Source organism: candidate division WOR-3 bacterium (assembly GCA_039803925.1).
Taxonomy (GTDB): domain Bacteria; phylum Hydrothermota; class Hydrothermia; order Hydrothermales; family JAJRUZ01; genus JBCNVI01.
On record JBDRZL010000013.1, the window covers coordinates 1 to 57,671 of the forward strand.

44 protein-coding genes, 3 tRNA genes, 1 other RNA gene and 1 riboswitch (1 of these 49 running past the window's edge) are annotated in these 57,671 nt (G+C 29.4%); of the genes, 30 read left to right on the forward strand and 18 right to left on the reverse strand.

Annotated elements, in window-relative coordinates; translation table 11 throughout:
- Positions 1–676: 676 nt before the first annotated feature.
- Positions 677–1,117: a DUF5618 family protein gene (locus ABIN17_06220; GenBank protein MEO0284648.1), complete on the reverse strand. Its 441-nt coding sequence runs from the start codon at positions 1,115–1,117 to the stop codon at positions 677–679.
- Between the two features lie 619 nt (positions 1,118–1,736).
- A riboswitch (cobalamin riboswitch) is annotated at positions 1,737–1,957 on the forward strand.
- Positions 1,958–2,017: 60 nt separating this feature from the next.
- Between ABIN17_06220 and ABIN17_06225 the strand changes: the two genes are divergently transcribed.
- Genes ABIN17_06225 through ABIN17_06235 form a run of 3 tightly spaced genes read left to right on the forward strand, consistent with a single transcriptional unit; the run spans position 2,018 to position 5,430 of the window.
- Positions 2,018–3,763 (forward strand): TonB-dependent receptor, encoded by a 1,746-nt coding sequence (locus ABIN17_06225; GenBank protein ID MEO0284649.1) that lies wholly within the window; start codon positions 2,018–2,020, stop codon positions 3,761–3,763.
- On the forward strand, positions 3,738–4,508 hold the full coding sequence (locus ABIN17_06230) for an ABC transporter substrate-binding protein (protein MEO0284650.1): 771 nt from the start codon (positions 3,738–3,740) through the stop codon (positions 4,506–4,508). Before ABIN17_06225 ends, ABIN17_06230 begins: the two co-directional genes overlap by 26 nt.
- Positions 4,501–5,430 (forward strand): iron ABC transporter permease, encoded by a 930-nt coding sequence (locus tag ABIN17_06235; GenBank protein ID MEO0284651.1) that lies wholly within the window; start codon positions 4,501–4,503, stop codon positions 5,428–5,430. Before ABIN17_06230 ends, ABIN17_06235 begins: the two co-directional genes overlap by 8 nt.
- Here the strand turns inward: ABIN17_06235 and ABIN17_06240 are convergent.
- Complete coding sequence (locus ABIN17_06240) at positions 5,424–6,422, reverse strand: hypothetical protein (protein ID MEO0284652.1); 999 nt, start codon at positions 6,420–6,422, stop codon at positions 5,424–5,426. The genes ABIN17_06235 and ABIN17_06240 overlap by 7 nt on opposite strands.
- Before the next feature lie 63 nt (positions 6,423–6,485).
- Between ABIN17_06240 and ABIN17_06245 the strand changes: the two genes are divergently transcribed.
- Both ABIN17_06245 and ABIN17_06250 read left to right on the forward strand, forming a co-directional pair.
- Entirely contained in the window at positions 6,486–7,061 is a 576-nt protein-coding gene (locus tag ABIN17_06245) for a class I SAM-dependent methyltransferase (protein MEO0284653.1), read from the forward strand.
- Between the two features lie 66 nt (positions 7,062–7,127).
- A complete protein-coding gene (locus ABIN17_06250; GenBank protein MEO0284654.1) occupies positions 7,128–8,189 on the forward strand; it encodes a glycosyltransferase family 9 protein in 1,062 nt (353 codons plus the stop codon).
- A gap of 2 nt (positions 8,190–8,191) precedes the next feature.
- On the opposite strand, the gene ABIN17_06255 is transcribed toward ABIN17_06250, so the two are convergent.
- Positions 8,192–8,686 carry a hypothetical protein gene (locus ABIN17_06255; protein MEO0284655.1) on the reverse strand — a complete coding sequence of 165 codons (495 nt, stop codon included), beginning with the start codon at positions 8,684–8,686 and terminating at the stop codon, positions 8,192–8,194.
- 100 nt (positions 8,687–8,786) lie between these two features.
- Here ABIN17_06255 and ssrA point away from each other — a divergent pair.
- The 8 genes from ssrA (at position 8,787) to rfbC (ending at position 15,227) form a co-directional block, all read left to right on the forward strand.
- Positions 8,787–9,132, forward strand: a transfer-messenger RNA (tmRNA) gene (ssrA, locus tag ABIN17_06260).
- Between the two features lie 3 nt (positions 9,133–9,135).
- A tRNA-Leu gene (locus tag ABIN17_06265) sits at positions 9,136–9,220 on the forward strand.
- A gap of 12 nt (positions 9,221–9,232) precedes the next feature.
- Positions 9,233–10,093, forward strand: a complete 861-nt coding sequence (locus tag ABIN17_06270) for a transglutaminase-like domain-containing protein (GenBank protein ID MEO0284656.1) — start codon at positions 9,233–9,235, stop codon at positions 10,091–10,093.
- Positions 10,090–11,433: an HD domain-containing phosphohydrolase gene (locus ABIN17_06275; protein ID MEO0284657.1), complete on the forward strand. Its 1,344-nt coding sequence runs from the start codon at positions 10,090–10,092 to the stop codon at positions 11,431–11,433. Before ABIN17_06270 ends, ABIN17_06275 begins: the two co-directional genes overlap by 4 nt.
- Before the next feature lies 1 nt (position 11,434).
- Positions 11,435–11,516, forward strand: a tRNA-Leu gene (locus ABIN17_06280).
- Between the two features lie 27 nt (positions 11,517–11,543).
- Positions 11,544–13,067, forward strand: a complete 1,524-nt coding sequence (locus ABIN17_06285) for a glycosyltransferase family 39 protein (protein MEO0284658.1) — start codon at positions 11,544–11,546, stop codon at positions 13,065–13,067.
- A gap of 18 nt (positions 13,068–13,085) precedes the next feature.
- A complete protein-coding gene (locus ABIN17_06290; protein ID MEO0284659.1) occupies positions 13,086–14,669 on the forward strand; it encodes a hypothetical protein in 1,584 nt (527 codons plus the stop codon).
- A 9-nt stretch (positions 14,670–14,678) separates the two neighbouring features.
- Positions 14,679–15,227 (forward strand): dTDP-4-dehydrorhamnose 3,5-epimerase, encoded by a 549-nt coding sequence (gene rfbC, locus ABIN17_06295; protein MEO0284660.1) that lies wholly within the window; start codon positions 14,679–14,681, stop codon positions 15,225–15,227.
- Here the strand turns inward: rfbC and ABIN17_06300 are convergent.
- The 6 genes from ABIN17_06300 to sppA are packed head-to-tail and all read right to left on the reverse strand — an operon-like array spanning position 15,217 to position 24,759.
- The gene (locus ABIN17_06300; protein MEO0284661.1) at positions 15,217–17,826 is read right to left on the reverse strand and encodes a DEAD/DEAH box helicase; all 2,610 of its coding nucleotides are present in this window, start codon (positions 17,824–17,826) and stop codon (positions 15,217–15,219) included. The genes rfbC and ABIN17_06300 overlap by 11 nt on opposite strands.
- Positions 17,826–18,911 (reverse strand): ABC transporter permease, encoded by a 1,086-nt coding sequence (locus ABIN17_06305; GenBank protein MEO0284662.1) that lies wholly within the window; start codon positions 18,909–18,911, stop codon positions 17,826–17,828. Before ABIN17_06305 ends, ABIN17_06300 begins: the two co-directional genes overlap by 1 nt.
- Positions 18,908–19,975, reverse strand: a complete 1,068-nt coding sequence (locus tag ABIN17_06310) for an ABC transporter permease (protein MEO0284663.1) — start codon at positions 19,973–19,975, stop codon at positions 18,908–18,910. The genes ABIN17_06305 and ABIN17_06310 overlap by 4 nt, the downstream gene beginning before the upstream one ends.
- 2 nt (positions 19,976–19,977) lie before the next feature.
- Positions 19,978–21,588, reverse strand: a complete 1,611-nt coding sequence (locus tag ABIN17_06315; GenBank protein MEO0284664.1) for an ATP-binding cassette domain-containing protein — start codon at positions 21,586–21,588, stop codon at positions 19,978–19,980.
- A gap of 1 nt (position 21,589) precedes the next feature.
- Complete coding sequence (locus ABIN17_06320; GenBank protein MEO0284665.1) at positions 21,590–22,438, reverse strand: efflux RND transporter periplasmic adaptor subunit; 849 nt, start codon at positions 22,436–22,438, stop codon at positions 21,590–21,592.
- Between the two features lie 44 nt (positions 22,439–22,482).
- Positions 22,483–24,759: a signal peptide peptidase SppA gene (gene sppA / locus ABIN17_06325; GenBank protein ID MEO0284666.1), complete on the reverse strand. Its 2,277-nt coding sequence runs from the start codon at positions 24,757–24,759 to the stop codon at positions 22,483–22,485.
- 61 nt (positions 24,760–24,820) lie between these two features.
- On the opposite strand from sppA, the gene dapA reads away from it, so the two are divergent.
- Genes dapA through ABIN17_06340 form a run of 3 tightly spaced genes read left to right on the forward strand, consistent with a single transcriptional unit; the run spans position 24,821 to position 28,567 of the window.
- Positions 24,821–25,720: a 4-hydroxy-tetrahydrodipicolinate synthase gene (gene dapA, locus ABIN17_06330; protein MEO0284667.1), complete on the forward strand. Its 900-nt coding sequence runs from the start codon at positions 24,821–24,823 to the stop codon at positions 25,718–25,720.
- Positions 25,721–25,734: 14 nt separating this feature from the next.
- On the forward strand, positions 25,735–27,696 hold the full coding sequence (locus ABIN17_06335) for a T9SS type A sorting domain-containing protein (protein MEO0284668.1): 1,962 nt from the start codon (positions 25,735–25,737) through the stop codon (positions 27,694–27,696).
- 4 nt (positions 27,697–27,700) lie between these two features.
- Positions 27,701–28,567, forward strand: a complete 867-nt coding sequence (locus tag ABIN17_06340) for a PorV/PorQ family protein (protein MEO0284669.1) — start codon at positions 27,701–27,703, stop codon at positions 28,565–28,567.
- Between the two features lie 6 nt (positions 28,568–28,573).
- Here ABIN17_06340 and ABIN17_06345 read toward each other — a convergent pair whose 3' ends face one another.
- Both ABIN17_06345 and ABIN17_06350 read right to left on the reverse strand, forming a co-directional pair.
- A complete protein-coding gene (locus tag ABIN17_06345) occupies positions 28,574–29,443 on the reverse strand; it encodes a UbiA family prenyltransferase (protein ID MEO0284670.1) in 870 nt (289 codons plus the stop codon).
- Positions 29,440–30,399 (reverse strand): radical SAM protein, encoded by a 960-nt coding sequence (locus tag ABIN17_06350; GenBank protein ID MEO0284671.1) that lies wholly within the window; start codon positions 30,397–30,399, stop codon positions 29,440–29,442. Before ABIN17_06350 ends, ABIN17_06345 begins: the two co-directional genes overlap by 4 nt.
- 42 nt (positions 30,400–30,441) lie before the next feature.
- Between ABIN17_06350 and ABIN17_06355 the strand changes: the two genes are divergently transcribed.
- The 8 genes from ABIN17_06355 (at position 30,442) to ABIN17_06390 (ending at position 37,750) form a co-directional block, all read left to right on the forward strand.
- Entirely contained in the window at positions 30,442–32,430 is a 1,989-nt protein-coding gene (locus tag ABIN17_06355; protein ID MEO0284672.1) for a 4Fe-4S dicluster domain-containing protein, read from the forward strand.
- Positions 32,431–32,474: 44 nt separating this feature from the next.
- The gene (locus tag ABIN17_06360; GenBank protein ID MEO0284673.1) at positions 32,475–33,317 is read left to right on the forward strand and encodes a transketolase; all 843 of its coding nucleotides are present in this window, start codon (positions 32,475–32,477) and stop codon (positions 33,315–33,317) included.
- Positions 33,318–34,265 carry a transketolase C-terminal domain-containing protein gene (locus ABIN17_06365; GenBank protein MEO0284674.1) on the forward strand — a complete coding sequence of 316 codons (948 nt, stop codon included), beginning with the start codon at positions 33,318–33,320 and terminating at the stop codon, positions 34,263–34,265.
- Between the two features lie 34 nt (positions 34,266–34,299).
- Positions 34,300–34,372: transfer RNA gene (locus tag ABIN17_06370), tRNA-Ala, on the forward strand.
- Positions 34,373–34,382: 10 nt separating this feature from the next.
- A complete protein-coding gene (locus ABIN17_06375) occupies positions 34,383–35,546 on the forward strand; it encodes a tetratricopeptide repeat protein (protein MEO0284675.1) in 1,164 nt (387 codons plus the stop codon).
- Positions 35,543–35,908, forward strand: coding sequence for a hypothetical protein (locus tag ABIN17_06380; GenBank protein MEO0284676.1), 366 nt, complete (start codon positions 35,543–35,545; stop codon positions 35,906–35,908). The genes ABIN17_06375 and ABIN17_06380 overlap by 4 nt, the downstream gene beginning before the upstream one ends.
- 85 nt (positions 35,909–35,993) lie before the next feature.
- On the forward strand, positions 35,994–36,422 hold the full coding sequence (locus ABIN17_06385; GenBank protein MEO0284677.1) for an HNH endonuclease: 429 nt from the start codon (positions 35,994–35,996) through the stop codon (positions 36,420–36,422).
- Positions 36,419–37,750: a hypothetical protein gene (locus ABIN17_06390; protein MEO0284678.1), complete on the forward strand. Its 1,332-nt coding sequence runs from the start codon at positions 36,419–36,421 to the stop codon at positions 37,748–37,750. The genes ABIN17_06385 and ABIN17_06390 overlap by 4 nt, the downstream gene beginning before the upstream one ends.
- Here ABIN17_06390 and ABIN17_06395 read toward each other — a convergent pair.
- Positions 37,747–38,109 carry a hypothetical protein gene (locus tag ABIN17_06395; GenBank protein ID MEO0284679.1) on the reverse strand — a complete coding sequence of 121 codons (363 nt, stop codon included), beginning with the start codon at positions 38,107–38,109 and terminating at the stop codon, positions 37,747–37,749. The genes ABIN17_06390 and ABIN17_06395 overlap by 4 nt on opposite strands.
- A 134-nt stretch (positions 38,110–38,243) precedes the next feature.
- Here ABIN17_06395 and ABIN17_06400 point away from each other — a divergent pair, with 134 nt between their 5' ends.
- Both ABIN17_06400 and ABIN17_06405 read left to right on the forward strand, forming a co-directional pair.
- Positions 38,244–43,355 (forward strand): Ig-like domain-containing protein, encoded by a 5,112-nt coding sequence (locus tag ABIN17_06400; protein ID MEO0284680.1) that lies wholly within the window; start codon positions 38,244–38,246, stop codon positions 43,353–43,355.
- A gap of 3 nt (positions 43,356–43,358) precedes the next feature.
- Positions 43,359–45,236 carry a PorV/PorQ family protein gene (locus ABIN17_06405; GenBank protein ID MEO0284681.1) on the forward strand — a complete coding sequence of 626 codons (1,878 nt, stop codon included), beginning with the start codon at positions 43,359–43,361 and terminating at the stop codon, positions 45,234–45,236.
- 61 nt (positions 45,237–45,297) lie between these two features.
- On the opposite strand, the gene ABIN17_06410 is transcribed toward ABIN17_06405, so the two are convergent.
- From ABIN17_06410 to ABIN17_06420, 3 genes are all read right to left on the reverse strand, one after another.
- Entirely contained in the window at positions 45,298–46,095 is a 798-nt protein-coding gene (locus ABIN17_06410) for a transglutaminase domain-containing protein (GenBank protein MEO0284682.1), read from the reverse strand.
- 134 nt (positions 46,096–46,229) lie between these two features.
- Positions 46,230–46,733: a thiol peroxidase gene (tpx, locus tag ABIN17_06415; GenBank protein MEO0284683.1), complete on the reverse strand. Its 504-nt coding sequence runs from the start codon at positions 46,731–46,733 to the stop codon at positions 46,230–46,232.
- On the reverse strand, positions 46,730–47,167 hold the full coding sequence (locus tag ABIN17_06420; protein ID MEO0284684.1) for a hypothetical protein: 438 nt from the start codon (positions 47,165–47,167) through the stop codon (positions 46,730–46,732). The genes tpx and ABIN17_06420 overlap by 4 nt, the downstream gene beginning before the upstream one ends.
- Positions 47,168–47,307: 140 nt before the next feature.
- Between ABIN17_06420 and ABIN17_06425 the strand changes: the two genes are divergently transcribed.
- Together ABIN17_06425 and ABIN17_06430 are read left to right on the forward strand one after the other, a co-directional pair.
- Positions 47,308–48,279: a cysteine synthase gene (locus tag ABIN17_06425; GenBank protein MEO0284685.1), complete on the forward strand. Its 972-nt coding sequence runs from the start codon at positions 47,308–47,310 to the stop codon at positions 48,277–48,279.
- Positions 48,276–49,436 carry a PLP-dependent aspartate aminotransferase family protein gene (locus tag ABIN17_06430; GenBank protein MEO0284686.1) on the forward strand — a complete coding sequence of 387 codons (1,161 nt, stop codon included), beginning with the start codon at positions 48,276–48,278 and terminating at the stop codon, positions 49,434–49,436. Before ABIN17_06425 ends, ABIN17_06430 begins: the two co-directional genes overlap by 4 nt.
- Here the strand turns inward: ABIN17_06430 and ABIN17_06435 are convergent.
- The 3 genes from ABIN17_06435 to ABIN17_06445 are packed head-to-tail and all read right to left on the reverse strand — an operon-like array spanning position 49,423 to position 53,870.
- Positions 49,423–51,297, reverse strand: a complete 1,875-nt coding sequence (locus ABIN17_06435; GenBank protein MEO0284687.1) for a heavy metal translocating P-type ATPase — start codon at positions 51,295–51,297, stop codon at positions 49,423–49,425. The genes ABIN17_06430 and ABIN17_06435 overlap by 14 nt on opposite strands.
- A 1-nt stretch (position 51,298) precedes the next feature.
- Positions 51,299–51,574 (reverse strand): metal-sensitive transcriptional regulator, encoded by a 276-nt coding sequence (locus tag ABIN17_06440; protein MEO0284688.1) that lies wholly within the window; start codon positions 51,572–51,574, stop codon positions 51,299–51,301.
- A gap of 52 nt (positions 51,575–51,626) precedes the next feature.
- The gene (locus ABIN17_06445) at positions 51,627–53,870 is read right to left on the reverse strand and encodes a heavy metal translocating P-type ATPase (protein ID MEO0284689.1); all 2,244 of its coding nucleotides are present in this window, start codon (positions 53,868–53,870) and stop codon (positions 51,627–51,629) included.
- Between the two features lie 67 nt (positions 53,871–53,937).
- Here ABIN17_06445 and ABIN17_06450 point away from each other — a divergent pair, with 67 nt between their 5' ends.
- Both ABIN17_06450 and asnB read left to right on the forward strand, forming a co-directional pair.
- Positions 53,938–55,884: a SpoIID/LytB domain-containing protein gene (locus tag ABIN17_06450; protein MEO0284690.1), complete on the forward strand. Its 1,947-nt coding sequence runs from the start codon at positions 53,938–53,940 to the stop codon at positions 55,882–55,884.
- Positions 55,884–57,671: the 5' portion of an asparagine synthase (glutamine-hydrolyzing) gene (gene asnB, locus ABIN17_06455; GenBank protein MEO0284691.1), read on the forward strand. It continues 30 nt past the right edge of the window; only the first 1,788 of its 1,818 coding nucleotides appear in the window; it begins with the start codon at positions 55,884–55,886; its stop codon lies off the right edge, out of view. The genes ABIN17_06450 and asnB overlap by 1 nt, the downstream gene beginning before the upstream one ends.

Below are 57,671 nucleotides of genomic sequence, written 5' to 3' on the forward strand. Positions count from 1 at the left end.
CCTATAAGGAGAAGGCAAAGACTTTTTATCCTGAAGTTATTGAATATATAAAGAAAAGGAGATGGGAAATTCCGCGACTTGGACAAATTCCTTTGAAAAAAGAATTAGATGAATTTTGCAAAAATAATAAGATATCTTAAAGATAGAAATGAAATTATAAATCCAAAAGTCAAAATTTCTTTTTATTCAAAAACTGGTAAAGTGGTGATAAGGGAAAAGAGGAAAAAGAAAAAATTGAGAAGAGGTAATTTCACGCCAAATTCTCATTAACAAGCAGAAATGCAAGAGATTTTCTGGAAAAGCTAAAATTATCCTAAAGATCCTCAGAGTAATGTTTTTGTAGAAAGATTTAATAGACTTTTCTACGAACATTTAATTGAGTGGAATTTAAAGGAGATTATTCAGCCTGATAAATTCAACTACTATTTGATGAATTACCTTCTATGGTATAATCCACAAAAACCACATTAAGCCCTTAACACTTTTTCACCCCTTGAATACTTTTTGAAAAATTATATAAGGAACAATTATTATTCTAATATGTATGTAAATCGTACACTCAATAATTCTATTATCTTTTTAAAATTTTTCAGAAAGATAAAACACTTTAAAATTATTTAATAAAACTTTATAAACCTCGTTTAAATAAAATGTTTTTTTCTTGGTTTGAATGTCTTTAATCTTCAACTTCTATCCCTAATTTTTGAAGAAATTCTTTTGCATCTTCAAAATCTATTTCTACTCCTTTTTTTGTGTCTCTCAATCCTCTGTAATAACCTGCAATATGAATTTCATTATATAAACTTTCAAATCTTCTTTTTAACTTCCCATCTTTATGTAATAAATATTTATTTATACAATCTCTGTATCCATCAACACTTTGAGGAAGTTTTTCTTTGTCTATTTTCCCTGTCTTTAATAATACATAATCAAGAGCCTTTAAAATAGAAAGCCATAAAGCTCCATAAGCCTCCTGAACATATTTTATTTCTTCATAATATTCTCCCTCATCATCCAAAGGAGATTTATTTAATGTTTCTTTTGCATTTTTATACAACTTTATTGCCTCTTCTTTTATTTTCTCTATTTCTTCTGGATTTATTTTTAAATTTTCCATACTTATATTATAATTCTTTTCAACATTTTTTGCAGATTTTCTTCAAATCCTATAATTGCTTTTATCCCTTTCCCAAAATCTTTTATTCTGAATATTTCAAAATTTTCTACCGGAACTATTAAAATCTATGATAATTTGAAAAAATTGAGATAAAATGGTGCTTACATGGTAATCACATTTTTGAGGTTTTTTTATCTAATTTACAGTTGATTAGTATATAAGTGATAAAGGGAACATAAAAAAGTTGAAATTTAAAAACTTTATGTTAATAAGTGTTGTTATTAAAGGATTGGTTATATAAGTATTTTAGGTTTAGAGGTATCGTTATGTTTGGGCTTTTGGTAAGTTTGTATCTGGTTTATTTCCTCGTCAGTGTGATTTAGTTGTTATTAATAATGTTTCATTTAGGTTGGAATTATTATTCTGGTATGGTGGCCTATGGGTTATAAAAGATTATTATGAAGTTTTACGATTCCTCTTGATAGGTTATATGATTTATTGAATAATGGCAGTGATTTAGTTTGGGAGAATGAAAGTAAGTTTTATTTATTCTGGCGTGATTTACTTTTTCTATCTGATTTATTTGTATTTGTTGAAAATTAAACTCATATAAAATTATAATAAAAAATAAAGGCTGGGTGCCGGGAAGTGGGTGAAAATCCCACACTGCCCCCGCAACCGTGAGGGACCGGAAAAGAGGTGTTTTCGGGGCTTTTGCCCGCCACTGGGAAATAAGGGTCTTTGCCTATCTTTTAGGCGAAGGCTTTTTTCCTGGGAAGGTGGAAAGCTCCTCTATGAAGGTCCCAAGTCGGGAGACCGACCCAGCTTTCAATTGCCCCGGGGTGGTGGGCTTTAAAGGGTAATATTCCCGACCGGGGAATATTTAAAAGGAGGTTTTTTGTGTTTAAAATTTTAATTCTTTTCCTTTTAAAACAATATCAAATATTTCCTTCTAAAGAAAAAACTTACACTGTGCCACCTATAGAAGTTTCTGCCAAATATCCTGAAAGTTTTCTAATAAGTAAAGGAACATCTTACCTTGTTGATTCCTCACTAATTGAAACTTTTAAATTTGACCCATCTCTCCTTAATCTTTCATTTTCTCCTTCTTTAATATTAAACAGTTACGGTTACCCCGGCTACCTTCAAACAGGTTTTATAAGAGGATTTTCCTCAACAAGAACAGGTATCTATCTTGAAGGATTTAAATTAAATTCAAGAACCTCCGGGTCTTTTAACCTTTCTCATTTATCAGGTTTTTCAGTATCTGGTATTGAAGTTCTTTCTTCTTCAGGTTCTTCTATATACGGTGAAAATGCTTTAAGCGGTGCACTTAATTTTAAACTTTTAAGAAAATCAGGATTTAATTTTAAAGGAGGAGCAGGGAATTTAAATACAACTCTTTTTTCAGGCTCTGCTGGATTGCCCTATACCAATTTTTACTTTGCTGACTATACCTCCATACCACCAGAGAAAAACAGGGATTCCCACTTTTCAAGATTCTTAAATATTTTTGAAAATGAAAATGTAAAATCCCTCTTTTTATATTCAAGAAACAGTATTGGAAACTTTTTTTCTGAAACAGGAAGAGAGAATGATGAATTTATCCTGACAGGTTTTAAATACCTATCAAGATATTTTGATTTTGGATATCAGTTTAAAAAGGATGGTGTGGAAATAAAGGATATCTTTTATAGTTCAAAGGATTACAGCATCTCTAATAGAATTTTCGGAGATTTATTTTTAAATACAGAATATTTGAAATTTAGAACAGGCTTTGAGTATGAAAAAGAATATTTAAAGGGAACTACTTTTGAAAATACGAGTCCAAAAGATGAAAGACTCTATCCTTATCTTACTTTGGATCTTATAATTCAGGGACTTATCCCTTATTTTGAATGTGGAAAAGAACTTAAAGGTTCTTTTAATACAGAAAGTCCCTTTGTTTATAGAGGGGGAATTATATTATTTAAAGAGTTAGGCTCAATTTACTTTAACTACTCAAAGGGCTTCAGGGCTCCTACCCTTTTAGATTTATATTGGCCATATGATGGATTTTCAAAAGGAAATCCTGATTTAAAACCTGAAACTTCAAAGGAAATTGAAGGTGGAATAAAAGTAATTGAAGATAAATCCCTTCTTTTAATTTCCTATTTTAAAAGAGAACTTGAAAATGGAATTACATGGAGCCTTGATGAGAATTTTGTTTATACCCCTCAAAACATTGAAAAAATAAAACTTCAGGGTTTTGAAGGTCTTATTAAAATTGAAAAAGTTCCCTTTATTTTTAGCCTGAATTTTATATTCTACAAAGAAAGAAAAAATATAGAAAATGACTCAGAAAAAACACTATTACTTATTCCCACTTACAATTCAGGTTTTCTTATTGGTTATAAAGAGAGGAATTTTTCTTTATCTTACAGATTGAGATTAATAGGACCTCATTATTCTATAGATCTATCTGATTATCAGGTTAAAAATGTGCAACATGCAATCTTTCAGGATTTATCCTTCACTTTAAAATTGAGTAAATTTATTAATATGTCTCTTGTATCAACGAATATAGATAATAAACCTTTTGAATTTCAAATTGGCTTTCCTCTTGAAAGAAGGAGAATTTATGTTTTTGCTGAATCAAATTTTTAGTTTAATTTTATTATTCGGGTTCGAGCCCCGAATCATTTCCCTTGCTCCAAGTATTACTGATTTTCTTATTAAATTGAATCTTGAAAATTTAATTGTTGGAAAAACATATCTTGACCCTGATTTTATAAAGGCTGAAGTTGTTTTACCCTCTTCAATGAAAATTTCAAAGGAAAAAATTTTGAGTTTAAAACCAACTCATATTATCTCTGCAGGTTTAATTCCAGAAGAGGAGTTATATTACTTTAAAAAAAACGGTATAAAAGTTTTAGATTTTAAATATGAAAGTATTTTTAGTCTTATTGAAACCTACATAGTTCTTGGCAAAGAATTTGAAATAGAAAAAAAAGCCTTAAATGAATTAAAAAGTTTTCTTGATACCTTATTTTTATTTAAAAATATAAAGAATAATAAAAAAGTTTTATTCATTCTTGATTTAACAAACGGAGTATGGTGTCCTGGGGAAAAAACCTTTATAGATGACTTAATTGAATGGACAGGATTTGATAATATATCTGATTTTTTTGAAGGTTATAAAATTGTATCAATTGAAAAAATTTTAAAAGAAGAACCTGATATTGTGATATTTAATTTTAAAAAGGGATATGAGGCTTTAAAAAATACACCTTTTAGAAATTTAAAATCAATAAGAGAAAAAAAATTTTATGAAGTTCCTGACCCAAATTATTTTTCAAGACCTTCTCCGCTTCTAATAAGAGCTCTAAAATTTCTTTCTAAAATTGAATAAAAAAAATTTAGTTCTATTTTTTGTTTTATTTTTAATTTTTATTATATCAATATTAATAGGTCCTGTTTTTTCTTTAGAAAAACAAATAATTTTTAATATAAGACTTCCGAGAATTCTTTCAGTCATTCTTTCAGGTGCGATGCTTTCAGTATCAGGTCTTTTAACACAAACACTGTTTAGAAATTCAATTGCAGAGCCCTATTTGCTTGGAATTTCAGCAGGTGCAGCTCTTGGAAGTTTTATTGGTAAAAATTTCATTCCCTATTTTCCTTATAATACTCAGATTTTTGCCTTTTTATTTTCCCAGATAATTGTTTTTTTGGTAATTTTAATATCTTTTAGAAACGGTTTTTTACCGAGGGAAACCCTTTTACTTTCAGGTATTGCACTTTCCTTGCTCTGTTCCAGTATTCTTTCCTTTTTAATATTTATTTCACCTTCAGAAAGGATAAAGATATTCTTCTTTTTTTTTGGTTCCTTTTCTCTTATTGAATGGGAAGAATTTTTTATTATTTTTATAGTTTTTGTGATTTCTATTTTTCCAATAATCTTAAATTTAAATAAATTTGACCTTTTTCTTTTATCAGATGAAGAAGTTTTATCCCTTGGTATAAATTTAAAAAGGGAAAGAGTTTTTTTATCTTTACTTATATCCTTTATGACTGGTGTTATAACATCGGTTTCAGGAATTATTGGTTTTATAGGTTTAATTGTTCCTCATATTGGTAGAATGATATCGGGTTCAGGAAAGCATAAAAATGTTATTTTAAATGTTATTATAACAGGCTCAATTCTCCTTTTAATATGTGATGATTTGTCAAGGATTCTTTTTAAGGGAGCGGAAATTCCCGTAGGTGTATTTACATCCCTTTTAGGTGTTCCCTTTTTCCTTTATCTTTTAATTAAAAGGAAAAATTATTGAATTTTTTTAAAAAAGGATAAAAAGTAAAGTTTATTGAGGGTTATAAGACCTTTTGGCAAATTATCAATTTTATTTATCCAGTTTGTAACTATTGAAGAAGTTGCCTCATCACCTGGAATTCCTCCTTTAATTTTCATTTCAAGAGTGGGTTTACCTTCTATAAGTATTCTATCTCTTGGATTTTTTGCATCAAGACTCATTTCAAGTAAAAGTTCTATATTTATTTTTTCTTCTGTTTCTATTTTTACCTTGTGAATAATACCGCAAACTTTTCCCTTTTTGACTTCAAAATATTTGGTTTTTATCAATTTTTTTGCAATTTTGGGCTCACATGTTTCCTCTAAATTTTTAATCTTTAATCCCAGAATTTTTGAAACTATTGAAGCTGATTCTAAAAGTCCTACATGTCCTATTTCCCTTTTTTCCCATTTTTCTTTGAATTCCTCTTTTGAAAGTCCTGAACCGATTTTTTTCTGGAGTGGATACCTTCTTTTACTTGCATTATTAATTCTTTCCACATGTATTGAGTAAATTTCTTCAAAAATCCCTGAAAAAATCGCAGGGAGAAAATCCATAGCAAATCCTGGATTTATACCTGTAGGAAGAACAGTCACCCCTTTTTCCTTAGCTTTTTTGTCAATTTTTTCTGCAAGTTCCGAATTTTTAAGATAAGGATCTGTCATTTCCTCTGTTGTTGTAATAATGTTATGTCCCTTATCAATAATTAACATGTACTGGTTAAAAACATCCTTAACAAAAGATCCTGTTAAATGTAAAACTATTCCTTTTTCTCTTTCAAGAACTTTTTCAGCATCTTCTTCCACATATATATTAGAAAATTTTTCTATTCCTGTAATTTCATAGAGAGATTTACCTACTTTTTTAGGATCAATATCAATCACCCCTTTGATTTCAATCCCCTCCTTTAGGTAAAGGTTTTTAACAACACCTTTCCCAATTTCTCCTATTCCAAAAATGTATATCGGTTTCATAGGTTAAAATTTTAAAAAAAATCTTTTTTATTTTTCAAAACTTCTTTCTTATAATAAAAAGTTATGTCTGAGAAAATAACAAAAAAACTTAATCTGGGTTGTGGTAATTTCAAAAAAGAAGGGTATATAAACCTTGATTACAATAAAGATGTAGAACCTGATGTAATACACGATTTAAATGTTTTTCCTTATCCCTTTGAGGATAATGAATTTGATTTAATTGAAGCTTCCCATGTTCTTGAACATTTAGATGATCCCTTTAAAGTTATGAGAGAATTACACAGGATAACAAAAAATAATGGTCTTATTATAATAAGAGTTCCACATTTTTCAAGAGGATTTACCCATCCGGAACATAAAAGGGGTTTTGATGTTACCTTTCCTTTTTATTTTAATCCTTCCTTTTTAGGAGGGTATCAGGGAATTGAACTAAAACTTGAAAAAATGAGACTTCACTGGTTTGGTCAGCCCTATCTTAAAAAAACTGTGCTCCCAAAGTCTTTATTTTTAATTGCAAAATTTATAGGGAAAATAATTGATTTTTTTGCCAATCTTTCTCCTTTTCTTTGTTCAAGATTCTGGTGTTTTTTAGTGGGTGGCTTTGATGAAATAGAATTTCATTTCATAGTAAGAAAATAGTTTTTCTTTGAATTTCATTTAATTTCTTTCTTATGGTATAAAATTAAAAATGGTGGAATTTTTACCTTGAAAATTCTGATAACTCCTCTTTTCGGTATAGGTGATACGCTTATGATGACCCCTGCTTTAAAAATTTTAAAAGAAAATTTAAAAAATTCTGAACTTTTTGTCTTTACAATGTTTGAATCTACAAGGGATGTACTCCTTTATAATCCTTATATTGATCATCTTATTTACTATCCACTTTTAGAAAATAAAATTAAAAGTTTCTTTTATCTTTTAAAAAAAATAAGAATAAAAAAATTTGATTGTGTTATTAATTTTTACCCCACAAATAGAAAAGAATATAACCTTTTTTCTTTTTTAACAGGTTCAAAAATAAGGATAGGGCACTCTTATAGTGTTATGGATTTTGTTGAACTTAATTTTTTAAAAAATAGAAAAATCAAAGAAGATAAAAAACTTCACAATGTTTTAGAAAATGTGAGACTATTGAAAGAATTTTTTAAAATTGATGTTAAAGATATTCCACCACTTCAAATTTATTTGAAAAAAGAGGAAATAGAAAAGGAAAGAGAATTTTTAAAGGAAAAAGGATTGAAGAATAAATTTTTGATAGGAATTCATGCTGGTTCAAGCGTTTTTAAAGGTCACAGGGGAAAAAGATGGCCTTCTCAAAATTTTCTTGATTTGTTAAAGAGAATTAAAGAAAAAATTAAAGATAGTTATTTTTTATTTTTCGGTTCAAAAGATGATGAAGATGTAAATAAATTTCTTGAAAAAAATTTAAAGGATGGAATTTTGATAGGTAACAAAAAAATAAGGGAAGTTGCTTCTTTAATTAAAAATTGTAAAATTTTTATATCCAATGATTCAGGACTTATGCATCTTGCAGCAGCTTGCCGTGTCCCTGTTCTTGCTCTTTTCGGTCCTACTTCTCCCTATAAACTTTATCCCTTTGGTGTAAAACACCGTGTTTGCTTTTTAAATCTTGACTGCTCACCTTGTTTTGTATACTCACCCAAACCTTTAAAATGTGTTAAAAATATTGATTTTAAATGCATGAAAGATATGCAAGTGGATTATGTTTATGAAAAATTTAAAGAACTCCTTGAGGAAGTTTATTGATTTTAAAGTTTTTGAATTAAAAATTTTTCCTTAAAATTTTCTGGTTCAAGTATATTCTGGGAGGGTAATATCTTAAAAATTTCACTGATAAAATATATTAAAATTAAGGTTTTTTCCTTTATAGTGTTTGCTTTAAAAAAATAAATTTCATTATTTTTTCCACTTTTTTTGTATTCCTCTTTGATTTTATCAAGAATATCCTTTTTTGTAGTATCTATTAAAATTAATCCTTCATTAATATCACTAAATAGTATTCTAAAATCTTCCAGATTATCACACTCAAGGCATATTTTAACTTTTATATTTATAGGCTTTAATTTTATCCTTAATTTTTGATCTTGATAAAATATTCTTATAAAATGGGAAAATATTTTTGGATTAGAAAAATCAGGATATGTAAGGTTAATCACGCAAAGTGTATTTAAAAATTCTGTTGTCTTTTTTAAAAATTCTTCTCCTTGCTTTCTATTTCGTGAGATTATATGAATATCTAACATATCAAATTATATACTATAACTTTTAATTTTAAGTGTGATATAAATCACTTTTTATTTTTATTGAAAATTTAAGATTTTTAATATAATATATTTAATAAAAGGGGGTGAAAACTGGGTTTGACGGAAGGAATTGCGGGTGACCGGGGCATGCCAGGGTGCGGGAACCCTGTAAAAACCCGCAAGAAAAAACTGCCAACGCATACGCACTTGCTGCCTAATTAAGGTAGCAGGGTTTACCCGGGTTAGCTCCTTTCCCGGGTAAAACCTTCAGAGATAAGGAGCTTGCCCGGTGAGGTTACCCTTTTTCCTTACCGGGGACAATAAAAAGGGAAACCCTTTTCTCCTGTGCCTGTCCAGGAGGAAGGGTAAATAAAAGACAGGATAAGCATGTAGTCCCGGTATCCAAATCCTTCCGGACGGGGGTTCAACTCCCCCCACCTCCATTATTTGCCGGGGTGGCGGAATTTGGAAGACGCGCCGCCTTCAGGAGGCGGTAGGCTCAAGCCTGTGCGGGTTCAAGTCCCGCCTCCGGCACAAATATTTTGATTGATAAATTTTTTAATTTTTCTTTTAATAAAAAGAAAGATTATTTTTTTTCTTAATATTCAAAACCAGTTTCTAAAAACAGAGGATATAAAAATCTATATAGCAATACCTGAAAATGTTTATTATCAAAAAATTCTTGATATAAAATTTAACCCTCAACCTGATTCAATTTTAAAAGAAGAGTGGGGTCAAAATCTTGCCCTTTTTAAAATTAAAAATATGGAACCCTATGAAGAAAAATCCTTTAAAATGGAAATTAATGCTATTTTTGATTTTAAAAATAAAATAAATTTTTATAACAAAAATATGGAAAATAATTTAGAAATATATCTCAGAGATGACCCTTATCTATGTATGAACTCTGACATTTTAAAAAAAATAGCCTTTAATATAAAGAAAAGAACGAAGGATGATTTAGATTATATAAAAGGGGTTCTTGACACAATTTCAAAATCCCTTTTTTATAGTGTTGATAGATCCTGGCAAAATGCTGAAAAAACTTTCCTTCAGGGACATGGTTCCTGTTCTGAGTACTCCTTTTTATTTTCTTCCTTAATGAGACTTGGTGGTTTTCCAACAAGATTTGTCGGTGGAACTATGGAAAGAACGGGGGGAATAGATTTAACCTTTCACAGATGGGTTGAAGTTTTTTTAAAAGATAAAGGATGGATACCTGTTGATGCTCAATATTATGATTCCCCAGAAAGTAATGGTAAATTTTTCCCGGATGATGAGAGGTTATTTCTTGTAACAACAGTAACTCCTTCTACAAGTTCTTTGCTTGATGAATGGTATAATTTTAATGTAAAAGTAAAAAAAGGTATAATAAAAGTTGATGCTTTTTTTAAATGGGAAAAATGAAAAAAATAAAAAGAATTTTTGTTTCTAAAAATGGAAATATAATAAGTGATTTTGATGAGGCTCAAAATATTTTGACTGAAATAAGAGAAGGTAAAAATTTTTTAGTTATAGATAATGTTAGATATTTTGTTAGAAAGTATGATATTAGAGAAACTCAAGGTCATTTATACCTTTTAAAGACTGATAATAAAAGTATTAAAGATAAAGATATATACTATCATTTAACTGATCTTTTAATAAGTAAATATTTTGATGATATAGAGTTTTTAAAAAATAAAATAGAACTTTTAAGCAAAACCGGAGAATTCTTTGCAGAAATTATTAATATAGAAGAAATAATAAAGAGGATCATAAGAGAAATAAAAAGGGTTTTAAAAGTTGAAATAGTTTCAATTTTTAAAGTAGACGAAAAAGATAAAAAAATTTCCTTTTATGAATTCACAAAGGGAAAAAAAGAGCTGAAATCAATAGAAATTGAATGGGGTAAAGGTATTGTGGGTTATGTAGCTATACATAAAACTCCTTTGATTGTAAATGATGTATCAAAAGATAAAAGATTTTATCCTGAAGTGGATAGGAAAACAGGTTTTAAGACAAAAAATTTAATTGCTTATCCTTTAATAGTTCAAAAGAAGATAATAGGTGTAATTGAAGTAATAAACAAAAGAAATGGATTATTTACAAATAGAGACCTTGAGATTATTTCCCTGATTTCTTCTTCAGCATCCGTTGCATTACAGAATGCTTTTTTATACAGGGAACTTGATGAATTATTTAAAGGAACAATAACATCCCTTGCAAATTCTGTTGAAGCAAAGGATCCATATACCTCAGGTCATGTTAATAGAGTTACAGAACTTTCTGTTGAGATTGGTAAAAGGATAGGTTTAAAGGGAGAAGATTTGAGGACTTGTGAACTCGCAGCAATTTTACATGATATTGGTAAAATAGCTATCCCTGATAGTATATTAAAAAAACCAGATAAACTAACAGAAGAGGAATTTGAGATAATGAAAACACATGTTTATCACGGCGCAAGGATTTTAAATCCTATTCCTGGTATGAAAAATGTAATTCCTGCTGTTTTGCATCATCATGAAAGATGGGATGGAAAAGGTTATCCCATGGGTTTAAAAGGGAAGGAAATTCCTTTAATAGCAAGAATAATAACAATTACAGATTCCTTTGATGCAATGAATTCTGATAGACCTTACAGAAAAAGGCTTGCCCCAGAGGTTATAGAGAAAGAGTTGAGAGAAAAATCGGGTTTTCAATTTGACCCTGAGTTAGTTGATGTTTTTCTTGAAATTGAAGAGGTAAAAGAGTTATTAAATAAATGATGCGAGGGTGGCGGAACTGGCAGACGCGTCAGATTTAGGATCTGATGGGGAGACCCGTGCGGGTTCGAGTCCCGCCCCTCGCACTCTTTTTTATAAATTTACATAAAATAGTGGATCAAAATAATAAAAAACTATTATTTTTAATATTTTTCTTTTATCTTTTAATTTTTCTTTTTACTGCTGAAGGACATGTTGAATCGATTGATGCACAACTAAGATTTGAAATGACTAAAAGTATGGTGGATAAAAGAAGTTTAGAAGTTGACTATTTTCTTGCGAGAAAAGGAAAAGACGGAAGGTATTATAATACATATGGTCCAATTACTTCTTTACTTGCTGTACCTTTCTATCTAATTGCAAAAGCAGTTTACAATTTAACCAATTTAGAAAAAAAGGGGGTTGAAGAGTTTATGTTTTCTATGATGACCCCTATTTTAGGAGCAATTACTGTTTTAATATTCTTTTTATTTTGTTTAAAAGTGATGAGGTTTAACTATAAAAAATCCTTTATAGCATCTATTTTATTTTCTTTTTTTACCCCCTTTTGGTTTTATACAAAGTATTCTGCCAATGAAGTTCCCTGTGCTCTTTTTTCACTTATTGGCTTTTATTTTTTATTAAAAACTGAAAAAAATTCAAAAGATTTATTTTTATCAGGTTTAGGTTTTGGTCTTGCATACCTTACAAGATGGGAGTTTGCTATTTTATTTCCTCCTATATTTATATGGGTTATTTACAGATACTTTCCCCAAGTTAAACCGATCCTTTTATTCTCTTCTGGAATTTTTCCAATTTTTTTATTAGGAATCTTTTATAGTTATACGATTTTTGGAAGTCCTTTTTTTTCTTATGGAGAACCTAAGGGTTTTGAGGAATATATTCCGCGTTCCTTAAATTTATCATGGTTTTTTTCTTATTTTTTCTCTTTTCCCCCCTTAAAAGGTTTTTATAGAAGATTATTTAGTTTTGAGCAGGGGATATTTACTTATTCTCCCTTTATATTTTTTTTTATTAATGGATTTTATCAACTCTTAAAAAAAGAGCGCTCTATTTTCTTTTTATTTCTTTTTGTTATTTTTGTTTGGGTTATTTTTTATACTTTTATTGGTCCAAAAGGTGTAGAAATGGGACCAAGATATCATATACCTATTCTTTTTATTTTTGTATCCTGTTCTCTTTATCCATTAAAGAATTACTTTTTAAAACTATTCTTTTATTTTTTTGTTTTTATTTCATTTATTATAAATTTTTTAGGAATCAATGTTTCATCTCATCGAACTCATCTTAAACTGGAACTAATTTATAGAAAGAATCCTCCATCAGGTTGGGTTATTCAGGAAGAAAGACTTTTTAATATGATATCAGGATGCTTTGAAGTTTGGAGAAATTATATAAAAAAATCTTCAAAGGACTATTTTTTCAGCAGGGAAGATGCCAGTGTAGAAGAGAGACTTGAAAAACAAGCAACGATTGCTCTTCCAAATTTCTGGTGGATTTTCCTTCCTTTTTTCGGTGTCCCTAAATTCATAATTTTATTAAGCATCTCAATTTTCTTAATTCTTATTTTTTATTCTGGCTTAAAAATCAGAAGTTTTTTATTTTATCTTGACAAATTTTATAATATGAAGATATAATATAAAGAGGAGGTAACTATGATAGAATTAATAATTTTAACTCAAGTATTGAGAAGCACATCAATTTTAGAATTACCTACGGCAAATCTTCCAAGGGATCAAATTTTCTGGCAAATAGGTACATCTACTTCTTTTTCTCTTGCATCAAAATATGACCTCCATCCCACTGATTTTGATTTAAATGGTTTTGTTTCCTTTAATGGGAAATGGTTTTTAGGACTGAATATATTTACCTTAAATGAAATTTCCTTTGACCTTGGTTCAATTTTAATTTCTGAGGGAGAAAAATCTCCTTTGGGTCTTTCCTTTGGCTTAAGGAATATATCATGGAAAAAGTATATTTCTTCTGTTGGTGGAGAGCCTGAAAAGGGAGGTGGATTTACTGACGATAATTCCTATATTTTGAGAAGTCCCGAATTATTATCCTTTTACGGTGTTTTATCAAAACATATAAATCCGTCCCTTCTCCTTCACCTTGGATTTGGTAGAGGTGAATTTATAGGTTACGGTCCGAGAAGCAAATTTTTGAATACTGATTTTTTCTTAAAAACTCCCCATGAATATTTTACCTTTGGTCTCTTTGGAACCCTTGAATTTCACCTTACCCCCTCTTTATACTTAGCTCTTGAAGCTGATGGAAGGGATATCAATCTTGGTTTTTTAATTGATGTTGAAAAATTTAAATTTGTTATTGAAGGTCAAAAAATAGAACACTTTATGTTTAGTGGTTACCCAAAATTTCAACCAAGATTTAATGCAGGATTGGCTATTACAAGCAGGGTTATTATTCCTGAAGTTCGTCCGGTCCTTGTAAAATTTGAAATAGTAAATAAGGAAACAAAAAATCTTGTTAAAGGTGCTGTTATAAAATTTTTACAGACAGAAATCCCCAGTCTCATAACTGATGAGAAAGGATTTGCTTATTTAAATATTCTTCCTGGGACTTATATTATATCTATAACTCATCCTGAATTTAAAGTTCTGAAAGCTAAATTAAATATAAGAAAGGATAAGCCTATCTTTGCTAAAATTGCTCTTGAACCAAAAGTAAGTAAAAAAGACATAGCTGCTCAGAAGATTAAGGAAGGTGATGCTCTCTTAAAAGAAGAGAAATTACTTGAAGCAATGAATGCTTATAAAGAGGCACTTAATATCTATCCAGAAAGCAAAACAGCTCAGGAAAGACTTTTGAATGTTGAAAGAGCAATAAAGAATAAAATACTCGAACTTAAATCAAAGGCTAAATACTTTGAAGGAAAAGGAGACTATAAAAGTGCTTTAAGTTATTATAATGATGTTTTAAAAATTTCACCTGAGGATATAGAGGCAAAAGATAAGATTACAGAGCTTGAAAAGAAAATTAAAGAGACAGTACCACCATTATCAGAGAAAAAAGTTGAAACTAAAAAGGAGGAACCCAAAAGACCCTCAAAAGCACAGATTGAAAACACATTAAATAAGGCCATCCAAGAATTTGGGAAAGGTAATTACAAAGAAGCAAAGAAATTATTACAGGAAGTTCTTAAATGGGAGCCCGGTAATCAAAAAGCTCAGGAATATTTAAAGAAAACTGAAGCAAGACTTAAGGCTTTAGGAGAGTAAAATTTCAAAATGCCCTTTGATTTTGAAGAACTTGAAATAGATGGTCTTGTTCTTATAAAAACAAAAAGTTTTCCTGATATAAGAGGATACTTTTTTGAAAGTTATAAGGAGTCAGAATTTAAAAATTGGGGTATTAAAGAAAAATTTAAGCAGGATAACATTTCCTATTCAGTAAAAAACACTTTACGGGGACTTCATTTTCAAAGAAAACCCAAGGAACAAGCAAAACTTGTAAGATGTATAAAGGGAGAAATCTTTGATGTTGCCTGTGATTTAAGAAAAGATTCTAAAACCTTCGGCAAATGGGCATCTGTTATTCTTTCAGAAGAAAACAAGAATATGCTTTATATACCGAAAGGATTTGCACATGGTTTCTGTGTTTTAAGTGATTATGCAATTTTACTTTATAAGGTATCTGAAGAATATTATAAAGAACTTGATGCGGGGATTAGATGGGATGACCCTGACTTAGATATTACCTGGCCCATAAAAAATCCCATACTTTCAGAAAAGGACAAAAACCTTCCCTTTTTAAAAGATATAAAATCTATTCTATAAATATCAGATTCTCAAAAACTTTAACCTTACTTTTACCCTTAATTTTTGCTTCTAAAAATTTTTTAGCAAGTAAAAAGATTTTTTCCATATTTTTATCAGGTTTCCCAAATCTATCTTTGTATTCTTCTATTATTAAATTTATTTCTTCTTCTGATTCAGCAGTAAATAGACTTCTTGAAATATGAAGTTTATCCTCATCTTCCATATTTGAAGGAAAACATAAGGAAGTATAAGAAATTATCTTTGGAATTATTTTTATAACTTTCTCTCCCTTTAATTTCTTTATCTCTTCTTCAAGTAGTTTTATATAAAAATTTATACCCAATTTTTTTATAAATCCCTTTTGCTTTTTTCCAAAAAATTCACCAGGTCCTCTCATTTCAAGGTCTTTTAAAGCCACCTTTTCTCCAGAGCCAGGATAATTGTATCTCTTTAATATTTTTATTCTCTCTCTTGCTCTTTCACTTAATTTATGTGGTAATAAAAGATAAACATAGGATTTCCTATCCCTCCTTCCAACTCTTCCTTTTAAAGCATAAAGTTCTGAGAGTCCGAATAAATCAGGTCTTTCAATTATTAAGGTATTGACATTTTCAAAATCCATTCCTGTTTCAAGAATACTTGTTGTTATTAAAATTTTTATTTCCCCCAAGATAAAAGAAATTAAAGTATTTTCTATTTCCTCTTTATCCATTTTACCGTGCAATATTTCACATCTTACATCTGGAAAAAGTGATTTAATTTTCTCTTTTATTTCCTTTAAAGGTAAAATTCTATTTCTTACATAAATAATTTGTCCGTTCCTTTCAAGCTCTCTTTCAATAGCTTCTCTTACTTTATCGATTGAGTAATTTGTTATTATTATTTCTGTTTCCTTTCTTCCTTTTGGTGGTGTTCTTATTCTTGAAATTTCAAGGATGTTGTAAATTGATAAAGCAAGAGTTCTGGGAATTGGAGTTGCAGAAATAATTAAAGTATCAAGTTCCTCCCTTAAAAGTCTTAATTTTTCCTTATGTTCTACTCCAAATCTCTGTTCTTCATCTATGACAAGAAGGCCGAGTTTTTTAAATTTTACATCTTCAGAAAGTGCCCTGTGAGTGCTAATTAAAATATCAATTTTACCTTCTCTTAAATCTTCAAGAATTTCTCTTTCTTCATTTTTTGTAACAAGTCTTGATAACATTCTAACATTTATTGGAAAATCTTTTAATCTTTCAGAAAAATTCCTGTAATGCTGTAAAACAAGAGGCGTTGTTGGTGCTAATAAAAGTCCCTGGTATCCCTTTAAAGCACACATTGCAAGAGCCCTTAAAGCAATTTCAGTTTTACCAAAACCTGAATCTCCTATTATTAATCTATCCATCCTTTTATCTGATTCTAAATCCCTTTTCGTTTCTTCCCATGCTCTTTTCTGGTCTTCTGTTTCTATATAAGGAAAACTTAATATAATCTCATTTAAAATTTTTTCTTCCTCCTCATTTAGTTTAAATGAAATTCCCTTTAATACTTTTCTTCTTGCTGTTAGGGTTAAAATTTTTTTTGCAAATTCATGGATTTCAATTTTTGTTTTTAAAAAATTTTTTGCCCATAAATTTTTTGAATAATCTGTAAATTTACTTTTTCCAAAATACCTTTCTATTTTATAAATTTCCCAGAAAGGAACAAAAAGTTTTTGATTATCTTTAAAAATGAGTTCTATATTTTCTATTTCCTTTTCTTCACTTTTAATTCTTTTAAATCCTTTAATTGAACATATACCTTCTTCTTCATAAATAACAGTATCACCAGGATTTATTTCAAAAAATTCCTCTTCTCTGAAGGGGAGCGGAAATTTTTGAGAAGTTTTTATAGAAGGATAAAGTTCCCTTTCAGATATTATTATTTTTCCTTCATCGAGAATTTCAAAACTTTCTGAAATGTTCCCCTTTAAAAACTCAATATTATTTATTAATTTTTTTAAATAGGAGTATCTGATTGTATTGTCTGCGACATATATTATTTTTTTGTTTTTATTTTTTATAAACTCAATAAAATCACTAAATTTTTTAAATTTCGGCAATTGGCTTATTTTTTTATCTAAAAAATCCCTTTCACTTATATAATAAAAATCTAATGGTCTTAAAAGATTTGAAAAGAAATTTTGAAATTTTTCTGGAATATAAATATAAAGCACCTCCTTTTTTTCAACACTCTTCTGAGTTACTGGGTCAAAAAATCTTAAATCTTCGATAAAATCACCGAATAATTCTATTCTTAAAGGGAGTTCTGATTCTTCAAAAAAAACATCAATAATATAACCCCTTCTTGCAAATTCCCTTTCTGAATAAACTTTATCATATTCTTTATAACCTGCATTAATAAGTAAATTTATGAATTGGAAAGTTTTTAACTCTATTCCTTTTTTAATTTCAAGGATTAAATTTTTTTCTTTTTTTTCTTCGCTAATTACAATTGGTTCATTAAATATGTCAAAGAGAAGAATCTTGTTTTTAACTTTTTTAAAATATTTATATTCCTCTTCAAAGTTTGATAAAATAAATGGGTATTTATTTTCCTTTAAATTTGTTAATGAGAAAAATTCCACATAGAGAGATATCATTATTTTCCCAAAAGTAAACTTTTTGATTTAATAAAAGCATAAGTAAATATTAAAATGGAAAGTGTCCCCATAACTAAAAAGTTAATTTTTAATTCAAAAAAACCTGAACCCTTTAAAAATATACTCCTTAATATTATCAAAAAATGTGTCAGAGGATTTAAATAGGCAATTATTCTGAAAATTAAAGACATTGATTCTATTGGATAAAAAAATCCTGAAAGCACAAGCATGGGTAAAACAAAAAAAACTGCTTGCATCATTGCCTGTGCCTGAGTTTCAGAAATTATTGAAGATAAAAGTCCTATTCCAAGGATAAGTAATAGGAAAAGAAAGGTTCCTGAATATAAAAGAATTAAATTTCCACGAAAAGGTAACTTAAAAATTATAAGGGAGAAAATAAAAACAATAGTTACATTAATTAAGCCTAAAAATGTATAAGGTAAAATTTTACCGAGAACAAATTCAATATGAGAAATAGGGCTTATAGATAAAAGTTCAATTGTTTCCATTTCCTTTTCCCTTGCAACAGAAATACTAGTTAAAATCATTGAAGTTATAAGAAGCACCATTGCTATTACTGCCTCAACCATATAGTTACTTGACTTGCCTTCAGGATTATAAAGAATAATAATTTTGGGTTCCACTTCATTTTTCCTTAATTTTTGATAAAGAAAATTTGTAAAATAACCCAGAATAATCTGAGTACTCCATGCTCTTGAACCATCAAAAAGAGCAAAAACTTCAAAATTTCTCTCTTTTCTTATTTCTTTATTAAAATTCTCTTTTATTATGATACCAAAATCAATTCTGCCATTTTTAAAATCCTTTTCCATATCATAAGGATCCTTATAAATTTTTACAATTTTAAAAAAAGAAGAAGATGTTAGGGAATATATGAAATCTCTTGATATACTTTTGTTACAGTAATCCAGTACTCCTGTTTTTACATTCCTTACATCAGTGGATATTACATAACCAAAAACTATAAGCTGTATTATCGGTGCCGCAAATACAATAAACCTTGTTCTTTTATCTCTCATAACCTGGACAAATTCCTTTTCAATAAAAAATAAAAGTCTTTTCATGTTAATATTTCTTTTTTTATAGATTTTAAAGCTATAAAAATTAAGATAAAAGATAAAAAAATAAGAAAGAAAAGCTCATCAAGCATATAAAAGATTTCACTATTTCTTAAAAGATTAGCTCTTAAAAGCTCAAGAAAATATCTTGCAGGAACAAAATATGTCAGAATTCTTAATAAAGATGGAATATTTTCAATTGGGAAAATAAATCCAGATAATAAAAAGGAAGGTAATATTGTTGTTAACCATGTTACTTGTAGCGCAGTCTGTGTTTTTTTAAATTTAGTTGAAACTATTATTCCTATACTAAGACCTGAAAGAATATAAATTATAGTGGATAAATAAAGAAATAAAAAATTACCTCTTAAGGGGATGTTAAATAGTATTTTACCAAAAATAAGAACAAGGGTAAATTGAGCAAGACCTATTAAAATATAGGGAATAACTTTACCAATTATTATTTCATAGGGTTTTAATGGTAAGGTGAAAAGTGTATAAAAACTTCCGGTTTCGTATTCTTTACTTATACTTATTGCTACAAGAACAGCTGAGATAACAACAAGAATAATTGCTATAATTCCAGGGACAATAAAAATTTCACTTTTTAATTCAGGATTGAAGAGAATTTTATATCTCAAATCAAAAATATTTTCTTTTTCTAAAAGCATTCTTATCATATAACCTGAAAGGGTTGAAAATAATGTTGGATCAGAACCATCTATAATGATGACAATTTCTTTTAAATTGCGGGGTATAAAAAGTTTTCCTTTTATTTCATTTTTCAAAAATTTATCTTCTTTAAAATCATATTCATTAAATATTCTTGAAAATACATTAGAATTTTTTAAGGTTTCCTTTAACTCCCTTGTAAAATAATCCTTTTTAAAATCAAGGAAGCTCAAACTTACATTTTGAATATCAAGTCTGATTGCATAGCCAAAAATTATAAGTAAAAAAACAGGAATTATTATAGAAAGGGTTAAAGTTCTTATATCTCTTATAATATGCAGGATTTCCTTATATGCAATTGATTTAATTTTTCTTAAAGAATTTTTTATATTTTTCATTTTTAACTCAACACTTTTGCATAGAAAACTTCTTCAAGATCCGGTTCACTTTTTTCAAAATTTATAATTTTTATTCCGCTTTCTTCTATTTTTTTTACTATTTCTAAAATTTTCTCTTCTTTTCTTGAAAAAATTTTAAATCCATTTTTTGTCCTTGTGAAGATAACTTCTTCCTCCTTTTCTATTAAATTTTCAAATTCCAAAACCTTTTCTACTTTTATCTCGTAAATTTTATACTCCTCAAGAAATTTTTTCTTTAAATTGAAAGGCAAGTCAAGGGCTTTATTTTCTCCTTTATCAATAAGTAAAATTCTATCACAGTATTCAGCCTCATCCATATAATGAGTAGTTAATATCATCGTAGTCTCTTTCTCCTTTAAATTACTTAAAATTTCCCAGAATTCTTTTCTTGTCTCAAGACCCATTCCAGAAGTGGGCTCATCAAGAAAAAGTAAAGGCGGACTGTTTATTATAGCGCAAGCAAGGGATAATCTCTGTTTTACTCCTAAAGGCAATTCACTTGCTAAATTATTCCTCCAATTACCTATTTTAAGAAGTTCAATTAGTTCTTCTATTCTTTCTTTTTCCTTTTGAACTTCATATAACCCCGAATAAAATTTTAAATTCTGATAAAGGGTTAAATCAGGATAAAGAGAAAACTTCTGGGATAGGTAACCTATATTTTTTCTTATTTTTCTTATATTTTCCTCACTCAATTTTTCTCCGAAAATTTCAATTTCACCTTCTGTTGGATTAATAATCCCGAGGAGCATTTTAAGAGTGGTTGTTTTCCCAGCTCCATTTGGACCTAAAAGGGCAAAAATTTCCCCTCTTTCTATTTCAAAACTTAAATTTTTAACAGCAATAAAATTTCCAAATTTTTTTGTTAGGTTTTTTACCCTTATAATTTTTTCCTTTTTATTTAGAATATAAAAGTTTTTCTTTTCAAATTCTTCCTCTTCTAAATCTTCCTGCAGATAACCCTCTTTGAGTAAAAAAAATCTATCTGCTCTTTTTGTTTCAAGAATATACGGGGTTGTTATTATTATTGATATTCCATTTTCTTTCAATTTATGAAAAAGGTTCCATAATTTTGATCTTGAAACCGGATCAATTCCTCTTGTTGGTTCATCAAGTAATAAAAGCTTTGGTCTATATATAAGTAAAGTAGCAAGGGAAAGTTTTTTCTGCATACCTCCTGAAAGTTCTTTCACTTTGTTTTTCTTTTTTTCCTTTAATTCAGTTAATTCAAGAATTTTCTGAATTCTTTCTTCTATTCTTTTTTTATCTTCATATATTTCTCCAAAAAAATACATTGTTTCTTCTACAGTGAGGTCTGGATAAAGGGAAAAACTTTCTGAGGAGTAACATATTTTATCCTTGAATTTTTCTCTTTCTTTTAATAAATCATTTCCTAAAAAAATTATTTCTCCCTCATCAGGTTTCAAAAGTCCTGCAATAATTTTTAATAAAACACTTTTTCCAGATCCATCAGGTCCTGTAATTGCAAGAATTTCTTTCTCTTTTAATGTAAGATTTATTCCTTTTAAAATTTCATCATCTTTGAATTTTTTTTTGATGTTTTTTAATTCGAGGATTAAAGTATTTTCCATTTTATTTATAATAGACAGAAACAGTCATTCCTGGTTTTAGAAGGTTATCTCTATTAATAACTTTAATCTTAAACTTGAAAACAAGTAAAGCTTTTTCATCAGGTGTTATAACATTTTTAGGAGTAAATTCTGCTTCTTCTGAAATCCACACAACTTTACCAGTAAACTCTATTTTTTTATCTGTATGGGGTATAATCTTTACAGTTTTTGACAAGTTTAAATCATATAATTCTTTTTGGGGTAAATAAGCATAAACAAAAAGAGTATCAAGATTTGCAATTCTGAAAAGGGGAAAGCCAGGTTTTGTTAATTCACCAACTTCAATATTTTTTTCTATTATTATTCCCTTAACAGGTGACTTTATTATATACTCTTCTTCTTGAATAGATAGCCTTTCCAGGTTTTTTTTGATTGATTCAATATTCTCTTCTACTGATTTAATTTTATACAAAAGTGAGTTATACTTTGTTTTCATTTTTTCATATTCTCTTTCTGAAAGTGCCCCTATTTCCATAAGTTTTTTGGTTTTTTCTAAGTCTTCCTTTAAGTTTTCAATTTCAATTTCAAAAGATTTTTTTTCAAATTGTAAAGCATTCAGTTTATCATTTATTTCTTCTTTTAAAACTTTTAGTTCTCTCGCATCAATCTCAAGAAGAATTTCACCTTTTTCTACCTTTTCTCCTTCTCTTTTATATATTTTTAAAACTTTTCCTGCATATTTTGTTGAAAGTTCAATTTCAGTTGCCTCTACTCTTCCTGATGAATAATTTATTTTACCTTTAGGAAATAAAATATATGCTGTTGTTACTATTATTATTAAGAAAATTAAAATAATAGGTTTCTTTTTCATTTAGTCCCTCCTTTTGATGTTATATTTATAGTTATAGTTTTTCTTTATTTCAATTTAATAGTCTCATAATAAATATACTCATTGTTTAGTAAATAATTCAAAGGAGATTTAAAGGTTATTTCTGAAAGATAAAAACTTTTTAAGAATTTTTTTTCTGGAAAAATTAAAATTTTAACATCACCTTTTATTTTTGCGAGTTCTTTAGCTTTTTCAATTGCCTCAAAAATTCCACCTATCTCATCAACAATTCTAACATTTTTTGCATCATAGCCTGACCATATCCTTCCTCTTCCAATGGAATCTACATATGATTCGCTAAGATTTCTTGAAATTGAAACTCTCTTTAAAAAGTTTCTATATCCCCATTCCAGTTCTTTTCTAAATTTTTCAAGTTCTTCCTCCTCCCATGGTCTTAAAATGGAAAAAGCATCAGAATGTTTTAAGGTTTTTACCCTGCTACTTGTTATTCCAATTTTTTCAAACATATCACCAAAGACAAGTTTACCACCCAGAATACCTATTGAACCTGTGAGTGTTGTATAGTTGGCAAAAATATAGTGAGCTGGACAGGAGATATAATATCCACCTGAAGCTGCAAGCCCCCCCATTGACACAACTACAGGTTTTTTACTTTTTACCCTTTTAATTGCATTCCATATTATTTCTGAAGCAAGGGCTGAACCACCAGGTGAATTTACTCTTATTACAAGTGCTTTGATACTTTTATCTTTTTCTATTTTTGAAAGGATCTCCTGAACCGTTTTTGAGCCAAGCATTTTACCACCAATAAAAGGAAGAGGATTTTTTCCACTTTCACCTTCAATAATTGAACCTTCAAGAGTTAAAAGGGCTATTTTGGGTCTTGTATCAACAAATTCTCTCTTTAAATATTTTTCTTCACTTAAAGTTTTTTCAGAAATTTTTTTAATTTTCTTTTTATTGAACCATTTTTTTATAATATCTTCAAGTTCATTTTCAAAGGCAAATGTATCTATAAGAGAATACTTCAAGGCATCCTCTGAGTTAAAATAAGATTCATTTTCCATAAGTTTTAATAAAGTATCTTCTTTAATATTTCTTGATTCACTTATTTCCTTAACTTCTTTTTCAAGTATTCTCCTTATAAAATGATAACTCTGTAAGCTGTCCTCTTTACTTATATTTTCCCTTATTAGAGGTTCTGCTGCTGATTTATACTCAGCTATCCTTTCAATCTGTGCCTTAATCCCTATTTTTTCAAAAAATTTTTTTAAGTAAATTTTTTCAACATATGGACCTGTAAGTATTATTGAACCTTCATTGGGGATAATAATCTTATCACAGGCACTTGCAATGTAATAATTCCTTTCATCAAGATTTTCTCCATAGGCAACTGTATGTTTTTTTTCTGAAATTTTTTTAATCAATCTTCTTAATTCTTCAGCCTGTGCAGATGAAAAGTAAGGATTTTCAAAATGTATAATAATTCCTTCAATTTCCTTATCTTGGTATACCCTTTCAAAAGTTTTTAAAAGGTCATAAAAGGAAGGTTTTAATTTTAATCTTAAAAATCCAATCTCTTCCCTTTCCTCTGAATATTCATCTTTTAATCTTATATACAGCCATCTATTTTTATAAGAAAAGAATTTGGGATAAAATTCCTTTGAAGTTAAAAATGTATAATTCCTTATTTCGTCTTCTTTATCCATTGAATAGGAGAGTAATCCCTGACCAAAGGATAGTTCTAAACCAAAAAAGTATCTTGTGCCCTCTTTATAAAATTTAGATGATGTTTCTATCTTTGAGTTAAAAATTAAACCAGAAACAGGTTCCATTGAAAAGGAAAAAAAGTAAGAATAAATGCTATCACCTTTTATTTTCATATCAGCTGAAAAAGTTAATCTATCTGTTAAGGGTTTTAAAGCAAATCCCATTAAATATTCATTTTCACTTTTAAAGAAATCACCTTTTGCGCCGAGAGATAAAAAAGAAAAAGGTCTTGCCATAAGTCCCAAAGTATAGTATTTTTCAATGTCTCCAAAGGTATAAGAGATTCCAAAGGATAATTTTTCACTGAGAGGTATTCCTGTCCCCATTTTATATATCTTATTTTTATCCAGAAGTGCAAAAGAAAAGCCAAAATTCTCCATACTCATTCCAAACAAGTGGTAAAATTTTTCTCTTTCAAAATAGGAGAATCTTTCTTCCTTTAAGCTATAGAAAAATTCTGTTCCTTTTTCAAAGGAAAGTCCAGCAGGATTATTTAAAATTGATTTACTTCTTGTAGAAAGGGAAGGAGAAAAGTGATAAAAAAAATATGAGATTATTAATAACTTAATCATGATTATTTTTCATTTTATAAAGGAATTGAACCTTTTTAAAAAATTTCATTAAAATCATATTATGAATGATAAAATAAAAGGAGAAATATGTGCAATTGTTACACCCTTTAAAAGGGATAAAATTGACCTTGATTCTTTCGGAAAACTGTTAGATTTACATATGGAAAGAGAAACTGATGGAATAGTTATTCTTGGAACAACAGGTGAATCCCCAACAGTAGATAAAGAAGAAAGAAAGGAACTTTTAAATTTTGCTAAGGAAAAAATAAAAAATAAAATGAAATTAATAGCAGGTGTTGGGACAAATGATGGAAAGAAAACACTTCTTTATTCTGAAATGGCTCTTGATATTGGTATTAATTATCATCTTGTTGTAATTCCCTATTATAACAAACCCACTCAGAGTAACCTTATTGATTACTTTGTTTTTCTTGCAAAAAATACAGGTGCGAAGATCATAATTTACAATGTTCCTGGAAGGACAGGTGTAAATATTTTACCTGAAACTATTTTAAAAATTTATGAAAAGGTTCCTGAAAATATTGCAGGAATTAAAGAGGCATCAAAGAATCTTGATCAGATGATGGATCTCGCTAAATTATTTAAGGGTAAAATCTCTCTTCTTTCAGGAGATGATTCCTGGACTTTTCCACTTTTATCCCTTGGTTATGAGGGAATTATTTCTGTTTATTCAAATATTAATCCAGGTTATTTAAAAAAGATGATCAATCTTTTTGAAAAGGGTAATATAGAGGAGGCAAGAAAGATGCATTTTGATGCTTTACCTTTGATGAATGCTTTATTTATTGAAACAAATCCCTTACCTGTTAAAACTTTACTTTCATATCTTGGCTGGATTGAGGAGGAATTTAGATTTCCTCTTGGAAAAATGGGTGAAGAAAATAAAAAGAAGTTAATTGATATTGCAAGTAAATATAATTTGCCAAAAGCAAATTTTTAGTTTAAAATAAATTTATGATAAAGATATTTTCAGTTTTTTTATTCTTTCAATTTTTAGGAGGCACTCTTAAGTTTTTATATAAGTCAAAGGTTAATGATGATACAGGAAGTGCTTATCAATCAAGACCTTTCGTTTATTATTCCAACATAGATACAACCATATATGTTGTTTTTGAAGATGATAGGGATAAGGATGGATTAAAAGAAATTTATTTTTCTAAATCACAGGATTTTGGAAGAACATGGTCAGTAAATAAGCTGATAAGTCCTGATTTAAATAGAGACGATTATTTCCCCTGGATGAGTGTTTCCCCTTCAGGTAAAATATATGTGGTCTTTCAAAGTGTTAAAGCTGGTGTTGGTAAAGTTTATTTTACAAGATCCTCTGATAAGGGAAATACTTTTACTACACCTGATACCCTTCCTGGTGTAAAGGTATATTACAGCACTTTTTCAAATATTAATTTTGGTCCACAACCCAAAATTTGTATAGACCCAAAAAATGAAAATAGAATCTATGTTGTTTGGGCAGATGACAGAACCGGTTTGATAAGAATAAGAATTGCAAGATCAGATGATGGTGGCTTAAGTTTTACTGATCTTGGAGAAGTTGATAAAAATCCTACAAATGTGAATAGACACCCCAATATTGCAGTTGATGATTCCGGCTTCGTTCATATAGTATGGGCAAGAGGTAATTCTGGAAATAACCAGGATCCTCATCCTGATATAAGTTATAATATTTCAAAAGATTTTGGTAATACTTTTCTTCCTCAAGATGTTTTTGTTGTTGATAATCCGGGATTTGAGGCTTATAGAGGTCAACCCTCAATAACTGTGACAAGTTCTGGTGATGTTTTTGTTGTATGGGAAGACTCAAGGGGCTTTCCAGATGGAGAACCTCATATTTATTTTGCAAAGAGAATTAGATTGGATTCCTTTTCTCAAAATATAAGAGTTGATATTTCCTCCGGTCCGAGTAACTTTAGACCTATTTTCTTTATTGGACCTAATGGGAAAGGTGTTTGTGCCTGGCATTCCAATCTAATTGCTCTTGATCACTATTCTGTTTTAATGAGTGCTTTTTCTGATACAACCCAAAGTTTCAGCAAGGCACAACTTGTTTTTGAGTTTGATACTACATTTACAGGGACAACTAACGCCAATTTCGGTAATGCTTTTTACCCTCCTTCCCTTTTTGTTGATACTATTAAAGGTTTTACTAATTTCTTTCTTGTATGGCAGGATTTAAAGGAAGATCCTCTCGGAGATATTTACTTTATAAGGGGAAAAGTTATTATATCTCTTTCTGATCTTGATATTCATGGTGATACTTTTGATGCAAAAAATGACACCCTTTTTTTTGGTGAAGTTCCTTCAGACCTTTATGTGGAAAAGAAAATTTTAATTGCAAATACAGATTCTCTTTTTAATCCTGACCCCATTGATGGTCCTTCAAAGAGAAGTATATTTAATTTAAGAGCAGATACTCTTATTTTAAATGGTCCTAAAGGTGGATATTCTAAAGTTTTTGTATATAATAAATTTCCAGATACTCTGAGAGTTGGTGAAAAATTTGAGGTTATTTTAAGAGGTTTTATAAGAGATGAAAGTCCTTATGGAATCTATTATGGGACTATTTATATTAGTGGCATAGATAGAGATTCAGCGGTTGTTGAGGACAGTATAAAGGTAATAATTAAAGGTGGAAAAGCAAAGTCTGATCTTTCCGAAGCTTTTGTTTACCCAAATCCTTTTAAGCCTTCAGAGGGTCATTCTCATATAAGTTTTACAAATCTTTCCCCCAATTCAGAAATTGTTATTTTTGATGTTAATGGAAATAAAATAAAGGAACTTAAATCAGATGGAGATGGTTCTGCAAGATGGGATGGAAATGTAGCTTCTGGTATTTATATTTACTCAATAACAGATAAAAACAAAAGAAAAAAAATTGGTAAAATTGCTATAGTGAGGTGAAACTATGAAAGGTATAGTTTTTTTCATATTAATTAATTTGTTTGAACCCGGGAGTAATTCCTTTGTTTTTTTAAAAAACATAAGAAATGCAAAGGATATAGCACTTGGTGAAACTTGTGCTACTTCTTCTGATGCTTTGAGTTTTCATTCAAATCCTGCAATCCTTTCTGAGGTTTCCAAATTTAATTTTTCTTTTTACAGTTCTATTTTATGGGCTGGTATAAAGGATAACTCTCTTGTTTTGGCAGGGAGAACTCCTTATTTCAATTTTGGTATTTCTTTAATTTATCTAAGTTATGGAAGCTTTGAAGGAAGAGATAGTTTTGGTTATAAGACTTTCAATTTTTCTGCATATGATTTTGAGTTTTCTTTAGGAATTTCAAGGAGTTTTACTGAAAGATTAAGTTTTGGTTTTGTTCTTGGTTATCCTTATGAGAAAATTGATAAAAATTCTTCAGGTTCAATAATTTTTAGCCTTGGAACTAAATATATATTTAAAGATAACCCCTATATAAAGATTGGTTTTTCTTTACAAAATCTTGGTCAAGGTGTTAAGTTCATTAATGAGTCCTTTTCTTTACCTATTGTTTCAAGAGTTGGGTTTTCTTATGGAAAAAAGAGTTTTAATATTGTTTCAGATTTTGTTTTTTCTTCTGATAATACTCCATATTTAACTTTTGGATTCTCTTATTTAATTAAGAATATACTTGATTTGAGATTTGGTCTTAAGACGGATTTTGATTACGGTTTATTAGAGGCTTTTAGATATGGTTTTGGAATAAATTATCCAAATTTTGGAATTGATTATGCACTTTCACCTTCTGCCTCTATTTTTACCCATCATATTTCTCTAAAGATAAATTTTAAATAGAAAAGTTTAAAAGATATAGTTAGGTTTAAAATAGATTACAAATATAAAAATAATGAGATAAGAAAAGTAAATGGTAAAAAAGGGTGTTTCATCAAATTTTTTTCTAAGTGAGAAAATAATGCATAGTGTTCCTGCAATCACAGAGAGGAGAAAAAAAATAATCTTAAAGAGAATTAGAGCAACTAAGATATAAGTTGTGAAAAGTGATATACCAGCAAAAATAGGTGCTCTTTTTTCTCCAACTATCACAGCAAGAGTTTTTATTCCCTGAATTTTATCTCCCTTAAGGTCAAGAACATCCCTGAAGTTCATGGCAAAGGGAAAGGCAAGGATAAATATGAGGTAAAGTTTTACTGGAAATTTTTTTAAAAATTCTGAACCTTCTATAACTGAAAATCCTGAAAGTATTGAAAATAGTGCTGCGAGTGACAATAGAAAAATTGAAATGGGGTAAAACCTTTTAAGTCTGAAAGGCGGAAAAGTATAAATAATCTGAATTATATGAAGTATAAGGATATTTAAAAAAAAATAAATATTTAAAAAAAAGGATAAAAAAATGGAAAGAAACAAAAACAAAATTCCATATTTTAAATAAGTTTTCTTATCAACTATTTCTGCAGTAAGAGGTGTTATTTTAAAGTTAATTTTGTCACCTTCAAAGTCTTCTATATCGTTAAATACAAGTGAAGAGTAAAAAGCAATAAGTATTGTTATTACAGAAAGAATTAATTTTAAAAAGTTAATTTCCAGAAGAGAAATATTTTCCCTTATAACACCAAGTAAAAATCCTCCGGTTGTCAAAAGAGAATAATGAATCTGTAAATTTATTCTCTGTTTATTAAAATAATAGGGAATTATTTTTAAAAGAAAATTCATATTTCAAGAAAATATTTTGCACTTTCTATGCTTCTTGGATCAATTCTTTTAAGTCCTATTTCTCTTGCATATTCAATAACTTCAAAAAATTCTCTTAGTGTAGGTCTTCTTGAAATTTCCTTGTAATTTTTTGCCTTATATTCAGGTCTGTATTGAGCCATTATATTTATAAAGGTATTTTCTGAAATTTCCTCTTTAATCCATTTAAGTATCTTCTTACTTTCCTCAACTAAATTGGGCATAACAAGATGTCTTAAAAGAATACCTCTTTTTGCAAGACCATTTTCATCAACAATTAAATCACCTACCTGTTTATGCATTTCTTTAATAGATTTTTTTGCAACCTCTGGATAATCAGGTGCAAGGGAATATTTTCTTGAGCTTTCCTTTTCCCAGAATTTAAAATCTGGCATATATATATCAACAATTCCATCCATTATTTCAAGGGATTCCTCTGAATCATAAGAACTTGTATTGTAAACAATGGGAATTTTTAGTCCCATTTCAATTGCATATAAAATAGCCTCCATTATCTGAGGCACAACATGTTCTGGTGTAACGAAGTTAATATTGTGACAACCCTTTTCTTGCAGATAAATCATAATTTTTGCAAGTTCCTTTGGTTTTACTTCATAACCTGAAATGTTTTGTGAAATATCATAGTTTTGACAGAAGACACATTTTAAATTACAACCGGAAAAAAATATTGTTCCTGAACCGTTCCATCCTCTTAAAACATCCTCCTCACCAAAATGGGCAAAAAAAGAAGATACAACTGCATACCTTCCAATTTTACATACCCCTTTTTCATTTGAAATTCTTTTTACTTTACAATTTCTCGGACATACCTTACAGGGTTTATCAAGTAAACTCAGAGCTTTTTCAAATTTTTCTTTAATTTTACCTTCCTCATAAGTTTTTAAATAAACTGGGATAAAAATTTTTGAATCTAACATATTATATTTTATATTTTTCTTCTGGTTTACTTAAAATAAATTATGAAATTTTCAATAATTGAAAGAATATTATTTTTAATTTTTTTTGTGGGCTCAATTTACCTTTTTATTAGAACTCTTTTATATAGATACAGGATAGTTCTTAAAGGTTCTAAAAAACCGGAAATAAACTTCAAAAGGGGAATTAAAAGGGTTTTAACTCTTGTTTTTACCCAGTATGTTCTTGTAAAACAGAGACCTCTTCCAGGTATTTTTCATGCCTTTATTTTCTGGGGCTTCTTTGTTTTTTTACTTTCAACTCTTGATATGATACTTTCTATTTTCGGTTTACCTTCTATACTTGAACTTAAATTCTTTTCTTTTTACCGTTTCTTACTTGATCTTTTTGCTCTTTTTGTTATAATTGGAGTGATTGGATTTTTTGTAAGAAGATTTCTTTTTAAACCAGAAGGAATAACAAATCCAAAACCTTCTAATGAAGTTATTCTTTATGGTAAAGCAAAAAAGGGTCCACAGTTTGAGTCTTTTCTTATATTGCTTTTAATTTTTACCTTAATGGTAACCTATCTTTTTGAAAGTGCAACAGGAATAAAAATTCAGGAAAGGGTTTCTGAGGGAAAATGGTTCTCCTTAATTTTTATAAATTTTGTTCCTGAAAGTATCTTATTCTGGAAATTCAATTATTTTTTACATCTTGTGCTTGTATTTTTATTTTTAAATTTAATCCCGCTTTCAAAACATTTTCATATTATAAATGGAATAATAAATGTTTTTCTTTATGACTTAAATTCCTATGCTTATATTGAAAAAATTGATTTTGAAAAGGAGGATGTTTCTTTTGGTTATTTAAAACCAGAGGATATTTCTTTTAAAGAGAGGTTTGATACTTTTTCCTGTATAGAGTGTGGTAGATGTCAAGATCTTTGCCCTGCTTATGCTTCCGGTTCTTCCCTTTCTCCAAAATATCTTGTTGTGAATACAAGGGAATTGCTCCTTGAAAAAGGAGAAAAGATTTTAAAGGGAGAAGATACTGGTATTAAATTAAAGAACACGGTTATTTCAGAAGAAGCTTTATGGGCATGTACAACTTGTGGAGCCTGTATGGAAGCCTGTCCCCTTGATATAAAACATATTCCATATATATTGAATCTGAGAAGAGGTGAAGTTCTTACAGAAAGCAAATTTCCTGAAGAACTTTCCTTTTTCTTCAAGAATATGGAACAGAAGCAGAATCCGTGGGGATTATGGAGTGATGAGAGGATTAAATGGATGGAAGGATTAAATGTTCCTCTTGCAAGAGAAAAAAATAATTTTGAGTATCTTTACTTTGTTGGGTGTGCTTCTTCCTTTGATAAAAGACTTAATAATATTGCAAGAAGTGTAATAAAAATTTTGAATCATCTTGAAGTGGATTATGCTGTTTTAGGGGATGAGGAAATTTGTAATGGTGATCCAGCGAGAAGGACAGGTAATGAGTATTTATTTCAGATGATGGTGGAGGCAAACATTGAAATATTAAAAAAATATAACTTCAATAAAATACTTGTACACTGCCCCCATTGTTTTAATATTTTTAAAAATGAGTATCCTGATTTTGGATTTAAAAAAGAAGTTATTCATATATCAGAATTTTTGAATTCTTTTATTAAAAAAGGAAATTTAAAATTAAAAGTTGATAAAAAAGATTATACCTTTCATGATCCTTGCTATCTTGGGAGACATAATGGTATTTTTGATGAACCAAGGAAAATAATAAAAACTTTTGGAAGGTTAAAAGAACTTAAAAATTCTCGGGAATTTTCTTTTTGCTGTGGAGCTGGGGGAGGAAGGATGTGGATGGAAACAAAAAAGGGTAAAAAGGTGAATCAGGTTAGGATGAAGGAGATAAAGGATTTTGGTGTGAAAAATGTTTTGGTTTCCTGTCCCTTCTGTTTGAGAATGCTTGAGGATGGAAAAAAAGAAATAGATGCAGAAGAGTTTGAAATTATGGATATAACAGAGATTATTGCTCTTAATCTTTTTACTAAATAATTTAAAATTGAAAAAATATTTTAAAGAAACTTAAAATAGAGTTTATGGAAATTACCTTAAAAGAACTCTTAACTGAAAAGTCTTTAATTGTTCGGAGAAAGATAATCAAAATGCTTTATAAAGCAGGGAGTGGTCATCCTGGAGGTTCCTTATCTATTGTTGATATTCTTGTTACTCTTTATTTTGGGGGTATATTGAGATACAGGGAAGAGGATCCTTTCTGGCCTTTAAGGGATAGACTTATTCTTTCAAAGGGACATGGGGTTCCTGCTCTTTACAGTGTATGGTCAGAGATTGGATGGATACCTGAACATATGTTATGGACCTTAAGAAAAATTAATTCGCCACTTCAGGGTCACCCTGATAGAAGAAAATTTCCTATTCTTGAGATATCTTCTGGTTCCCTTGGTCAGGGTTTATCTGTAGGAATAGGTATGGCACTGGCGGGGAAGATAGATAAAAAAGATTATAGGGTCTATGTTATAATGGGTGATGGAGAAATGGAAGAAGGCCAGGTTTGGGAAGGAGCTATGTTTGCAAGTTTCCACAAATTATCCAATTTAACGGTAATTTTGGATTATAACAAATTTCAGCTTGATGGACCAATTAAGAAGATACTTGATATTGAACCTTTGAAAGAAAAGTGGGAAAGTTTTGGGTGGGAAGTTTTTGAAGTTGACGGACATTCAATTGAAGAGTTAAGTTCTGTTTTTTTAGAAATAAAAAATAATAATTTTGAAAAACCACAGTGTGTTATAGCCCATACTATTAAGGGTAAAGGAGTTTCTTTTATGGAAAATAATAATGAGTTTCATGGAAGGGCACCAACAAAAGAAGAGGCTATAAGGGCTTTAATTGAACTTGGTGAAGAGAATCCTGAAATTTAAATGAGAGAATTCAAATTGGGAAAACCTACAAGAGCAGCTTACGGAGAGGCTCTTTTAAAACTCGGTGAGGAAATTGAAGAAATAGTGGTTCTTGATGCTGATCTTTCAAAGTCAACTCATACTTATCTTTTTGCTGAAAGGTTTCCTGAAAGATTTTTTAATTTTGGTATAGCAGAGGCGAATATGGTAGGAGCAGCAGCAGGTCTTGCAAGGTGTGGGAAAATTCCTTTCTGCTCTTCTTTTGCATGTTTTATGGTTAATAAAGCTTATGAGCAGATAAAAATTTCAGTTGCAGGAAGTAATTTAAGTGTTAAATTTGTGTCATCTCACGGTGGAATTTCAGTTGGTGAAGATGGGTTTACACAGCAGAGTATAGAGGACATAGCCCTTATGTGTACATTTCCTGGTTTTACTGTAATTGCTCCCTGTGATGAAGTTTATACTCAGTGGGTTATAAGGGAGGTGGCAAATAGAGAAGGTCCAGTATATGTAAGAACTCAGAGACCTAAAGCTCCAATAATTTATGAAAATGGAAATAACTTTAAGTGGGGAAAATATATAAAGCTTGAAGATGGAGAGGATGTTGCTATTTTTACCTATGGTTTGACAGTTGCTGAGTGTTTAAAGGCTCATGATTTATTAAAAGAGAAAGGAATAAAGGCTCTAATTTTTGATGCTCCCTTTATTAAGCCCCTTGATGAGGAAACACTTTTAAGGGTAGCAAAAGAGGTTGGAAAAATAGTAGTTGTAGAAGAGCATTTAAAGGATGGTGGTCTTGGTTCAAGAATTGCAAGTTTTTTAAGTGAAAGAAATCCTGTTCCAATAAAAATTATAGCGATAGAAAATACTTATGGAGAATCGGGAAAACCTGAGGAGTTATTTGATAAGTTTGGAATTTCTTATAAAAGAATTTTTGAGAAGCTAATAGATTTTGTTAAAAAAACTTGATTTTTTATATTTTTTTACTTTATCTTTTAAATAAGGGGCCGTAGCTCAGCTGGGAGAGCGGCAGGCTGGCAGTCTGCAGGTCGTGGGTTCAAATCCCACCGGCTCCATCTTAAAAAAATGAAAAAGATTATGAATATTTTGGCAATTATCTTTACAATATTTTGTGCAACACAGGAAAAGATTAAAAATCAAGATATAAGGGAAGAAGATAAAGTTAAAGCAAGGCATCTTTATATAAGAGCAAGTGCCTATCTCAATCAGGAAAGGTATAATGAGGCAATTCCTTTACTTAATGATGCAAAAGCACTTGACCCTTATTTTGTTGAAGCTTATATTGCCCTTGGCAATGCTTATTTATCTTTGAAGGATACACTCAAAGCAAAAGAGAATTTTCTTGAAGCTACAAAAATTTCTCCTAATGATAAAAGAGGCTATCAGGGTCTTGGTTTTCTTTATGGTGTTTATTTAAAAAATTATGAAAAGGGTATATATTTTTATAAAAAGTCCTATGAAATTGATAAAAGTGATCTAAATGTTCTTCTTGTAGTTGCCCGTTTGTTTGAAAAAATAAATAAGGATAGTGCTGAATTTTACTATAAAAAAATATTAAGTATTAATCCTGAAAATCCTGAAGCACTCAAAAAATATTTAAATTTTTTAGTTGAAGAGAAAAGATTTAATGAGGCTCTTATATACGCAAATAGAGCTATAGAAAAATTATCAAATGATGAGACAGTTATGGAAAGTGCATTTAAAGTTTACATACAGATGGGAGAAGCAAAAAAAGCAATTGAAATTGCAAATGAATTAATTAAGAAAAATCCTGATGATTATGTTTATTATCTGATGAGGGGAACTGCTTATGCCTCTCTCAATAATTATAAAAGTGCCTTATCTGATTACAATAAAGCTGAAAGTTTGAATCCAAAAAGTGTGGGTGTTTATATTAGAAAGGCGTTACTTTATAACGAGTTAAAGGATTATAATAAATCTTTGATAGAAGGTAAAAAAGCTCTTGATTTACAACCAAAATCTGAGGAAGTTTTATCTGCAGTATATTATGTAATAGCCGAAAGTTACAAAGGTCTTGCTTTAAACTCAGAAGAGAAAAAAGATTGGGACCAGGCTCTTGACCTCTGGGAAAAAGCAAAAACCTGGTATTCAAGAATTTACTCTCTTGGTGATACTCCTTACAGAGATTATTCTTTAAAAATGGTTGATTATACGAGTAAAAAATGGGAAAAAGTAAAAAGGATTAAACTGGGTATTGATGAGGGATGAAAAGAGGTGGTCTTTTGAGGTCAATTTTAATTATAGTTCTCCTTTTAGTTATTATCATCTATGGAGGCTACGAGCCTTTTCTTTCCTTTATGGGATACTTATCCTTAAAGGAAAAATTAAATGAAATTGCAAAATTTTCAAGAATGCATAAAGATATAGAAGAAGTGAGAAACAGAGTTCTTGAAGAACTTTCTCAAAGCAGATTTTATTTTAATCAAGAAGATGTTGGTGTTTATTACGAGGGAGAAAATATTGTAATAAATGCAAAGTTTTCTGATACTTTAAAGTGGTTGGGAAATTATATAGTAAAACCCATAAATTATAAAGTGGAGGTGAAACGCCTTCCCGTTAGTATCGACTAAATCAAAAAAAATATTAAGTGGAAAGGTTCTTGTCTTAAATCAAAACTACGAACCTCTTTCTCTTTGTTCTGTTAAAAGAGCAATTGTGCTTATTTTACTAAAAAAAGCAGAATGTGTTGTGAGTAAAAACAATAAAAAGATAAGATCCCAGTATATTGAGATAAATGTTCCTTCTGTAATAAGAATAAAGAGATATGTTAACTACAGACCTTACAATGTGCCTATTAATAAAAGAAACATTATGAGAAGGGATAAATATACCTGTCAGTATTGTGGAAAAAAAGGTAATGATTTAACAATTGATCATGTTATTCCAAAAGATAGGGGAGGTAGAGATACATGGCAGAACCTTGTTACCTGTTGTAAAGAATGTAATTTAAAAAAGGGAAACAAAACTCCAAGGGAGGCTGGAATGAAATTGATAAAAAAACCTAAAAAACCCACTTACTTTCATATTCTTTTTTCAGAAGAAGAAATTCCTGATGAAAATTGGAAACCTTATTTATTTCTTTGATTTTTGTTTTACCAATAAAACAAATAGAAATAAAGGGAATTACCCCTTTTCTTGAGAAAAAGTGTATAGAAATTTTAAAGAAATTTGAAAATTTAGAAGCAAGTAAAGAAAATCTTGATAAACTTACAGAAGAACTTTCTTTATTTTTTTTAAAAGAAGGTTATCCTAATGCAAGGATAAGATTTACTGGTTTTGAGGAATATGAAGATGGTTTAAAAATTTTTATAAATGTTTCAGACCTAAATTATTTCATTATTAATGATATCATTTTTGATAAAAATATAAAGACCAAAAAGAAAATATTTTTACATTTTTTCAACTTAATACAGAAACCTTTTAATATACAAGATTTTGAAAAAGGTAAAGAGAAATTAAAAAGGTTTGGTTTTATAAATGTGAGAAATTTTGAATTAAGAAAATTTGGAGGATTAAATTATCTTTATCTTGATATACACGAAAAACCTTCAAACAGTTTTGAAAGTTTTCTCCTTTACGATAATAAAAGGAAAACTTTTGCAGGTAAGATTGAAACGGAAATAAATAATATATTTGGTGATTTAAGAAGTTTCTTCTTAAGATGGGAAAGATTTAGTGAAGGAAAAGCTGATTTTGAAGTAAAGTATACAGAACCTTTTATTTTTAATTTTGATATTTCAATTTCACCCCATTATAATTTATTTCAGAGAGATTCTTTATATATCAAAGAAAATCTTGGTTTAAAAATAAGTTATTTTTTTGAGAGAGTAAAATTTTCACTAATATATGACTATTTTGAAGAAATTCCCTTTCTGAAAACTTCAAGATTTATTAGCTCCAGTGGTTCGGAAATTGTTATTGGAGAAAAGAGTTTTTTACCAACAAACATATATTTTTTCTCATTAAGAGGTATTCTTTTAAAGGGGAAAGGTATCTCCCATAAAGCAATAACTGATTTAATTTTAATGAAAAATTTTATGAGATATTTTTATTCTTCCTTTGAAATTTATTCTGGATTTTTAAATTTTTTAAAAGATACTATTATTTCTGAGTATTTCTTTTTAGGTGGTTTTAAATATCCAAGAGGGTATAGAGAGGAGGAGTTTATTGCAAAATTATTTTTTACCTTTGTTATAGAAAATTATATTAACTTTAAAAATTTTTCTTTTTTTCTCTTTTATGATTACTCAAAAATGAAGTTAATTTCAGAGGAATACATAAATAAAATTGGTTATGGATTTGGATTCTCAGGATTTGAATTTAATACTTATTTTAAAATTTCTTTTGCTTTTCCCTACAAGGAGAGTTTACAATCAACAAAGGTTCATTTTTTTATAAAAAATTACTTTTAACCCAGTATCTCTTTTATTTTGGACAAAGTTTTTTTCGCTTCAATCCTTGCTAATCCAAGATTTTGAATTGTACCTGAAAGAACAAGAAGAAAGTAAACTTCATTATTGACAGGTCTAACAAGAACTGTGTATTTTTTTGTTGTAAATAATATTTCATTCAATTCTCCACCTTCAATACTATCTACAGCTCTTGAGACAACACCTATTATATTGGCGATTTCAGCATCAGCAACAGCTGGGTCAAATTGAGCTTCCTTGATATGCTGTGAAAGAGCTATCCCATCACTTCCAACACAGGAGGCATAAATTGCTCCTTCAACTCTTAAAACAATTTCTTCAAGTATTTGGCCTAAGTTCATTTTTAAAAATTATATTTTACAAGGATTAGAACCAATAAAATTATTTTATTTTATTTTATTCAAATTTTACAAATTACTTGACAAAAAATTTTTTTTTATTTTATAATTATTTAAATTAATTAAAAGGGTAAATTATGAACAGAATATATAAAATTTTTTGGTATTTTATGTTATTTAGTTCTCTAAATGGTTTAACTTGGCAAACTCAGGTGGTAGATGCAACAGGAAATGTAGGGAAATATACATCAATTAAAATTGATAATCAAAATAGATACTATATCTCTTATTATGATTCTACAAATGGGGATCTAAAATTTGCTTATTATGATGGTTCAATTTGGAAAATTGAAACAGTTGATGGATTATTATCAGATGTAGGAAAATGGAGTTCAATCTCCCTTGATTTAAATAATAGACCGCATATTTCTTACTATGATGTAAGTAATAGAGATTTAAAGTATGCTTATTATAACGGATTATTCTGGGTTATAGAAACAGTTGATAATATAGGAAATGTGGGGCAGTTTACTTCTATTTATGTGGATCAAAATGGGATTCCCCATATAAGTTATTTTGATAATACAAATACTGCTCTTAAGTATGCCTATAAACCTACTTCCTCATGGATTATAGAGACAGTTGATAATTCAGCTAATGTAGGAAGATATACCTCCATTATTGTAGATGAAAATGGAAAAGTTCATATAAGTTATAATGACCAGACAAATAATGCTTTGAAATATGCAACAGGTAATTATGGAAACTGGCAGATTCAAACCATTGTAAATAATCAGTATGGTAGTTTTACCTCTATTTCTCTTGATAATAATAATTATCCTTTTATTTCTCATAGAAAATATGGAGGTCAAGGGTCAGAAGGTCTTTATTTACATTTTTTTAATGGAAATACTTGGCAGTCAAGGGGGATTGATCTACCAGGCGGGGGTTCTCTTAACGGAAGATGGACATCAATAAAATATGATAAAACAAGTAGAAATGTTTGGATAAGTTATTATAATGGGGATAATGGGGACCTTAAAGTTGCTTATTCCTTTGATTATCCCAATTATAATACATTTAATGTATTAACAATAGATACAACAGGTGATGTGGGTATGTCTTCATCTCTTGCTCTTACCACTTATGGAACACCTGTTATAGGTTATTATGATGCTACAAATCAGGATCTTAAAATTGCAGAACTCAGAGATGTTGACCCGCCTTCAGCCCCCTTAAATTTAACCGCAAATGGTGATAACCCCTCACCATGGAATAATACAGGAATATTTGAATTAAACTGGGTAAATCCTCAAGATGAAAGTGGAATAAAAAGAGCCCTATATAAACTTTATTTAGCACCCACTTCTAATTTTGATACAACAGGGACATTGAAAGCTAATTCTCCTGATACAGTTCAAATTAATACAGAAGGTATTGTTCCTCTGTATTTATGGCTTCAGGATAATGCAGGTAATTTAAACTATAACAATTACTCTGTTGTTTACTTGAGATATGATATTTCTAAACCTATAAATTCAAAAACAAAAATAAACATAAAATTTTCAAATACATCCACCTATACCATCTCATGGACAAAAGGAAATGATTTGGGAAATCCACCCTCAGGTATTATGGGTTATAATGTTTATTACAGAGATGGAAATGGACCTTGGACTTTATGGCTTTCTAATCACCCTGATACACAGGAAATTTTCACCGGATTGGACGGACACACATACTTTTTTGAAGTTACCTCTCTCGATAGTGCCTATAATGAAGAAATTGGATCATTTCTCCCTGAGGATACTTTATCTTTTGATTTAACTCCTCCTTCTGCTCCTCAAAATCTTTATGCAAATGGTTCTTCACCTTCACCATGGACAAATAACTCTCAATTTATTATAACATGGGTTGAACCAAGTGATTTTTCAGGAATAAGAAAAAGGTTTTTTAAACTCGGTTCCCCACCAAATTCCTCTTTTGATACAACAGGAACATTTCATAAAAGTCCTGATACTGTTACTATTTCTTCAGAGGGTATAATAGATCTTTATCTTTGGTTTGAGGATTCTGCTTCAAATGTTAATCATAATAATAGAGGGAATGTTAAATTGAGGTATGATATAACAAAGCCATTGAATTCATCAGTTAAGATTCCTGAAAAATCTACGAATCAAATTAATTATATTATAAACTGGTCAAGGGGCTCTGATAATCTATCAGGTATAAAATTTTATGAACTCTATTACAAGGTTAAAGGTGGAACATGGAATCTGTATCAATCAAATATAACTGATACCTTTATAAGTTTCAATTTTTCAATTACTGATACTTTTTATTACTTTGAAGTTATTTCTGTTGATAGCGCAGGTAATAAGGAAATTTTAACAGGGTTTGCAGAGGATTCAATATTTGTTGATTTTAAAGCACCATCACCACCTTTAAATTTACTTGCCAATGGCTCAAATCCTTCGCCCTGGACAAATATTAATAGATTTATTATAACATGGACTGAGCCTTATGATATATCAGGCATAAGAAATAGATTCTATAAGTTAAATTCACCTCCTTTTAATCCTTATGACACTACAAGTAGTTTTCATAGAAGTCCGGATACTTTGAGTGTAGATCAGGAAGGTATAATTCCTTTATACCTCTGGCTAAGTGATTCTCTTGGTAATATTTCTCACAACAATTCATCTTCCTGTAATCTAAGATATGATAAAACAAAACCTTTGAATGCAACCTGTAATATTATAGAGTCATCTACGAATCAGTCAGTTTTCCCTGTTAAATGGACAAAGGGTTCTGATAATTTATCCGGTATAATACATTATGAGCTTTACTATAGGGTAAAGAATTCATCATGGATTTTATATGCTGACAGTATAGTTGATACTTTTATAAATTTTCAGGCATCACTTTATGATACTTTTTATTATTTTGAAGTTATTTCTGTTGATAGTGCAGGTAATAAGGAAGTTTTAATGGGTATTCCCGAAGATTCTATTTATGTGGGAAATATAGTGCCTCTTCCGCCTCAAAATATTCTTGCAAATGGTTCAAATCCTTCTCCTTGGACAAAAGATACAGTTTTTATTTTAACCTGGCAAAATCCCTATGATCCAACAGGTATTGTAAAGGCTCTATACAAATTAGGTTCAAGACCGCAGAGTAATTATGATACCACAGGTTCTTTAAGAGGTAATCCTCCTGACACAGTATATACAAAAGTTCAGGGTGGAGTTAAACTTTATATGTGGCTTGTTAATGGTTTAGGAAATCTTGATTATCACAATATTGATTCTGTTCTTTTGAGATATGACCCAATTCCACCCCAGGGAGCCACTGCAAGTACACCTTTATACTCTATAAATGATACACTTATTGTTACCTGGACTTCTGGTGAGGATTTTGGTGGAGCAGGAATTAAGGGATATGATGTTTATTACAAGGATGGAGAAGGTCAGTGGAATTTACTTATAGGTGATATAAATTCCCTTTCTTATATTTTTATTGGTCAGCATGGTCACAAATACTTTTTTGAAGTAGTTTCAAAGGATTCAGCAGGTAATGTGGAAGTTCAGACTTTTATTCCAGAGGATTCTGTAATTTTTGACCTTGTTCCCCCTAATATCACTTCAATAATTCCATCTCATGGTTCCTCCAATGTTCCATATAATACTGATATAAAAATAAGTTTTTCAGAAAAATTAAATAGAAGAACTGTTGCCGATACAAACTTTGAAATTAGAGGCAAAAGGAGTGGTTTTCATACTTTTAATTTAACTTATGATTCTACAAATTTTGTTATAACTCTTGATCCTCATACTGGGTTTTCTTCACATGAAACAGTTTTTGTTAGTGTTTCTCAGAATATAACTGATGTTGCGGGAAACAGATTGGCTGGACAAAGAATTTTCTTTTTTATAACAGAATTGAGACCTGATACAGAGGGTCCTGTTTCAATTGCTTCCATAAATCCAGTTTCTCCAGAACCTTTTAATTATCTTGATATAAATGTTATAGTTTCGGATACAGGAAGAGGTAATTCAATTATAACTTATGCTGAGTTTTTCATTGATTCAATAGGTCAGAATGGATCTGGAATTTTCCTTGATCCTTCTGATGGAAATTTTGATGAAAATTTTGAAGAAGTTTATAAGAAAATTGATTTAGTTCCTTTAAATTTCAAAGCAGGTGAAACCCATTATATTTTTGTTCATGCTAAGGACATAAATAACAATTTTGGTAAATTCGATACAATAAAGTTTGTTATATCACCTGATGATGATACATTACCTCCTTCTTTTATTGGATTTACACAGGGATATATTAATCCCAATACCAACTTCTATATAAAGGGAGTAATTCAGGATCCTTCAGGAGTTTATGATGATAGCACAGGTTCTTTAGGCCAGGGAGTTTATCTCCTTTGGGATAATGATGGTGAAATTGATAATACTTTTAATGAGCTAAAATTAGACAGAACCTTTGGTGACACTTTCAGAACTCTTATACAGATACCAGGTCAGGATTCAGGTGAAATAGTTTATAAAGTTTATTCCCATGATAATGATTTTGATACAGGGCATCCAGCTGACAGAAAAAAAGGTGAAAGTCCGCTTTATAGGGTTATTTTTTATATTCCCATGATGGTAAATCTTACCCATTCACCTGATATTGTTTACATTGGAGACAGTTTAAAGGTAGAAGTTTCTGCAAATATTTCCTTTGGAGAGTCACCAGTTTGTAGTCTTATAACTTCTAAAGGTAGTTTGAAGTTAGAACTTCCACTTTTTGAAATTAGTGGTAATTTATACAGGGGTAAAATAATTACTGAAGGAGCTGATATTGGAATAGCACGGATTGTTGCACATTATAAGGATTATGGAACTCCAAAGAAAATTGAGGATTCAGTATTAATTCAAGCTAAAGGTGAGTTTTTACCTGAGAATACGGTTTATTTATGGCCGAATCCTGCCAGTTCTGAGGGTAATTTCCATTTTTACATAAATCAGAATGCAAAGGTTCAAGTTGAAATTTTTGATATAAGAGGTAAGAAAATTATGGAATCATCTGGTATTTTCAAAGGAGGTGTTAAGCCTCATACGATAAATTCAAATGCTATAAAATTAAATCTTAGAAATCTTGCTCCAGGAGTTTATATTTTCAGATTAAAGGCAGATGCAATTGATACAAAAGAAAGTAAAACAGTTTTGAAGAAATTTGCAATAGTGAGGTAAATTATGGGAATTTTTATTAATTTATTAGTATTTTTAGTTGGTGCTAAATTCTTAACCCTTGGTATAGGTGCAAGGGAAATTTCAATGGGTTCAATAGGTTCTGTTTTTGTGAGAGATGCTAATGCAACATATTTCAATCCTGCTCTACTTTCTATGCAGGATATGGGTAATTTTATGGCTTCCCATACCAATTATCTCCTTGATATGAGGTTGGAATCTTTCAGTGTATCCCATCCTTTTGGTAAAATTCATACTGGTTTAAATTTTTATGGTTTTTTTGTTTCAGAACTGGAAGGGAGAACTGGACCTTCAGAAACTTTTTCTCTCTTCGGGGCATCTTTTTTAAATACAAATTTTTCAATTGCTTCCTTTTTATATAGAAATTTAAGTTTAGGTTTGTCAATAAAAAATGTGTATGAAAAAATAGATACTTTCAGTTCTTCTTCCTTTGCTTTGGATTTTGGTTTTTTATATAAACCTGAAATATCTTTCTTTGAAATTGGAGGTGTTTTATCTAATTTTGGAAGTAAATTGAAATTGAAATCTGAAAATTATGAATTACCTTCATCTTTAAGACTTGGAGCTGGTTTTTATTTTAAAGATTTAAAATTTGCCCTTGAAGTTTTTAAAATATTAAAAGAAAACACCGAGTTTCATACAGGGTTTGAATATCTCATTAAAGATATACTTTTTTTGAGAATGGGTTATAAAACAGGCTATAAAGATGCCTATTCTTTAGCTGGTTTAACTTTTGGTTTTGGACTAAAATATTCTGGTTTTAATTTTGATTATGCTTTTGAACCCTATGGAGATTTTGGTAATATCCATAGATTGAGCTTTGGAATGAATTTTAAACCTTTAAAGATAAAATTTCCCGAGAAGAAGAAAGAACCTATTATTGAACCAAAGCCAGAACCAAAAAAAATTGTTTTTAAAGAAGTTAAACCTCTTTATCCCTTTAATCTTGATTCACTTTATTTAAAAGCTGTTAAGGAGTATGAAAATAAAAATTTTATAAGTTCCTATAAGTTTTTTATGGAGATAATTTATATAGATAAAACATTTAAAAATTCATATAACTATTTTGTTGAAATAAAAAGTAATCTTTTAAAGAACAAGATTGAGCTTGCTATATCAGAATACGAAAAAAATCTTGCTGCTTCTAATTATCTTGATGCTTATTCTGTTATTAAAAACTCTTACGAAACTCTTGAAAAACCTGAAATTCTTGGTTATAAATTAAGAGAAATAGAAGAGATAATTTTGAGAAAAACACAAATTAAAGTGGAAAGGGAATTTCTTTTTAATGCCTTGAAATTTTACTCAGATAAAAGATACAGAGATGCAATAAATGAATTCAGAAAAATTAAAAAGAATGAAGTTCTTTCTGAATGGATTAAAAAGTGTGAGGAAAAAAGGGAAAGAAAAATTAAATCCCTTGAAAGAGATCTTGAATTTTACATAAAAAATGAAAATTACGAAAAAGCTTATGATGCTATACAGGAACTTGAAATTGAAGGTTATATTTCCTCCCAGTTGATGGTAACAAAGACAAGGATAGAGAATAAGCTTAAAGAAAAATCTAAGGTTTTTTATGATCAGGCTGTAAATATGGAAAAAAACAAAAAATTAGTTGAAGCTCTTCTTCTTATATCGAAATCTGTCAAAACATACCCTCTTGAAGAGTCAAAATTACTTGAAAGTAGAATTATTGAGAATTTTAAAGGAAATTCTAAACTTTATGAAGAACTAATGATATATTCAATTAAACTTTTTCATCAAGGAAATAATGAGGATGCTTTAATTTTATGGGAAAAGGCTGAAAATATTAACCCCTCTGATGAAAGGTTATCCTATGTGAAAATCTTTATAAACTTTTAGTTTGTTAGAAATATTTCTATATAGCCACCGATAGGTAAGGAAGTTCCAAAGTTATCAAAAATTAATTTAAAATTTTATATCTAAATTCGTATTTTATGTTATTAAAATTTTTTCCATTTATTTCTACATAAGGGTAAATGAAATAATTGAGTGGTTCACCTTTTTGAGGAGGTTCAAGAACTATATCCCTTCCTTTTGTAAAACTTATTCTATAGGGGTCAAGTCTACCAAAATAATAATCCTTAAGTTCATTATTTTTATCCGCTTCTGAAATATCAACCGGAAACCATTTCCCCTTGTTATAAAAATAAGCCCAGCAATGATACCCATTTATTGAGCCTTCTTTTTTCTCCCTTGGTATAGAAAGTCCAATTTCAAAAAAACTGGGAATTTTTAAACTTCTTGCGAGTCCAATAAAAAAGGAATGAAAATCTGTGCAGTTTCCTTTCTTATACTTACAGGCATACCAGAAGTCTCCCCTTCCCCAACCTTCACCACTTTTATCATAGGTCATATAGAAAAGTGTATAATTATAAATTATTTTTGCTATTTCAAAATTATCTCCCTTTTTTCCATTAATTATATTTTTTGCGATCTTAATTGTGCTGTCATTAATAGGTATCAGTCTATCAGGTTTTAAAAAAATAGATAAATCAGAAAATTCATTCTTAATTTCCTTTGATTCATATCTCAAAATCAAAAATTTTAATTCAATATTCAGTTCTCTTTTTTTATTACTTCTTAAAAAGAGTACTCTATTTTTATACCTTTTTTCCAGATTTATACTGTAAGTAATTCCGATTTTATTTCTTCCTTTAAAATCTTCTGTTCTGAACTTTCTAAAGGTAAAGGTATCCATAAATTCAATTCTGAATTCTCAGGGATATCAAATAATGACACACTGTAATTTATTTCTACTTTAATGAATCTAAATTTAACAAAACCAAAAGAAAAAAAGTGTGCATAATTTATTTAATAAATTTTTTTAAATTTTTAAATCTTTTTTAGATTTTCTTCAATATCAGAGTAATCAGGTTCACTTGTAATCTCTGGGACAAGTTGAATGTATCTTATTGTATCATCTTTATCAATTATGAAAACACACCTTGCCAGAAGACCATTTTCCTTGATAAGAACACCATAATTTTTCCCGAAGGATTTATCTTTAAAATCAGAAAGAGTAATTACATTATTTACTCCATTAGCTCCACACCATCTCTTCTGGGCAAAAGGAAGGTCCATACTTATGGTTATGAAAATATATTCAGGAGATTCAAATTTTTTCATCATTTCAGAAATTTTTTTAGTTTCAGTTGAACAAACAGGAGTATCAAGAGAAGGAACAGAAGAAATTATTTTAATTTTACCCTCAAAACTCTTAAGAGATTTTAAAGAAAAATTTTCATCAAGGGCAATGAATAAAGGAGCGGATTTTCCTTTTTCAGGAAGCTCCCCTTCAAGAGTTAAAGGATTCCCTCTTAAAGTAACTCTATTCATTTTAATTCTTTTAGTTTTTCTCCTTCATATTTAAATCTTTCTTTACTAGATATCTTATGAATTTTAATATCAACAACCTTAAGGTCCATCATATCTTCTTTTAACCAGAAATCTATATCAAGTATTGTTTCCCCGTCTGCTGATATAAAATCGGAACACATAAAATACCTTCCATCACTTAGAACCCTAACTTCTTTATGAAGTCCTTTAAAATTCAGTCTCCATACTTGCTTAAGTTCTGTATCCCATATTAAAAAGTATCCTCCTTTGATTTTTGAATCTGTGTTTACATAATCGGTTATCGCCCTTTTTAGATCATCAGGTCTTATCTTTTCGAGCCTACCCGGATGCTCCCCTGGATGTTCTTGGGCTATTAAATTTAAAGAGATTAAACTTATTGAAATAAAAAAAATTAAATTTTTAAAAAATCTCATGATAGCTCCCTTTATTAAATCAGGGTTAGAACCTGATTTATATTATAACATCCATTTATAATAATTGCAAATTTAGATTTTTTAAAAATATTTATTACTATTTTTGAAAAGAATTTTAAGAATAGTTTATAATTTTAAAAATGAATATTAAAAAAAGTTTGTTAGAGCTTATTGGTAAAACTCCTCTTGTTGAACTCAGTGAAAGATTTAAGGGTGATATAAGGGCGAGAATATTTTTAAAACTTGAATTTATGAATCCTGGAGGAAGTGTTAAGGATAGAATTGGGATAAAGATGATTGAGGAGGCGGAGAGAAGGGGTCTTATAAAAGAAGGTGCAACTATTATAGAGCCCACATCAGGAAATACAGGGGTTGGTCTTGCAATTGTTTGTGCAATAAAGGGTTATAAGATGATATTTACAATGCCTGATAAGGTAAGTAAAGAAAAGGAAATGCTCTTAAGAGCCTATGGTGCTGAAGTTATAAGGTGTCCGACAGATGTTCCTCCTGAGGATGAAAGAAGTTATTATAAAGTTGCAGAGAGATTAGCAAAGGAGATAGAAAATTCTTTTTTGCCCAATCAGTATGCAAATCCATTCAATCCCTTGGCCCATTATTTAACAACAGGACCTGAAATATGGGAGGATACAGATGGTAAAATTACTCATTTTGTCTGTGGAATTGGGACAGGTGGAACTATTACAGGTGTTACAAAATTTTTAAAAGAAAAAAATCCCCGAATCAAAGTTATAGGAGTTGATCCAGAAGGCTCTATTTATCATGAATTATTTTATAATACTAAAGGTGAGATTCATCAGTATAAAGTGGAGGGTATAGGGGAGGATTTTTTGCCTTCTACCTGTGATTTAAGTTTGATAGATGAGATTATAGTAGTTGATGATAAATCTTCATTTGAAACAGCAAGGAGACTTGCAAGAATAGAGGGAATATTAGCTGGAGGCTCATCAGGTTCAGCAGTATTTGCAAGCTTGAAGTTAGCAAAAGATCTTGATGAAAATTCAATTATTGTTGTAATTTTACCTGATACAGGTAGAAATTATCTTTCAAAATTTTATAACGATGAATGGATGAAAAAGGAGAAATTTTTATGAGATACAATACAAAACTTATTCATATTGGTGAAGAACCAAATTTAAAGGAAGGTGGATATGGTGATGTAGTTATTCCGATTCACCTTTCAACAACTTTTGCAAGAAGGGAAGCAGAAAAACCAACAGGAGGTTATGAATACTCAAGAACAGGTAACCCTACAAGAGATTCTCTTGAAAAAAAACTTGCTATTCTTGAAAATGCAAAGTTTGCTCTTGCTTTTTCTTCAGGAATGGCTGCGGAAAGCACCTTACTTTTAACCCTTTTAAAATCAGGTGATCATATAATTGCCTTTGATGATTTATATGGTGGAACAAAGAGGCTTTTTAAAATTTTAAGTGAAAATTATAATATTGAAGTAGGTTATGTGGATGCAAGGTTTTTGGATAATGTTAAAAGGGCAATAAAGAAAAATACAAGATTGATATGGCTTGAAAGTCCCACAAATCCCCTTATGAAATTGTGTGATATAAAAGAAATATCAAAAATTGCAAAAGAAAATAATGTTATAACAATCCTTGATAACACCTTTTTAAGCCCTGTTTTTCAGAAACCACTTGAACTTGGTGCTGATATTGTTATTCACAGTACTACAAAGTATATAAACGGCCACTCAGATTCTGTTGGAGGAGCAATTATGCTTAATGATGAAAAAATTTATGAAAAATTAAAATTCAATCAGAATGCAATTGGTGCAATCCTATCACCCTTTGATTCCTATATGGTAATAAGGGGTATAAAAACTTTAACTTTAAGGATGTTAAAACATGAAGAAAATGCAAAAAAAATTGCTGAGTTTCTTGAAAATCACCCTAAAGTAGAAAAGGTTTATTACCCTGGTTTAAAATCCCACCCCCAACACGAACTTGCCTTAAAGCAAATGAAAGGTTTTGGCGGTATGCTTTCCTTTGAGATAAAGGGAAAATTAGAAGATGCCAAAAAATTTGTTGAAAGTTTAAAAATATTTTCCCTTGCTGAATCTCTTGGAGGTGTTGAATCCCTTATAGAAATTCCTTATATTATGACACACGCCTCTCTATCAGAGGAAGAAAAAAAGAAAGTAGGTATAAGAGAAAATCTGATAAGGGTTTCAGTTGGTATAGAGGATGTTGAGGATCTTATAGAGGATTTAGAAATTGCTTTTTCTAAGATTTCATAATCCTCATTGAGTTTAAAATTGCAATAATAGAGACGCCCATATCAGCAAAAACTGCTTCCCACATTTTGGCAATTCCAATTGAACCTAAGTATATAAAAAGTACCTTTATTAAAATTGCGAAGATGATGTTCATAAAAACTATATTTTTAGTTTTCTTTGAAATTGAGAAAAGCTTTTTTATTTTTGATAAATTGTCATCCATTATAACAATATCTGAACTTTCAATTGCAGCATCCTGGCCCATAGCTCCCATTGCGATTCCCACATCTGAAACTGCTATGGCAGCAGCATCATTTATTCCATCTCCAAGAAAAGCAACTTTATGACTATTTTTTAAATTTTCTATTTCTTTAACTTTTTCTTCTGGTAAAAGTTCCGCTTTAAAAAAGTCAAGGTTTAATTTTTTATTTATTTCTTCTGCAACAAATTTTTCATCACCTGTTAACATACCTATTTTAATTTTTAGTTTTTTTAAATTTTCTATCACCGCTTTTGCTTCCTTTCTGATTTCATCTGAAATAGTTATATATCCAGCATAAACATTATCAATAACTACATGGACAGTAGTTCCGTCTCCCTTACATGTTTCATGATCTATATTATTTTCATGAAGAAATCTGTCACTTCCAACTAAAACTTTTCTTCCTTTAAATTTAGCCTTTATTCCAAGTCCAGGTTTTTCACTGAACTCTTCCATTTCAATATTTTTTATCTCTTTTCCATAATATTCTTTTATTGCTTTTGCAATTGGATGATTTGAATTTGCTTCTGCATAAGCTGAGATCTCAAGAATTTCTTCCTTTCTAAAGCCATTAAAATTTTTTATATCCCTGACCTTAAAAACACCTTCTGTGAGTGTTCCTGTTTTATCAAAAAGAAAAAATTTGATTTCATTTAAAATATCAAGGTAATTTGAACCCTTAACAAGAATTCCATTTTTTGAACAGGTCCCTATTCCGACAAAGTAGGAAAGGGGAACACTTATCACAAGAGCACAGGGACAGGATATAACAAGAAGGACAAGGGCTCTGTAAATTGAATCTCTTATTGTTAGATCAGTTGTTAAGGGTAAAAGAAAAGCTATAAGAAAACTTATAATTAGAACGAAGGGAGTGTAATATTTTGAGAATTTTGTTATGAATTTTTCAGGATTTGCCTTTTTTTCCTTTGCTTTTTCAACAAGTTCAAGTATCTTATTTATGCTTGATTCTTTAAATTCTTTTAAAACTTTAATTTCAAGGACACTTTCTTTATTTATAACACCTGCATTGATTTCATCCCCCTTTTTAAAAAATTTAGGGACTGATTCACCTGTTAAAGGGGATGTATCAACATAGGATTCACCTTTAATTATAATTCCATCAAGTGGAACTTTTTCTCCTGGTTTGACAATTATAATTTCTCCACTTTTTACTTCTTCTGGTTTTACTCTGACCACAGTATCACCTCTTTTAATATTTGCGAAGTTTGGTTTAAGTTCAAGGATCTTTTTTATTCTTCTTTTTGATCTCTGAATTGAAATACTTTGTAGAAATTCTCCTACTCTATAAAAAAGGGCAACAACAACAGCTTCTTCTACTTCATTTATTAAAATTGCGCCAATAGTAGCAACAGACATTAAAGTGTTTTCATCAAAAAAATTCCCCTTTAAGATATTTCTTATTGCTCTTCTTATTATTGGCTCACCTGAAATTATATAGGCAATTAAAAGTACTATTTTCTTCGAAATTAATATACCTGATAAAAATAAAATTAAGGAAATTGAAATTACAATTATTTCCTTAAGATTTTTTCTTTTTTCTTCTAAATCTTCCTTTTTTATTTCAATTTCACATTTTTCACAACAGTTTTTTCTTTTCATTTTATTTTAAAAATTTAAAAATTGTTTCCGTAAGTTCCTCAATAATTGCCTCTTTATTTATATTTCTTTTAAAAGATTGGGATACATGAAGCTTTATGTGGGATTCCATTATAATAAGTGCCACCTTTTCAAGTGCCCTTTTTGCTGCATTTATCTGATTTATAATTTCAGGACACTCCCTTCTTTCTTCTATCATTTTAATTATTCCTTGAATTTGACCTTCTATTTTTTTTATTCTTGGAAGCACTTCTTCCTTTGTTTTTTCATCCAGTTTCATTTTTTCCTCCTTATACCTTATGGGGGTATAGGGTAATTATAATATAAAATTTTTAGATTTTCAAAGAAGGTTTATATTTTTTTAGAAGCAGAGAGTTCGTTACAACTGATATAGAGCTTAAGGCCATTGCTGCTGCTGACCATTCTGGTCTGAAAGGCACTCTAAATAATAAATAAAATAGTCCTGCTGCAAAGGGAATCAGTATTAAATTATAAATCAAAGCCCAGAATATATTCTGTTTTATTTTGTTTAAGGTTTTAATAGAAAGTTCCATTGCAATTATAACATCTCTTAAATCATCCCTTAAAAGCACTATATCACCACTTTCAATTGCTATATCAGTTCCAGAACCTAAAGCAATTCCTACATCCGCCTGTGTTAATGCAGGTGAATCATTTATACCATCTCCAATAAAAGCAACAATTTCTCCTTTTTTCTGAAGTTCCTTTACTTTCTCCCTTTTTTCATGGGGTAAAACTTCTGCTATTACATTATCAATAGAAAGTTTTCTCGCAACCGCTTCAGCAGATTTTTTTGTGTCACCTGTAATCATATAAACCTTTTTCTTCTTTTTTTTGAGATAGGAAATTATTTCTTTAGCATTTTCTTTTATTTTATCACTAACTGCTATTATCCCCTTTATTTTACCATCAATTGCTACTAAAAGCAGAGTTTTTGCCTCTTCTTCCAGTTTTTCTATTTCTTTTTCTATATGTTCATTTATTTCAATTTTTATCTCCCTTAAAAAATTTTTATTTCCAACATAAACTTCTTTTCCCTTGATTATTGCTCTTATACCTTTCCCAGGAAAGCTTTCAAATTTTTCAGGTTCTATTAAGTTTATTTTAATTTTTTCAGTGTAATTTAAAATAGATTTTGCAAGTGGATGCTCTGAATTTTTTTCAGCAGATGCAGCATAAAGTATAAGTTCTTCCTCCTTTATATTATTAAATGTTATAACACTTTCAACTTCTGGTTTTCCTTTTGTTAATGTTCCGGTTTTGTCAAAAATTATTGTATTAATTTTCTTTAAGGTTTCAAGAGCTTCACCATTTCTTATAAGTATTCCAAGTTCAGCACCTTTTCCTATTCCTGCAGTTATTGCAGTAGGAGTTGCGAGACCAAAAGCGCAGGGACAGGCTATGACAAGAACAGATATAAGAGATATAAAGGCAAATAGGGAGGGTGGCATTATATTAACATTTCCAAAAAATCTCCAGAAAATGTAAGAGAAAATTGCTATAATAAGGACAACAGGAATAAAATATATTACAATTCTGTCAGCAAGTTTTTGTACCTGTGGTTTTGTATACTGAGCTTCTTCAACAAGTTTTATAACCTGTGAGAGGAATGTTTCTTTAAAATCTTTTGTAACAGTAATTTTTAAATAACCATTCTGATTTATAGTTCCACCTATAACTTCATCACCTTTTTTCTTAAATTCAGGAATTGGTTCACCCCTTACCATTGATTCATCAAGGAAACTCTCTCCTTCTATTACAATTCCATCAGTTGGTATTTTTTCACCAGGTTTAACTAACAAAATATCTCCTGGTTTAACTTCTTTTATTGGAATTTTTAACTCTTTACCATCTTTTAAAACCGTTGCCTCTTTTGGTCTTAAATCTATAAGTTTTTTTATAGCTTCACCTGTTCTATTTTTTGCTAAATTTTCAAGGAGTCTTCCAAGGGTTAAAAAGGCTGCAAGGAGTACGCTCGCTTCATAAAAATTATAGTTTTCTGGAATAATTTTAAAAGTAGCAAGAAGGCTTGAAAAAAAGCTTGAGCCTATTCCGATAGCATACATAACATCCATATTTAAATCTTTATTTTTAATTCCATTTAAGGCTTTTTTAAAAATTGGACCCCCTACATATACCATAAGGGGAGCTGCTATTAATAACTGAAGGAAAAGTAAACCTTTAAAATTTTTGAAGTTTAGCCCCAAATATTCACCATACATTAAGAATAAAAGTAAAATTCCGCCACCAAATCCTATATAAACTCTTTTTTTAAGTTTATCTATGTATTTCTTTTTTTCTTTTTCATCTATTTCATAACTTTCATCAGAGGAAATTCCGAGAAATTTATAACCTATATCATTAATTCTTTTTTTTATGTTATCTATTTTTAAAAAATTTTCATCATAAGTAATTATTGCGCTTTCAGTTGCTAAATTTACATTAACATTCAAAATTCCCTTTAAGTTTTTTAAAGAGTTCTCTACTCTCCTTACACAACTTGCACAGGTCATTCCACCAATTTTTATTTTTATTTGTTTTTTCTTATTTTCCATTTTATATTTTACCTTGATTATGCTTAAAATACAAGATATAAATATTTTATAAAGGGGAGGTAAAAATATGCTTTTAAGTTTAATTATTATATCTTTTGCTTCCAAACTTGAGAAAGGTAAAATAGTTTTAAGAACGGAAAATGCATATACAGGTTATGTGATACCTGCGGAAATAAAGGTTTTTAAAAATGGGAATTTAAAGGTTAAGGTAAAAACTGATGGATTATATACTTTCTCCTTACCTTCAGGAGAATATGAGTTTTATTTTTACTCAGAAGGTTATTCACCTATTGAAACTTATTTTTTCATTACTCCTCAAGAAAGTTTAAATGTATCGGTTTATCTTTCTCCATTAAAAAAAGAAAATTTATTTTTACCTGAAAGAGAAGGGTTAACAGGAATTCGCGGATATGTATCTGATGAAAAGGGTTTTCCTTTGAGGGATGTTGAAGTTCTTTTTAAAGGAAAAGATTTAAAAACAATTACAGATGAAAAAGGAATATTTGAATTCTGGATAGAATTACCTGAAAGAGATTATTCTTCTCTTGACGAAATTCCGAGAGACACGGTAGTTTTGGAACTTAAAGGTTATAAAAAAGTTAAAAGGGAAATCTTTTTGATTCCGGAAAATTTAATATTAAAGATAAAGATGAAAAAAGGGAAAGGTGAAGAGATAATACCTGAAATAAGAGGAAAAGGAACAGGTGAAGAATTACCCCCTTCTCCTTATAGAGGATTTGAAGGTAAAAAAGAGGAGGGACTTTTCAGAACCCTTTTGGATCCGCCTCCTTCAATAAGAGTTGGAAAATCCTGTAGTTGCTGGAACTGTTCCGATGTTGTTGTTATGGATTTAGAATTTTATGTTTCAAGTGGGCTTGATGATGAATGGATAGCTTCTTGGGGACAGCATACATTAAGGGCTGGCTCAATTCCATATAGAAGTTATGGAACATATTATGTGATATATCCCTACAGTCAAAATTATGATATATGTGATAATGCATGCTGTCAGGTATGGGATGGAAGTGATATTTATGCAAGTTGCACCCTTGCTACTTATATTACAAATGGAATTTTATTAGAAAAAAATTCTGATTATGCTCCTTCAGAATATTCTGCTGAAAACAATAGCTGTGGATGTGGTGATGGAAAGAGTGGAACAGGAACAACCTGGCCATGTATACAAGACTCTGTTTGTGCAGGAACAACTTGCAATGGCCACGGAAGGGGAATGTGTCAATGGGGTTCAAGAAGATGGGCTTATTATCAGGGAAAGTTATGGAAATGGATTACAAATCACTATTATGAGCCAGGAAATATGTATTTAGCCTCGCCGATGAAGATAAATTCAGTGAGTGTTTCACAGAATCAACTTACACCTGGTGATACATTTGTAATTTATTATGACATTTATTCCTATTGTGAGAAAAAGCATGAAAACATTTTGCTTGGTGCTTCCCTTTATAATCCTAATGTAGGATTTATAGATGATCCTCAAAATGATTCTCTTGTTATAATTCCACCTCAATCAATTACAAGGGAAAGAATATTTGTAATTCCACAGAATACTCCTTATGGTTTATATGACCTCTGGACTGCTTTGTGGATTGATGTGGATGAAGATGGAAATATAACAGGTAATGATCTTGACCTTTACTTATTTATTTTTCAGGGTGCAATAAGTATCCAGCCTGTTGTAATAGAGGAAAAGTTGCCACCCAATTTTTCTTTAATTTCTAACTTGCCCCGAAAATTTGGATTTGTTAATGTTTCATCAAGTATAGGAGAGCAAAAAATAAATATTATCTTCAGTGTTCCCTCAAAAAGAAAAGCTAATCTTCAACTTTTTGATATAAAGGGTTCAAAGATTTTAAGTATTTTTGAGAGAAGTTTTGAAAAAGGAATATACAATTATTCATTCAATACAAAATTTTTAAAATCAGGAGTTTACTTTTTAATACTTCAAAGTGATAAAAGAGAAAAGGAGAGTATAAAGATTGAGGTTTTTAGATAATGTGTGGGATAACTGGTATAATATCTTTTAATAAAAAAATAGAGGAGGATGTAATCTATAAGATTACAGAAGCCCTCTACCACAGGGGTCCTGATGATAAAGGAATATACATTTCAAAGGATAAAAATGTTTTTCTTGGTAATAGGAGACTTTCTATAATTGACCTTTCAATTAATGCCCGTCAACCAATGCATAATGAAGATAGGTCCTTGTGGATAACCTTTAACGGTGAAATATACAATTATAAAGAGTTAAGGAATGAACTTTTAAAAAAGGGACATAAATTCATATCAAATTCTGATACAGAAGTAATATTACATCTTTATGAGGAGGAAAAAGAGGGTTTATTGCATAAATTAAGAGGAATGTTTGCTTTTGCAATATGGGATGAAAGAGAAAAAAAATTATTTTTGGCAAGAGATAGAATGGGAATAAAGCCCCTTTATTATTATAAAGATGATAACTTTTTTATTTTTTCTTCTGAAATAAAAGGGATAATAAATTCAAATATTATTGAAAAAAACATTGATTTTCAAGGTATTGAAAGTTATTTAATTTTTGGCTCAATACCTTATCCCTATACAATTTTTAAAAATATAAAATTTCTTGAACCAGGTTCTTATATTGTGTTAAAGGATAAAGAATTAAAAAAAGAGAAATACTTTATAATTAAACCTGAAAAATCTATAAAGGATTACAAGAAATTAAAAGAAAATCTATATGATATTTTAGATGAGAGTGTAAAACTTCACTTAATTGCTGACATACCCATAGGTCTTTTTCTTTCAGGAGGTTTAGATTCATCAACAGTCCTTTATTTTATAAGCAAAAATAATTACGGCAATTTTAAAACTTTTTCCCTATCTTTTAAAGAAAGAGAATTTGATGAAAGTGAAGATGCAAAATTTCTCTCAAAAATATTTGAAACAGAGCATTACGAATATGAAATAAGTTCTTATGAAGTAAGAAAAGAAATAGAAAAATTTTTAGCCTTTATGGACTCTCCTACAATTGATGGTTTAAATACATATTTTATTTCTAAACTGGCAAGGGAAAATGGAATGAAGGTATGTTTATCCGGGCTCGGTGGAGATGAAATTTTTGGAGGATATTCATCTTTTTTTTATATTCCAATAGCTTTAAAACTGAAAAAATTCAATTTACCTTTTAATTTTTTATCAAAACTTTTAAAACCTGATAAAAAGGAAAAATTTTCCTATTTTATATTAAACCCGGACTTAAGAGGTGCTTTTTTAACAACAAGAACAATTTTCCCAGTTTATAAATTAAAAAGAATTCTTAAATATAAAAAATTGAATTTTGACCCTGTAAAATATGTTTATTTTATTTTAGATGAGGAAAAGATAAATAAATTGAGTTTGAAAAATAAAATCTCAGTTTTTGAATTAAGAATCTATATGCATAATCAGCCTTTAAGAGATACTGATATTTTCAGTATGTGTCACAGTTTAGAAGTAAGAGTTCCCTTATTAGATAATGTCCTTATTGATTTTTCTTTTAAAATTCCTGATATGTATAGATTTAAAAAAAGGATTCTTAAAGAGCTTATGAAAAATTATTTACCGGAAAAAATAATAAAAAAACCTAAAAGACCTTTTTCCTTTCCTATGGATAAATGGATAAGAGAAAACCTTTTGGATTTTGTAAAGGGTGGAATTTTTGATATAGAAAGTTTTTTTGATAGAAAAGAAATTGTAAAATTATGGGAAGAATTTGAGAATTTGAGAGTTAACTGGTCACAGGTCTGGTCAATTTGTATTCTAAAT

Coding starts and splice junctions, on each gene's coding strand:
- ABIN17_06405 (MEO0284681.1), top strand. CDS start 43,359: ATGGGAATTTTTATTAATTTATTAGTATTTTTAGTTGGTGCTAAATTC.
- ABIN17_06355 (MEO0284672.1), top strand. CDS start 30,442: ATGAAATTTTCAATAATTGAAAGAATATTATTTTTAATTTTTTTTGTG.
- ABIN17_06290 (MEO0284659.1), top strand. CDS start 13,086: ATGATAGAATTAATAATTTTAACTCAAGTATTGAGAAGCACATCAATT.
- ABIN17_06345 (MEO0284670.1), bottom strand. CDS start 29,443: ATGAATTTTCTTTTAAAAATAATTCCCTATTATTTTAATAAACAGAGA.
- ABIN17_06240 (MEO0284652.1), bottom strand. CDS start 6,422: ATGAAACCGATATACATTTTTGGAATAGGAGAAATTGGGAAAGGTGTT.
- ABIN17_06230 (MEO0284650.1), top strand. CDS start 3,738: ATGTTTTTGCTGAATCAAATTTTTAGTTTAATTTTATTATTCGGGTTC.
- ABIN17_06445 (MEO0284689.1), bottom strand. CDS start 53,870: ATGGAAAATAAGAAAAAACAAATAAAAATAAAAATTGGTGGAATGACC.
- ABIN17_06315 (MEO0284664.1), bottom strand. CDS start 21,588: ATGGAAAATACTTTAATCCTCGAATTAAAAAACATCAAAAAAAAATTC.
- ABIN17_06425 (MEO0284685.1), top strand. CDS start 47,308: ATGAATATTAAAAAAAGTTTGTTAGAGCTTATTGGTAAAACTCCTCTT.
- ABIN17_06320 (MEO0284665.1), bottom strand. CDS start 22,438: ATGAAAAAGAAACCTATTATTTTAATTTTCTTAATAATAATAGTAACA.
- ABIN17_06435 (MEO0284687.1), bottom strand. CDS start 51,297: ATGAAAAGAAAAAACTGTTGTGAAAAATGTGAAATTGAAATAAAAAAG.
- ABIN17_06220 (MEO0284648.1), bottom strand. CDS start 1,117: ATGGAAAATTTAAAAATAAATCCAGAAGAAATAGAGAAAATAAAAGAA.
- rfbC (MEO0284660.1), top strand. CDS start 14,679: ATGCCCTTTGATTTTGAAGAACTTGAAATAGATGGTCTTGTTCTTATA.
- ABIN17_06430 (MEO0284686.1), top strand. CDS start 48,276: ATGAGATACAATACAAAACTTATTCATATTGGTGAAGAACCAAATTTA.
- ABIN17_06380 (MEO0284676.1), top strand. CDS start 35,543: ATGAAAAGAGGTGGTCTTTTGAGGTCAATTTTAATTATAGTTCTCCTT.
- ABIN17_06395 (MEO0284679.1), bottom strand. CDS start 38,109: ATGAACTTAGGCCAAATACTTGAAGAAATTGTTTTAAGAGTTGAAGGA.
- ABIN17_06375 (MEO0284675.1), top strand. CDS start 34,383: ATGAAAAAGATTATGAATATTTTGGCAATTATCTTTACAATATTTTGT.
- ABIN17_06450 (MEO0284690.1), top strand. CDS start 53,938: ATGCTTTTAAGTTTAATTATTATATCTTTTGCTTCCAAACTTGAGAAA.
- ABIN17_06255 (MEO0284655.1), bottom strand. CDS start 8,686: ATGTTAGATATTCATATAATCTCACGAAATAGAAAGCAAGGAGAAGAA.
- ABIN17_06420 (MEO0284684.1), bottom strand. CDS start 47,167: ATGAGATTTTTTAAAAATTTAATTTTTTTTATTTCAATAAGTTTAATC.
- ABIN17_06245 (MEO0284653.1), top strand. CDS start 6,486: ATGTCTGAGAAAATAACAAAAAAACTTAATCTGGGTTGTGGTAATTTC.
- ABIN17_06335 (MEO0284668.1), top strand. CDS start 25,735: ATGATAAAGATATTTTCAGTTTTTTTATTCTTTCAATTTTTAGGAGGC.
- tpx (MEO0284683.1), bottom strand. CDS start 46,733: ATGAATAGAGTTACTTTAAGAGGGAATCCTTTAACTCTTGAAGGGGAG.
- ABIN17_06300 (MEO0284661.1), bottom strand. CDS start 17,826: ATGATATCTCTCTATGTGGAATTTTTCTCATTAACAAATTTAAAGGAA.
- ABIN17_06360 (MEO0284673.1), top strand. CDS start 32,475: ATGGAAATTACCTTAAAAGAACTCTTAACTGAAAAGTCTTTAATTGTT.
- ABIN17_06310 (MEO0284663.1), bottom strand. CDS start 19,975: ATGAAAAATATAAAAAATTCTTTAAGAAAAATTAAATCAATTGCATAT.
- dapA (MEO0284667.1), top strand. CDS start 24,821: ATGAATGATAAAATAAAAGGAGAAATATGTGCAATTGTTACACCCTTT.
- ABIN17_06275 (MEO0284657.1), top strand. CDS start 10,090: ATGAAAAAAATAAAAAGAATTTTTGTTTCTAAAAATGGAAATATAATA.
- ABIN17_06440 (MEO0284688.1), bottom strand. CDS start 51,574: ATGAAACTGGATGAAAAAACAAAGGAAGAAGTGCTTCCAAGAATAAAA.
- ABIN17_06410 (MEO0284682.1), bottom strand. CDS start 46,095: ATGGATACCTTTACCTTTAGAAAGTTCAGAACAGAAGATTTTAAAGGA.
- ABIN17_06305 (MEO0284662.1), bottom strand. CDS start 18,911: ATGAAAAGACTTTTATTTTTTATTGAAAAGGAATTTGTCCAGGTTATG.
- ABIN17_06350 (MEO0284671.1), bottom strand. CDS start 30,399: ATGTTAGATTCAAAAATTTTTATCCCAGTTTATTTAAAAACTTATGAG.
- ABIN17_06400 (MEO0284680.1), top strand. CDS start 38,244: ATGAACAGAATATATAAAATTTTTTGGTATTTTATGTTATTTAGTTCT.
- ABIN17_06365 (MEO0284674.1), top strand. CDS start 33,318: ATGAGAGAATTCAAATTGGGAAAACCTACAAGAGCAGCTTACGGAGAG.
- sppA (MEO0284666.1), bottom strand. CDS start 24,759: ATGATTAAGTTATTAATAATCTCATATTTTTTTTATCACTTTTCTCCT.
- ABIN17_06340 (MEO0284669.1), top strand. CDS start 27,701: ATGAAAGGTATAGTTTTTTTCATATTAATTAATTTGTTTGAACCCGGG.